Source organism: Ignavibacteriales bacterium, assembly GCA_026390775.1.
Classification (GTDB): domain Bacteria; phylum Bacteroidota; class Ignavibacteria; order Ignavibacteriales; family Melioribacteraceae; genus Fen-1258.
On record JAPLFF010000008.1, the window covers coordinates 4361 to 62031 of the forward strand.

At 34.3% G+C, this 57671-nt stretch carries 62 protein-coding genes and 1 tRNA gene (1 of these 63 cut by a window edge); 9 read left to right on the forward strand and 54 right to left on the reverse strand.

The features are described 5' to 3' along the window. From NTZ27_12585 to rplM, 9 genes are all read right to left on the reverse strand, one after another. Positions 1–353: hypothetical protein (locus NTZ27_12585; protein MCX6175582.1), on the reverse strand; the 353-nt coding region annotated here is incomplete at its 3' end. A gap of 259 nt (positions 354–612) precedes the next feature. Continuing rightward, positions 613–3639 carry a histidine kinase gene (locus NTZ27_12590; protein ID MCX6175583.1) on the reverse strand — a complete coding sequence of 1009 codons (3027 nt, stop codon included), beginning with the start codon at positions 3637–3639 and terminating at the stop codon, positions 613–615. A gap of 2 nt (positions 3640–3641) precedes the next feature. Then, positions 3642–4394: a LytTR family DNA-binding domain-containing protein gene (locus tag NTZ27_12595; GenBank protein ID MCX6175584.1), complete on the reverse strand. Its 753-nt coding sequence runs from the start codon at positions 4392–4394 to the stop codon at positions 3642–3644. Between the two features lie 91 nt (positions 4395–4485). Beyond that, positions 4486–5046, reverse strand: coding sequence for a ribosome recycling factor (frr, locus tag NTZ27_12600; GenBank protein ID MCX6175585.1), 561 nt, complete (start codon positions 5044–5046; stop codon positions 4486–4488). A gap of 30 nt (positions 5047–5076) precedes the next feature. Then, complete coding sequence (gene pyrH, locus NTZ27_12605) at positions 5077–5802, reverse strand: UMP kinase (GenBank protein MCX6175586.1); 726 nt, start codon at positions 5800–5802, stop codon at positions 5077–5079. Positions 5803–5859: 57 nt separating this feature from the next. Next, positions 5860–6729, reverse strand: a complete 870-nt coding sequence (gene tsf, locus NTZ27_12610; GenBank protein MCX6175587.1) for a translation elongation factor Ts — start codon at positions 6727–6729, stop codon at positions 5860–5862. A 43-nt stretch (positions 6730–6772) separates the two neighbouring features. Next, on the reverse strand, positions 6773–7732 hold the full coding sequence (rpsB, locus tag NTZ27_12615; protein MCX6175588.1) for a 30S ribosomal protein S2: 960 nt from the start codon (positions 7730–7732) through the stop codon (positions 6773–6775). A 106-nt stretch (positions 7733–7838) separates the two neighbouring features. Continuing rightward, complete coding sequence (rpsI, locus tag NTZ27_12620; GenBank protein MCX6175589.1) at positions 7839–8225, reverse strand: 30S ribosomal protein S9; 387 nt, start codon at positions 8223–8225, stop codon at positions 7839–7841. 12 nt (positions 8226–8237) lie between these two features. Beyond that, a complete protein-coding gene (gene rplM, locus NTZ27_12625) occupies positions 8238–8678 on the reverse strand; it encodes a 50S ribosomal protein L13 (protein ID MCX6175590.1) in 441 nt (146 codons plus the stop codon). Between the two features lie 207 nt (positions 8679–8885). Between rplM and NTZ27_12630 the strand changes: the two genes are divergently transcribed. Then, entirely contained in the window at positions 8886–9923 is a 1038-nt protein-coding gene (locus tag NTZ27_12630; protein MCX6175591.1) for an NAD(P)-dependent oxidoreductase, read from the forward strand. 87 nt (positions 9924–10010) lie between these two features. Further along, positions 10011–11051 (forward strand): deoxyhypusine synthase, encoded by a 1041-nt coding sequence (locus NTZ27_12635; protein MCX6175592.1) that lies wholly within the window; start codon positions 10011–10013, stop codon positions 11049–11051. A 137-nt stretch (positions 11052–11188) separates the two neighbouring features. On the opposite strand, the gene NTZ27_12640 is transcribed toward NTZ27_12635, so the two are convergent. The 19 genes from NTZ27_12640 to eno form a co-directional block, all read right to left on the reverse strand. Further along, entirely contained in the window at positions 11189–14038 is a 2850-nt protein-coding gene (locus NTZ27_12640) for a T9SS type A sorting domain-containing protein (protein MCX6175593.1), read from the reverse strand. Positions 14039–14190: 152 nt separating this feature from the next. Continuing rightward, complete coding sequence (locus NTZ27_12645; protein ID MCX6175594.1) at positions 14191–14586, reverse strand: hypothetical protein; 396 nt, start codon at positions 14584–14586, stop codon at positions 14191–14193. A gap of 294 nt (positions 14587–14880) precedes the next feature. Beyond that, on the reverse strand, positions 14881–15336 hold the full coding sequence (locus NTZ27_12650) for an Rrf2 family transcriptional regulator (protein ID MCX6175595.1): 456 nt from the start codon (positions 15334–15336) through the stop codon (positions 14881–14883). A gap of 1 nt (position 15337) precedes the next feature. Continuing rightward, the gene (locus NTZ27_12655) at positions 15338–15874 is read right to left on the reverse strand and encodes a BrxA/BrxB family bacilliredoxin (GenBank protein ID MCX6175596.1); all 537 of its coding nucleotides are present in this window, start codon (positions 15872–15874) and stop codon (positions 15338–15340) included. 107 nt (positions 15875–15981) lie between these two features. After that, a complete protein-coding gene (locus NTZ27_12660; GenBank protein MCX6175597.1) occupies positions 15982–16296 on the reverse strand; it encodes a DUF59 domain-containing protein in 315 nt (104 codons plus the stop codon). 66 nt (positions 16297–16362) lie between these two features. Continuing rightward, the gene (locus NTZ27_12665) at positions 16363–17604 is read right to left on the reverse strand and encodes a cysteine desulfurase (protein ID MCX6175598.1); all 1242 of its coding nucleotides are present in this window, start codon (positions 17602–17604) and stop codon (positions 16363–16365) included. A gap of 70 nt (positions 17605–17674) precedes the next feature. Next, complete coding sequence (gene sufD, locus NTZ27_12670) at positions 17675–19021, reverse strand: Fe-S cluster assembly protein SufD (GenBank protein MCX6175599.1); 1347 nt, start codon at positions 19019–19021, stop codon at positions 17675–17677. Between the two features lie 11 nt (positions 19022–19032). Next, complete coding sequence (gene sufC / locus NTZ27_12675; GenBank protein MCX6175600.1) at positions 19033–19797, reverse strand: Fe-S cluster assembly ATPase SufC; 765 nt, start codon at positions 19795–19797, stop codon at positions 19033–19035. 108 nt (positions 19798–19905) lie between these two features. Then, the gene (gene sufB / locus NTZ27_12680) at positions 19906–21393 is read right to left on the reverse strand and encodes a Fe-S cluster assembly protein SufB (GenBank protein MCX6175601.1); all 1488 of its coding nucleotides are present in this window, start codon (positions 21391–21393) and stop codon (positions 19906–19908) included. 106 nt (positions 21394–21499) lie between these two features. Beyond that, positions 21500–22234 carry a 23S rRNA (guanosine(2251)-2'-O)-methyltransferase RlmB gene (gene rlmB / locus NTZ27_12685; GenBank protein MCX6175602.1) on the reverse strand — a complete coding sequence of 245 codons (735 nt, stop codon included), beginning with the start codon at positions 22232–22234 and terminating at the stop codon, positions 21500–21502. 45 nt (positions 22235–22279) lie between these two features. After that, complete coding sequence (locus tag NTZ27_12690; GenBank protein MCX6175603.1) at positions 22280–22789, reverse strand: hypothetical protein; 510 nt, start codon at positions 22787–22789, stop codon at positions 22280–22282. Beyond that, the gene (gene hisS, locus NTZ27_12695) at positions 22790–24052 is read right to left on the reverse strand and encodes a histidine--tRNA ligase (GenBank protein ID MCX6175604.1); all 1263 of its coding nucleotides are present in this window, start codon (positions 24050–24052) and stop codon (positions 22790–22792) included. Between the two features lie 9 nt (positions 24053–24061). Then, a complete protein-coding gene (locus tag NTZ27_12700) occupies positions 24062–24535 on the reverse strand; it encodes a PTS sugar transporter subunit IIA (protein ID MCX6175605.1) in 474 nt (157 codons plus the stop codon). 250 nt (positions 24536–24785) lie between these two features. Then, positions 24786–25979, reverse strand: coding sequence for a PLP-dependent aminotransferase family protein (locus NTZ27_12705; GenBank protein MCX6175606.1), 1194 nt, complete (start codon positions 25977–25979; stop codon positions 24786–24788). Positions 25980–26314: 335 nt separating this feature from the next. Next, the gene (locus tag NTZ27_12710; protein ID MCX6175607.1) at positions 26315–26734 is read right to left on the reverse strand and encodes a hypothetical protein; all 420 of its coding nucleotides are present in this window, start codon (positions 26732–26734) and stop codon (positions 26315–26317) included. A gap of 256 nt (positions 26735–26990) precedes the next feature. Next, a complete protein-coding gene (locus tag NTZ27_12715; GenBank protein ID MCX6175608.1) occupies positions 26991–27881 on the reverse strand; it encodes a DMT family transporter in 891 nt (296 codons plus the stop codon). A 102-nt stretch (positions 27882–27983) separates the two neighbouring features. After that, the gene (locus NTZ27_12720; protein MCX6175609.1) at positions 27984–28826 is read right to left on the reverse strand and encodes a glycosyltransferase; all 843 of its coding nucleotides are present in this window, start codon (positions 28824–28826) and stop codon (positions 27984–27986) included. 27 nt (positions 28827–28853) lie between these two features. Next, on the reverse strand, positions 28854–30233 hold the full coding sequence (gene glnA, locus NTZ27_12725) for a type I glutamate--ammonia ligase (GenBank protein ID MCX6175610.1): 1380 nt from the start codon (positions 30231–30233) through the stop codon (positions 28854–28856). 80 nt (positions 30234–30313) lie between these two features. Continuing rightward, positions 30314–31609, reverse strand: coding sequence for a phosphopyruvate hydratase (gene eno / locus NTZ27_12730; GenBank protein MCX6175611.1), 1296 nt, complete (start codon positions 31607–31609; stop codon positions 30314–30316). Positions 31610–31825: 216 nt separating this feature from the next. Between eno and NTZ27_12735 the strand changes: the two genes are divergently transcribed. Then, positions 31826–31898, forward strand: a tRNA-Arg gene (locus tag NTZ27_12735). Positions 31899–31933: 35 nt separating this feature from the next. Next, positions 31934–32212, forward strand: a complete 279-nt coding sequence (locus NTZ27_12740) for a hypothetical protein (protein ID MCX6175612.1) — start codon at positions 31934–31936, stop codon at positions 32210–32212. Between the two features lie 130 nt (positions 32213–32342). On the opposite strand, the gene NTZ27_12745 is transcribed toward NTZ27_12740, so the two are convergent. From NTZ27_12745 to NTZ27_12760, 4 genes are all read right to left on the reverse strand, one after another. Beyond that, positions 32343–32708 (reverse strand): hypothetical protein, encoded by a 366-nt coding sequence (locus NTZ27_12745; GenBank protein MCX6175613.1) that lies wholly within the window; start codon positions 32706–32708, stop codon positions 32343–32345. An 8-nt stretch (positions 32709–32716) separates the two neighbouring features. Further along, positions 32717–33427, reverse strand: coding sequence for a hypothetical protein (locus NTZ27_12750; GenBank protein ID MCX6175614.1), 711 nt, complete (start codon positions 33425–33427; stop codon positions 32717–32719). Between the two features lie 261 nt (positions 33428–33688). Beyond that, the gene (gene rfbD / locus NTZ27_12755; GenBank protein MCX6175615.1) at positions 33689–34594 is read right to left on the reverse strand and encodes a dTDP-4-dehydrorhamnose reductase; all 906 of its coding nucleotides are present in this window, start codon (positions 34592–34594) and stop codon (positions 33689–33691) included. After that, positions 34587–35462, reverse strand: a complete 876-nt coding sequence (locus tag NTZ27_12760; GenBank protein ID MCX6175616.1) for a carbohydrate kinase family protein — start codon at positions 35460–35462, stop codon at positions 34587–34589. Before NTZ27_12760 ends, rfbD begins: the two co-directional genes overlap by 8 nt. Positions 35463–35555: 93 nt before the next feature. On the opposite strand from NTZ27_12760, the gene bshA reads away from it, so the two are divergent. After that, positions 35556–36683: an N-acetyl-alpha-D-glucosaminyl L-malate synthase BshA gene (gene bshA, locus NTZ27_12765; protein MCX6175617.1), complete on the forward strand. Its 1128-nt coding sequence runs from the start codon at positions 35556–35558 to the stop codon at positions 36681–36683. 46 nt (positions 36684–36729) lie between these two features. Here the strand turns inward: bshA and NTZ27_12770 are convergent, their stop codons facing one another. The 3 genes from NTZ27_12770 to galE are packed head-to-tail and all read right to left on the reverse strand — an operon-like array spanning position 36730 to position 39604. Beyond that, on the reverse strand, positions 36730–38058 hold the full coding sequence (locus NTZ27_12770; protein ID MCX6175618.1) for a UDP-glucose/GDP-mannose dehydrogenase family protein: 1329 nt from the start codon (positions 38056–38058) through the stop codon (positions 36730–36732). A gap of 14 nt (positions 38059–38072) precedes the next feature. Continuing rightward, positions 38073–38621: a dTDP-4-dehydrorhamnose 3,5-epimerase gene (gene rfbC / locus NTZ27_12775; protein ID MCX6175619.1), complete on the reverse strand. Its 549-nt coding sequence runs from the start codon at positions 38619–38621 to the stop codon at positions 38073–38075. Between the two features lie 8 nt (positions 38622–38629). Next, on the reverse strand, positions 38630–39604 hold the full coding sequence (gene galE / locus NTZ27_12780) for a UDP-glucose 4-epimerase GalE (protein MCX6175620.1): 975 nt from the start codon (positions 39602–39604) through the stop codon (positions 38630–38632). A 153-nt stretch (positions 39605–39757) separates the two neighbouring features. Between galE and NTZ27_12785 the strand changes: the two genes are divergently transcribed. Beyond that, complete coding sequence (locus tag NTZ27_12785; GenBank protein ID MCX6175621.1) at positions 39758–40228, forward strand: hypothetical protein; 471 nt, start codon at positions 39758–39760, stop codon at positions 40226–40228. Between the two features lie 47 nt (positions 40229–40275). Here NTZ27_12785 and NTZ27_12790 read toward each other — a convergent pair whose 3' ends face one another. Both NTZ27_12790 and NTZ27_12795 read right to left on the reverse strand, forming a co-directional pair. Continuing rightward, a complete protein-coding gene (locus tag NTZ27_12790; protein ID MCX6175622.1) occupies positions 40276–40704 on the reverse strand; it encodes a hypothetical protein in 429 nt (142 codons plus the stop codon). 64 nt (positions 40705–40768) lie between these two features. Beyond that, complete coding sequence (locus NTZ27_12795; protein MCX6175623.1) at positions 40769–41455, reverse strand: ribonuclease H-like domain-containing protein; 687 nt, start codon at positions 41453–41455, stop codon at positions 40769–40771. Between the two features lie 145 nt (positions 41456–41600). Here NTZ27_12795 and NTZ27_12800 point away from each other — a divergent pair, with 145 nt between their 5' ends. Further along, positions 41601–42731 (forward strand): heparan-alpha-glucosaminide N-acetyltransferase domain-containing protein, encoded by a 1131-nt coding sequence (locus NTZ27_12800; protein MCX6175624.1) that lies wholly within the window; start codon positions 41601–41603, stop codon positions 42729–42731. A gap of 96 nt (positions 42732–42827) precedes the next feature. On the opposite strand, the gene NTZ27_12805 is transcribed toward NTZ27_12800, so the two are convergent. The 9 genes from NTZ27_12805 to NTZ27_12845 form a co-directional block, all read right to left on the reverse strand. Continuing rightward, the gene (locus NTZ27_12805; GenBank protein MCX6175625.1) at positions 42828–43859 is read right to left on the reverse strand and encodes a beta-eliminating lyase-related protein; all 1032 of its coding nucleotides are present in this window, start codon (positions 43857–43859) and stop codon (positions 42828–42830) included. Next, positions 43856–45487: an apolipoprotein N-acyltransferase gene (gene lnt, locus NTZ27_12810; protein ID MCX6175626.1), complete on the reverse strand. Its 1632-nt coding sequence runs from the start codon at positions 45485–45487 to the stop codon at positions 43856–43858. Before lnt ends, NTZ27_12805 begins: the two co-directional genes overlap by 4 nt. Before the next feature lie 20 nt (positions 45488–45507). Further along, the gene (locus NTZ27_12815) at positions 45508–46116 is read right to left on the reverse strand and encodes a DedA family protein (protein ID MCX6175627.1); all 609 of its coding nucleotides are present in this window, start codon (positions 46114–46116) and stop codon (positions 45508–45510) included. After that, positions 46116–46607 carry a 2-C-methyl-D-erythritol 2,4-cyclodiphosphate synthase gene (ispF, locus tag NTZ27_12820; GenBank protein ID MCX6175628.1) on the reverse strand — a complete coding sequence of 164 codons (492 nt, stop codon included), beginning with the start codon at positions 46605–46607 and terminating at the stop codon, positions 46116–46118. The genes NTZ27_12815 and ispF overlap by 1 nt, the downstream gene beginning before the upstream one ends. Further along, entirely contained in the window at positions 46604–46882 is a 279-nt protein-coding gene (locus NTZ27_12825; GenBank protein MCX6175629.1) for an acylphosphatase, read from the reverse strand. Before NTZ27_12825 ends, ispF begins: the two co-directional genes overlap by 4 nt. Then, positions 46863–47813, reverse strand: coding sequence for a DMT family transporter (locus NTZ27_12830; GenBank protein ID MCX6175630.1), 951 nt, complete (start codon positions 47811–47813; stop codon positions 46863–46865). The genes NTZ27_12825 and NTZ27_12830 overlap by 20 nt, the downstream gene beginning before the upstream one ends. After that, positions 47806–48714 carry a GTPase Era gene (gene era / locus NTZ27_12835; GenBank protein ID MCX6175631.1) on the reverse strand — a complete coding sequence of 303 codons (909 nt, stop codon included), beginning with the start codon at positions 48712–48714 and terminating at the stop codon, positions 47806–47808. Before era ends, NTZ27_12830 begins: the two co-directional genes overlap by 8 nt. 95 nt (positions 48715–48809) lie before the next feature. Next, entirely contained in the window at positions 48810–49340 is a 531-nt protein-coding gene (locus tag NTZ27_12840; GenBank protein MCX6175632.1) for a hypothetical protein, read from the reverse strand. Beyond that, positions 49337–49903 (reverse strand): sigma-70 family RNA polymerase sigma factor, encoded by a 567-nt coding sequence (locus NTZ27_12845; protein ID MCX6175633.1) that lies wholly within the window; start codon positions 49901–49903, stop codon positions 49337–49339. The genes NTZ27_12840 and NTZ27_12845 overlap by 4 nt, the downstream gene beginning before the upstream one ends. A gap of 207 nt (positions 49904–50110) precedes the next feature. On the opposite strand from NTZ27_12845, the gene NTZ27_12850 reads away from it, so the two are divergent. Continuing rightward, complete coding sequence (locus NTZ27_12850) at positions 50111–50455, forward strand: hypothetical protein (GenBank protein MCX6175634.1); 345 nt, start codon at positions 50111–50113, stop codon at positions 50453–50455. Positions 50456–50525: 70 nt separating this feature from the next. Here the strand turns inward: NTZ27_12850 and trxB are convergent, their stop codons facing one another. The 4 genes from trxB to NTZ27_12870 all read right to left on the reverse strand — a co-directional run bounded on the left by trxB (position 50526) and on the right by NTZ27_12870 (position 53793). Beyond that, positions 50526–51476: a thioredoxin-disulfide reductase gene (gene trxB, locus NTZ27_12855; protein ID MCX6175635.1), complete on the reverse strand. Its 951-nt coding sequence runs from the start codon at positions 51474–51476 to the stop codon at positions 50526–50528. 105 nt (positions 51477–51581) lie between these two features. Continuing rightward, positions 51582–52508 (reverse strand): tRNA epoxyqueuosine(34) reductase QueG, encoded by a 927-nt coding sequence (queG, locus tag NTZ27_12860; protein ID MCX6175636.1) that lies wholly within the window; start codon positions 52506–52508, stop codon positions 51582–51584. Between the two features lie 101 nt (positions 52509–52609). Further along, on the reverse strand, positions 52610–52945 hold the full coding sequence (locus NTZ27_12865) for a Rieske 2Fe-2S domain-containing protein (GenBank protein ID MCX6175637.1): 336 nt from the start codon (positions 52943–52945) through the stop codon (positions 52610–52612). Further along, positions 52945–53793 carry an MBL fold metallo-hydrolase gene (locus NTZ27_12870; protein MCX6175638.1) on the reverse strand — a complete coding sequence of 283 codons (849 nt, stop codon included), beginning with the start codon at positions 53791–53793 and terminating at the stop codon, positions 52945–52947. The genes NTZ27_12865 and NTZ27_12870 overlap by 1 nt, the downstream gene beginning before the upstream one ends. Positions 53794–53863: 70 nt before the next feature. Here NTZ27_12870 and NTZ27_12875 point away from each other — a divergent pair, with 70 nt between their 5' ends. After that, entirely contained in the window at positions 53864–54754 is an 891-nt protein-coding gene (locus tag NTZ27_12875; GenBank protein ID MCX6175639.1) for an endonuclease/exonuclease/phosphatase family protein, read from the forward strand. A gap of 55 nt (positions 54755–54809) precedes the next feature. Here the strand turns inward: NTZ27_12875 and NTZ27_12880 are convergent, their stop codons facing one another. The 4 genes from NTZ27_12880 to NTZ27_12895 all read right to left on the reverse strand — a co-directional run. Then, positions 54810–55142: a 4Fe-4S dicluster domain-containing protein gene (locus NTZ27_12880; protein ID MCX6175640.1), complete on the reverse strand. Its 333-nt coding sequence runs from the start codon at positions 55140–55142 to the stop codon at positions 54810–54812. 218 nt (positions 55143–55360) lie between these two features. Further along, a complete protein-coding gene (locus NTZ27_12885) occupies positions 55361–56095 on the reverse strand; it encodes a TPM domain-containing protein (protein MCX6175641.1) in 735 nt (244 codons plus the stop codon). A 41-nt stretch (positions 56096–56136) separates the two neighbouring features. Further along, positions 56137–56742, reverse strand: coding sequence for a LemA family protein (locus NTZ27_12890; GenBank protein ID MCX6175642.1), 606 nt, complete (start codon positions 56740–56742; stop codon positions 56137–56139). Positions 56743–56784: 42 nt separating this feature from the next. Continuing rightward, positions 56785–57671, reverse strand: the 3' portion of a protein-coding gene (locus tag NTZ27_12895) for a PFL family protein (GenBank protein MCX6175643.1). The gene runs 475 nt beyond the window's last position; the window shows 887 of its 1362 coding nt (coding positions 476–1362); its start codon lies beyond the right edge, outside the window — the gene reads right to left on this strand; its stop codon occupies positions 56785–56787.

Here is a 57671-nt window from a genome sequence, read left to right on the forward strand (position 1 = left end):
ATTACTTTTGCAGGTGCTTTGATATTTGCCCCTACAAGCATTAAGTCAATTTCACAACTGCCCGGGTTTGAAGCGTAGTTTTTATCTTTGCTACGTATATTTCGTGTAATCTGGTCATACGATAATTTAAGTTTATATTTGCCTACGGGTAGATCACAGGAAAATTTACCATCCACATCCGTTGTTGCACGGGCAATAATGATGCTACCAGGGTCACCTTCCAAACCAATAGGAACGCCATTAATAGGTTCGCCAATTGTATTTTGTGCAAAAACTATATTTGCCGGGAATGCGCATACTGTAAATAAAATCAGCAAAGGAAGCTTTATGAATATTTTTATTTTCGAATTCATATAATTAGTCTCCAATTATTAATTTCTATTTAATGTCTGTTACAATTCCATAGGATAATTCTTATTCTAATGGAAGTAATACTTGAGAACTTAGACAGGGAACGAAGGATTTATTTATTTGCTAATTATATCTCCTTATATAAATAGTATTCAATTTGTTTTACCAGAATTTTGTTCGAATTTATATATGATAGCCAGCCGTTACAATAGCAAACAAGCGTACGGTATGTATTGGTAAGTGAACGGTATGAATAAAGAATTAATCGGTAAGTGAAGAAAGAGAACCTGACTCTGGAATAGAAATTTTATAAAGTGGCGGTGGGAGAGAAATAATTACTTCTGTTCCGTGTGCATTGTTATCGCGGTTACCTAAATCTTCAAACATGATCGGTTTAGGAAGCTGCATTTTTGTGCTTAGCAATCTGAGACGTTCTTCAATAATTTGTATCCCTTTTGAAATGTGATCTTCTCTTTTATTCTTCTTTGCTTCTTTAATTCCTATTCCATTATCGGTAACTTTAATTATTAATGATCTGCAGATTATTGAATCAATATCTACATTTTCAAATGAAAATGAAATTGTTACTAGTCCTCTACTACCGGAATTAATTATTCCATGCCAAAGAGTATTTTCCACAAACGGTTGGATGATCATATTCGGTATCATTATAGAATTGGTTTTAACATCTGTTCCGGTAATAATCTCATAAGAAAAACTTTCCTGAAATCTTAGCTTTTCAAGATCGAGATAAAGTTTAAGCCGGTTAATTTCTTCTGATAAAAGAATAAATCCGCTTCCTGCTGTATCAAGATTTTTTCTGATTAGCTTAGCCATCATCGCTATATAATCATTTGCCTCTTCATTTCTCTGGCAGTTGATGAGGTACTGTACTGAGTTGAGTGAGTTAAAAATAAAATGCGGGTTCATCATTGCAGATAAAGCCTGATGTTTTAGATCATTTATTCTTTCTGTAAGTATTAACTCTTCACCAATCTTTTTATTATTCAGCTTCAAGCGCCAAACTATTATAAAGACAGATAGACATACCAATATTGATATAATCAAAAGGTCAAACCAGATCGTTTCAATGAATCGGGGCAATACACGGAAGGAAAGAAAATATGGTTTACTCCAATCAGCATTCTGAGTTTTAGCCATAATTTGCAGCTCATATTTCCCATTCGCAAGAGAAATGAAATCCAGGAAATCATGATCAGTTTCCTTCCACTCACCATTTAAATTATATTTATATCTTACTGAACTCGGCGAAGAAAAGCTTAACGCTTTAAAGTCTATGTAAACATCACGTTGATCCGGTTTAAAAACTAAATTGTTATAGTTTGTATAAACCGAATCACCTGCTTTTATGCTGATTATTTTTACATTGAGTGAAGGAGAAATATAGCTGTCAAATAAATTTATGTCTAGAAAAGAGATCCCGCTACTTGTGCCGATGTACAGATAGTTTTTTCCCTCATCATAAAAAAGAGAGTATACTTCATTCGATGGAAGACCTGTTTGCCTGTTAAGATGTTTGATTGAATTCCCGTCAAATAAATAAAGTCCCTTCATGTTTCCAATCCAAATCCTGTTCTTGTTATCAGATACAATAGAAGTAGAGGATGATAAGTCATACCCATTTATTTTTGTGTAAGTTTTAATCGAATCATTTTTGAGGTTATAGTGTGTAATCCCTTTTTCGCCGGCAAACCAGACATTATTTTTATTATCCTGAATGATTGAATTTATTCTTGAGTTCAGAACCGGATTAGAGGGGAAAAAAGATTTCTTCCATCCTGCCTTTCCCGATTTATCGGGAGGGTTGGATAATTTGCATAATCCAAGACTTGTGCCTATCCAGATATTCTTTTGTGTATCCTCAAAAATTTCGTTAACACGGTTTAGACTAATGCTATCTCCAAAAATATAGAACTGGTAATGTTGATCCTTCTTATTGTTAAGATATCTTTGAACTCTTATGGAATTTCCCCCTGTTCCGAACAAATAAAGTCCGTCGCCAGTCTTACTAAAAGATGGCGAATTGAACATATAAAATTTTATTCCCTTGTAAGAAATATTCTTTATTAGATTTCCGCCAAACGCACCGCAGATATAAAAATCATTATTAACATTTTTAATATTGTAGATATATTCCGTTAACGTTTTTCCCGAATTGTTCTTGATTTGGTTGAATCTTCCGTTATCTAAAATATTAATACCATTAAAAGTACCAATCAATAATTTACCAGATTTTTCTTTAACAACTGAATAAACATTATTATTACTCAATCCGTCTTTTTCATTGTAGCTTCTTAGATAAAGATTATTTATACAATAAACGCCTTTGCCGTATGTGCTTATCCAAATATTCCCTTCATTATCTTCAAGGTAATTATTTACAAGCGTATTCTGCAGATCCATTTTTCTTCCGATATCAATAATTTTATCTGAACCGTTCGGAATTAAAAAGAAACCTCTGTTCATAATCGAAAACCAAATATTATTACTTTTGTCTCTTAGGATGGAAATAACATCATTATTGCCGGCATAGAGATCTATTCTATATATTTTAATTACAATGTTGTTTTTTACCTTATAGATAATCCCTTTAGTGCCAATAAAGTAACTGCCTTCATCACCGTCAGTAAGACAATAAACAGCCGTATCAGGTAAGCCGGTAATTCTCAATTTGGTTAATTTGTTGTTTTTGAAATTGAATAACCCGGTTGTGGTTAAAGCAATTACTTCAGAACTTAATAATTTTTCTAATTTAATTATTTGAACGGGATAGGGGTTAATAATGTAATTAGAAAAGCCGGAAGGTATTTTTTCGTTGATAACATTTATTCCTTCATAACTACGATAGGCGTATAATTTTTTCTGGTAATTACCTGAAGGGATAAGTAACAAATATGATATAGCAAAACTTTTCCCGTCAATTTCACTGCAATAGTTTTCGATCCGGCCGTTTCTTAAAACATTAATCCCTTTTTCATAATTACCGATATACAATTCGCCATTTTTCCCTTCCACAAGAGATATGATCGAATTGGAATTAAGACCGTCATTTGTTCTGAACGTAGTAAAGCGTTTTCCGTCAAATTTGCTCATTCCGTTTAATGTAGCGAACCAGATAAAACCATTTCTATCCTGAATGATATTAAAAACAGTTGAAGAAGCAAGCCCGTCGGAGGAAGTGTAATGATAAAAAGAAGGTGTCTGTGAATAAAGTTGGGTATACTGAAGAAAACTGAATACGATAAGTATTAAAAATTTTTTTAACATATTCAAACAGCATTTAGCACTGCTTTTATTTTTTGAATAAATTCCGGAACTCTGCGGCGCGATATCTCAATCTTGCTTCCGTCTGTCATCGTAATAAAGCTTCCGCTGATGTTTGAATAATCTTTAATATACTTAAGATTGATAATATGCGATTTGTGAATTCTGAAAAATTTTTCTTTTGGTATGGTATCTTCAAAATCTTTTAATGTACGGGAAACGATTGTATTCTTTCCATCCTTAAAAATTACTTTTGTATAACATCCTTCAGCTTCGAGACGGATTATATCATCAATTTCCAATACATTAAATCCATGAGATGCAGGAAGAACTAATTTATCTGTTTCATGAACATTCTCGGCTTTTATCTTTTTATTCTTAATCAATAAAAGTTTTTTAACTGTCTGTTTAAGCTCCTTGATATTTACCGGTTTAAGTAGATAATCTGCGGCTCCAGCTTTAACGGCATTGATTCCAAATTCCTCATGAGCACTGACGAATACAACCATAAAGTTCAGTTCATCGTATTCATCAAGAAAATCAAATCCGTCGAGTACTGGCATATTAATATCGAGAAACACTACATCGGGCTTATGAACATTTACGAGATCCTTTGCACTAACCACGGAATCCGCACATCCTAGGATTTCAATTTCATGACAATAATTTTCAATAATCTTTTTAAGGTTCTCCCGCCCATGAAGTTCATCATCAACTATTATTGCTGTTAGCTTATTAAATACATTTTGTGGATTCATGACTCACTACTTTAATTTACTATGTAACCTGAAATTGTTCAGGCACAATTAACTTTCGTTAAATAGATAAGTCGTTAATATTTGGGTGATATTACACTTCCATAATTTCTTTTTCTTTATGCTTTATAATCTCATCAACCATTGTAATATGTTCATCCGTAAGCTTCTGCGTTTCTTTTTCAGCTTCTTTTAATTCATCTTCGGTCATCTTTTTTTCTTTTTCCATTTTTTTAAGATGATCATTTGCATCGCGGCGTACATTTCTTAAAGCGACTTTTGCTTCTTCACCAAATTTCTTAACCAATTTTACAAGATCTTTTCTTCGTTCTTCGGTTAACAGTGGTATGGGGATCTTAAGATTAGTTCCATCACTTATTGGATTTAATCCAAGGTCTGATGCAATAATAGCTTTATCAATCGCCTGCACCATTGATTTATCCCATGGAGTAATTGAAATTGTGTGTGCATCAAGTACAGAGACATTACCGACTTGATTGAGAGGACTCATTGTTCCGTAATAATCTACTTTTATACCGTCGAGTAATGCAGTTGTAGCTTTGCCTGTTCTAATTTTTGCAATTTCAGCTCTGAATGCTTCAACACTTTTATCCATCCGATGGCGAGCATCTTTTATTTGTGGATGGTTTAACATAGGACCTCACAAATTTTAGTTCTTAATAGTTTACGCCAAATTTCTAACCGATGTTCCAATATTTTCTCCCGTAACAACTTTTAAAAGATTACCGGGTTTATCCATATTAAATATTATTATCGGTAAATTATTTTCTTTACATAAACTGATTGCCGTTAAATCCATAACACGAAGATTTTTTTGGAGAACATCAATGTAAGAGATTTCTTCAAAGCGAAATGCATCCGGATTTTTTTCCGGATCAGAATCGAATACACCATCAACACGCGTTCCTTTCAATATTGCATCGGCTTCAATCTCAACAGCTCTTAATGAAGCGGCTGTATCAGTACTGAAATATGGATGACCAGTTCCTGCTCCAAGGATTACCACTCTTCCCTTTTCAAGATGTCTTATAGCTCTGCGCCTGATATAAGGTTCTGCAATAGCTTCCATATTAATTGCGGTCATCAAACGAGTGTACATTCCTTTATTCTCACAAGCATTTTGCAAAGCAAGTGAATTGATCATCGTTGCCAGCATTCCCATATGATCACCTGTTACACGGTCAATACCTTGACCGTTGGCATTTAATCCGCGATATATATTTCCGCCTCCGATTACAATCCCTACTTGAACTCCGAGTGAATGAATTGTTTTTATTTCATCAGAAAAGAAATCCAAGATTTTGGGTTCGATTCCAAATTCGTTCTCGCCAGCCAGAGATTCTCCGCTGAGCTTTAGTAATATTCTTTTGTATTTAAGTTTAGTAGTCATAAATCGTTTCCAATATAAAAAAAAAGGTCTTATTTAGAAATAAGACCTTTTTCCGAATTACTTTTTCTCATCGCTGAGGTGAAATCTTCTGAATTTAATCAGTTTCACTTGCGCTGAGTTTGTTTTATTAAACTCTTCAATTAATCCGCCGATCTTTTTCGTATTATCTTTTACAAACGCTTGTTCAAAAAGACAATTCTCTTCGTAGAATTTATTTAGTTTACCAAGAGCAATTTTTTCTAGAATCTGTTCTGGTTTACCTTCTTTACGCGCAAGCTCTTTGTAAATCTCAACTTCTTTTTCAATTAGAGTTTTATCAACTTCATCACGATATATTGATAATGGTCGCATAGCGGCAACTTGCATTGCAATGTCTTTTAAGACCGGTTCGAATACATTTGTTTTATCAGAAGGAACATTCTCTGCCTCAATAAGAACACCAAGTTTTGAACCTGCATGAACATAATCTACAATTTCACCATTAGCAGTGCTATCAATTGCAAAACGTGATATTTCAATTTTCTCTCCGATTCTACCAATGATCGCATTTAATTCATCAGCAGCTTTCTTACCATCTTTCGACATTTCCGTCAGAGATGATACACTTGCAGGTTTATTATTAACAACAATATCCATAACAAAGTTTGTAAAATTCACAAAGTCATCACTTTTAGCAACGAAATCTGTTTCGCAATTCACTTCTAAGATCGCACCGGTTTTTCCATTATTGAAAACACGTGTTAAAACTATTCCTTCATTTGCAGTTCTTTCAGCTCGTTTTGCTGCAACAGATGCACCTTTTTTTCTTAATAGTTCAACTGCTTTTTCGAAGTCACCGTCAGCCTCTTCAAGAGCTTTCTTGCAATCCATCATCCCTGCACCGGTTTTTTCTCTTAATTCTTTTACCTGATTTGCACTTACTGCCATAATTTATTTACCTCAATAATTTTCTAAAAAACTTCATTAACATTTATTCTGTTTTTGTTTCGATGCTATCTTCTTTTTTCTCAACAGGTTTTACTTCCGGTTTATCTTCTTTCTTTTCAACATGTCTATCATCTCTTCTTGGAGCCGGTCTATTCGGTCTGTTGTCTCTCCTATCTCTGTGTTGCGGTCTCTTATCACCTTTTTCATCAATTTTTACTCTTCTTACTTTACCTTTTGCGTCTTTCTTTTCTACTTCTTGTTCTTCTTTATTTTCTTTTTTACTTTCTCTTTCAGCTGCTTCATGTGCTCTTAATTCTTTTGATTTTGCATTTCCTTCAATAACTGCGTCGGCAATTAATCGTGTAATTACTTCAACTGCACGTGATGCATCGTCATTAGCAGGAATGATATAATCAATAGGAGCAGGATCGCAGTTTGTATCTACGATTGCAAAAAGTGGAATGTTCAATCGTAACGCTTCATTAACTGCAATTGATTCTTTTTTAATATCAACTATGAATAAAGCTCCAGGCATTTTTGCAAGTGTTTCAACACCATCAAGAACTTTTCTTAGCTTATCTTTTTCTCTTGTTAGAACGAGGCGTTCCTTCTTTGTGATTTTTTCAAAAGTACCGTCGCTCTCCATCTTTTCAATATTTTGTAATCGTTTAATACTTTTACGAATTGTCTGAAAATTGGTTAGCATTCCGCCAAGCCATCTTTCGCTTACCCAGTTACTGTCTGAACGTTTTGCTTCTGCTGCAACTGTTCCTTTAGCTTGTTTTTTTGTGCCTACAAAAAGAACGCGTTTACCCTGAGATACAATCTCTGTCATAGCTTGAGCAGCTACTTCGATTGCCTCTTGTGTTTTCTTTAAATCAATTATATGAATACCATTCTTTTCCATAAAGATGTATGGTTTCATTTTAGGATTCCAGCGACGTGTTAAGTGACCGAAGTGTGCGCCTGATTCGATGAGTTCTGTGAGTTGGACTCTAGACATGATTTCTCCTGTTTTTCTTCTACCCTCTTCATCTTTGCCTTCCATCTCTTTTTAACGTGAGACACAGGGGGCAAATCCGAGAGTATGAATAATGTTAATTAAATAATTATCTCTTAGAGAATTGGAATCTTTTACGCGCTTTCTTTTGACCGTATTTTTTACGTTCAACCATTCTTGGATCTCTTTTCAAAAGACCTTCTGCTTTTAACGGAACTCTAAAATCTCCATTAATTTCTTCAAGCGCTCTTGAAATTCCAAGACGAATTGAATCTGATTGACCGGAAATACCGCCGCCGTTCACATTTGCAAAGACATCATATTTACCGAGGGTTTCTGTTGCAACAAAAGGAAGCATTAAATTATCTTGATGATCTTTACGCGAAAAAAACTTTTCAAATTCTTTGTCATTAACGGTTATCTTGCCGGAACCACTTCTTAAATAAACTCTGGCTACAGCATTTTTTCTTCTTCCAACAAAAATTTTATCTGTCATCAACTCTCTCCATTAAAGACTTATAACTTCTGGTTTTTGAGCGCTATGCGGATGTACATCACCTGCATACACTTTTAACTTCTTAATTAATTTTCTTCCTAGTTTTGTTTTGGGCAGCATACCTTTAACTGCATTTTCAAAAGCGAATTCCGGTTTCTTTTCCATCACTTCTGAAAAACTTCTAAATCTTGTACCACCCGGATACGTTGAGTGTGAAAAATAAGTTTTTTGAGTTTCTCTCTTACCGGTCATTCTAATTTTATCGGCATTAATAACGACTACAAAATCGCCTGTATCCATATTAGGTGTAAACTCTGGTTTATTTTTACCGCGAATTACTCTGGCTACTTTGGCTGCTAAACGACCTAAAATTTGATCTTTTGCATCAACCAAATACCATTTTTGATTGGCGTCTTCCGGTTTTATAAATCTTGTAATTCTTTCCTGCTTCAAAACTGCCTCCAAAAGCAAAATTCTATTTTTCAAAGGGTGTAAATATATTTCTATGAGGTTAGAATGTCAAGAAAAGGCGATTTTAAAATTCTCATCATTTTATGAACCAAACGACTTTATTAATACAAAAAGATAAATCTATTGTTAATAGTTTTATGTAAAAGCACCTCTTTTAATTAGATTTAATCGTAAAATTATGAGTTATTCATGAAAATTCTTGTTACTGGCGGCGCGGGATTCCTTGGTATTAACCTAATTCGCTTTCTGCTTCAAAAAAATTATGAAATAGTTTCTCTTGATATATCAGATTTCGATTATCCTGATGTGAAAAACAAAATCAAAATTATCAAAGGTGATATCCGTAATAAGGTAACAGTGGAATCAGCATTACAAAATGTGGATATAGTTATTCATACTGCAGCTGCGCTACCGCTTTACTCTCCAGAAGAAATTTATACAACCGATGTCCAAGGAACCCACACACTTCTTCATGAAGCATTCATGAAAAATGTTAAACGATTTATTCACGTTTCCTCTACCGCTGTTTACGGAATACCTAATCATCATCCGCTTTATGAAAACGATAAGCTCGATGGCGTTGGTCCGTACGGTAAAGCAAAAATTGAAGCGGAAAATCTTTGTCTAGAATTCAGAAAGAAAAATATGTGTGTGCCTATCCTTCGTCCAAAATCTTTTATCGGTCCTGAACGGCTTGGTGTCTTTGCGCTTTTTTATGATTGGGCAAAAGACAGAAAGAATTTTCCTATGATCGGAAATGGAAATAACCGTTATCAATTGCTTGATGTAGAAGATCTCTGCGAAGCAATTTATAATTGCATAACTCTACCGGAAAAAATTGTAAACGATACTTTCAACATTGGCGCAAAAGAATTCACAACTATGAAGGAAGATTATCAAACTGTTTTAGACTTTGCAGGATTCGGGAAAAAAATTATTGGACTTCCAGAAAAACCAATCATACTAACATTAAAATTATTCGAAGTACTAAAAATTTCGCCACTTTACAAATGGGTTTACGAAACTGCATCCAAGGATTCATTTGTTTCAATAGAAAAAGCAGAAAAGATTTTAGGATTCGCACCAAAATATTCAAATAAAGATGCGCTCATAAGAAATTATAAATGGTATCTGGAAAATTTGAATTCCTTTAAAGACCAATCCGGTATTAGCCACCGTGTTCCTTGGAAGCAAGGAATACTTTCTATAGCAAAAAAATTCTTCTAGTTTCTGCAAACTATGTACCGTAAACTATGATTAATGTTCAGATAATTTTATATTTGCACCGAAAAATAAATTAACAAAGGAAAGACAATGCCGACAAAGAAGGATTTCTTAAAAGAAACTATTCAACACTTCGATATAAAAGAACACAACGTTATTAAGTTGGTTGATTCGATGGAGAAGATGGCTTTTAGCGCACGCGACCTTAATCGTGCGGCTCAAATCTATGATAAGATGCTTCGTGATAAAGATTGCGCTGTTATTTTAACTCTTGCAGGAAGTTTATTCAGTGCAGGATTAAAAAGAGTTGTTTACGATCTGATTACAAACAACATGATTGATGCAATTGTATCAACCGGTGCAATAATGGTTGATCAAGATTTTTTTGAAGCGCTCGGATTCAAACATTACATCGGTACACCTTTCGTTGATGATAATGTTATGCGCGATCTTCACATTGATAGAATTTATGATACGTTTATTGACGAAGATGAACTCCGCATTTGTGATGACACCACAGCAAAGATTTTTGATTCACTTGAGCCGAGACCATATTCTTCAAGAGAACTTCTCTGGAATTTTGGTAAATACCTTGATGAAAGCGGCGGACCAAAAGTTGATGACAGTGTTATCTACGCTGCATACAAACATAATGTCCCGATCTTTGTTCCCGCATTCTCTGATTGCTCGGCAGGATTTGGAATAATTGTTCACCAAACAAAAAATCCGGAGAAACATCTTTCATTCGATTCCGGAAAAGATTTTCTTGAACTCACTCAAATAAAATTAAACAGTAAAGAATCCGGAATCTTTATGATTGGCGGCGGTGTTCCCAAAAACTTTACACAAGATATTGTTGTTGCTGCAGAAATACTTCAAGAGAATGCACCAATGCATAAATATGCTGTTCAAATTACAGTTGCAGATGTTCGTGACGGCGCTCTTTCATCATCTACACTTAAAGAAGCAAGTTCATGGGGAAAAGTTGAAACTACTTATGAACAGATGGTTTATTCGGAAGCGACAATTGCAATGCCTTTAATTGCCGGTTATGCTTATCATAAAGGTGCATGGAAGAATAGAGCTAAAAAAGAATTTCAAAAATTATTTACTAAAAAAGTTAATGTTTAACCTTCACTAAAATTCCCTCTCCTTAGTAAGGAGAGGGACTAAGGCTTGCCCGCCGTTTTTTAAGGCGGGGTGGAGGTCAAAAAAAACCCGATTGCTTAGATCGGGTTTTTTTATTTACGGAAATCTGATACTGCAAATTATTTCATCAATATCATTTTTTTAGATTCGTTATAATTTCCGGTAGTTAATTTATAAATATAAACTCCGCTTGCTAACATCGAAGCATTGAAATCAACTTTATGATTGCCTGCTTCAACCTTTCCATTAACCAAAGTAGCAACTAACTTTCCAAGTACATCATAAACTTGGAGCTTAACATTGCTAACAGCTGAAAGCTGATAACTGATAACTGTTGTTGGATTAAAAGGATTTGGGTAATTCTGTTCAAGCTGAAAACTTGTAGGAAGATTATTTTCATTTTCAATTCCAGTTTGAATATAATTTGTTCCAACAAATGCACCGCGTCCGTGCGTTGCCGCAACAACAGTTCCATCAGATTTTCTTGATGTAATATATTCCACCACAACATTACCAATTACGTTTGATCCTTCTTGTGCCCACAACGTACTACTACCGTTCAATAGAGTTGTAGAATAAACTCCGGTACTCGTTCCTATTAAATAAACTTTGCCGGAAGTGGAACTAGTAGTTGGAAGAATTGTTGCTGAACGAACAGAGGGACCAGTCGGCCCGCTTAAATTTCCTTCTACATCAGACCAACTTGCACCGCCGTCATTTGTGTACCATAAACTTTTAACATTGTAATTTGATAATACTACTAAAACTTCATTTGCATTATCGGAGTTGATTGCAATTCCATGAATATAAGAACCATTAGGAACACCCCCTGCTATATTTAGTGCAGGAAAATTTGATGGTGTAATTTCAGTTGCAGTGGTTGAAGTTTTAGAATTACTCATCTTATAAATTTTAGGTTGACTAGATGTTGATGAAGCCGCTAAATAAAGAATGTTTTGTGTTCTTGAAACTGCTAAAGTAGAAAAGGAATATCCTGCACCAATTTGTAGATCAATAGATTTCCAACCTTGTGAAGTTTTATTCTGATAAAGTGGGATTGTTGACAAAGAACTATCCCTCCATAAAATGTTTCCTGCAATGTAATACATGAAATTTTCATCGCTTGGATCAACAGCAAACGGATTAACAAATTTCATTCCTGTTGCCGCCACAGGAGTTATTTCCGACCAATTACTTGTGTTAATATCACCAGTATAGTAGGTTCCGAATCGGTAAACTGAGCCGTTTTGTGTAGAGCCATAAGAATAAGAATAATAGTTAAAAACTTGAGAACCTATATATGAATAAGAACCGTCGCCCGTAGTCACATCAATTGAGCTGCTTGCGGTAGTTCCGTCCCATCTAAAAAATGGTGAACCGTTATCCTGTGTTCCACCGAAGATACGTGTATCACCGAAAGTTGCTGAAATTGCCATTGTATAATATTGTGTAACATTATAATGATTATCCATATTAACCCAAGGAAAGAATGTTGGATAGTTTGTTGTTGTTGCATCAGAGTAATAACTAATTCCTCCATCATGACCCACCCAAATTTGGTTTGGATTATTCTGATCAAATACTATAGTATGTATATCGGGATGTAAACCCGGATAGAAAAAGCTTGATATATAACCATAGCCTCCAATCCAATTTATTTTTGGATCGTTTGTCGGGGAGATTAGTTTTGTAGCAAAACCATCAAGTGATCTGAATAAATTAGTACCTCCAATAAAAACAATATTTTCATTTTGCGGATGAACAGCTATTGCCATGTTGTAATCGCCTTGTGTGTCAAAATATCCTTTGCTATTAGTAGATGTAAAATCGGGAAGATTAGCTGACAAATCAGTAGAGACACCTGTAGAAATATTTATTTTAAATAACCGAACATCGTCTTTACTTGGTGAGCCAATTGGAATACCTGTGTTTGTTAAACTAAAAAACAAATTTGGATTTGATGTGCTGAATGACATTACAGATCTGGAAAAAGATGTCGGAAAATCAACCGGAGTTATACTTGACCAATTTAATCCATCATCTGTTGATTTAAATAATCCCGGTACTGTTAGATTAGTTCCTGAAGAATTTAGTTGCGATAAATAACTAACCATCACACCATTTTTATTAATTATCAAATCTGTATAATAGTGATCATTCAATTGTCCCCGATTAATCGTCCAAGTAGATCCTCCATCAGTTGATTTGAGAATAGCACCAGCATTTGAACATACAAATACATTTCCAGTCGGACTAACAACTACTTTTGAAGCATAAGAGAAATAACTATTCCAGCTTGTACTGCTTGGGTTATAAAGAGAATTAGCATATTGTATTAAATTCCATGTCTCTCCGTTATCTGTTGATTTATAAAATCCGCCGCCGTAAAAACTAGCATTGCCACCCCGAGATCTTGCACTGTTTCCGTCAAACTCTCCGCCGACAGCATACCAATAAGTTTGAAAACTCGGTCTTGGATCTTGAGCAATTGATGTTACACTTAAGATACCAGTCTTACTGCTTTTAGAATACCATGTCGCTCCTTTGTCTGTAGATTTCCAAATTCCTCCGGAAACACCAGCAGCGATAACATTATTACTACTTGCTATATCTATAGCAATGGTGCGTGTTCTTCCGCCAACATCGAAAGGACCGGCTTCTTTCCAATTAAATGCCAGAGCATTTAATCCTTTCATTAATCTCTCTTCCGATTTGGGTATTTTAGAAGCAAATGCAATTTCCTTTTCACGAATATTTTCCGGAATTGAATTTGTTCTTGGATCTCTGAGAAGCATAAAGAAGTATTCGTTTCTCTCTATTGCAGTTTGTTTTTTCTTTTCCAGAGACTCTTCATTTTCTCCTTCGCTTCTTATAAAGGAGGAATTAGATTCATAGTTATATGATTTAAATATCAGTAGGGAAATTCCAAATGATATAACTAAAACAAAAAGAGAAATTCTTTTCAACATAATTTATTTCCTTGTTTTATTATTTCGAGATCTCTAAATTATTTTGAAACTGTCACTCTGAACGAAGTGAAGAGTCTCTTTACGTTCCAAAATTGAGATGTTTCTCCCGATGAATCGGGATCAACATGACAATTGTTAATTTCTCAGAGGTCTCATTTCATTAATTGAGAAACGGTCCAAACAGAATTTTGTTCACTTTCCATTTTCATTTTAGGTTGTTTTATTTCAACTTGAAATTCGGTCCCTTTCTTAAGAGATTTTAATTCGATCAACCGTTTAGCCATTTGCAATTTCATACCGGCATTAGGTGCAATTTCTTCAGTTGCAGAACCATAGCCAAGAACTGATTTTACATTTACATCTATTAAATAGACATCACCGCTTTCTGCAAAACTATTCATTGTACACACAACTATTGCAGAACCGGGAGGAATATCTTCACCAATAGGTTTTCTTATTTGTGCGGATTGCTCTGATGATGAACATTTATAAAAAAGGAAAGAAGAAACGATTAGAACAATGAAAATAAACGGAGTGAACTTTTTCATGATCCGCCCTTATTTAAATTTTTTATTTAGGAATGAATAAATCACTAAACGCTTTCTTTGTTTTCTCAGACTAATAGTAAGATAAAAAAATAATTTTACAAATAAACCTTATTTCAAAATTTTTATTATTTTAAAATGGAAGAGGTTGTCTTAAAAAATCAGATTGGCCGTCATTGCGAGAAATGAAAAGACGAAGCAATCTAGATTTAATCGTAAAGACTTAACTTTCGTTAGCTTCACTCACAAAGACAAATTTTAGAATTTTTCAGAAGTTTCTAATCACATTATAGATGATTAATTACTTCTGCTGTTGGAAAACTCAAATAGAAATTTCTCGTTTCCCATTAAATCTTTCAACGTCATTTTATCCACCACGGAATCAACAGAGTCCTGGATTAATTTCCATAATGAACGGACAGAACAATCAATTGAGTTAGTGCAAATATCCATTGCGCCGGTATGTGTATTGCAAAACTCATCATCAAACAATCTTCCGCCCAATACTTTAAGAATATTACCAACAGATATCTGTTCCGGCGGACGGGTTAAAGTGTAACCACCAATTTGTCCTCGTGAACTTTCCAATAATCCGCCAATACGAAGTACGCGTAAAATTTTGCCGGCGTTGTGTTCTGTTATTCCTTCTGCTCTGCTTATCTCCGGAATAGTAAAAGATTTTTCCACAGTATAAAATTTTGCTATACGGAGTAAACATCTTAAACCATATTCTTCTTGAGAAGTGAATTTCATTTTAGTTCTCGTTCAATGGAATTTTGCTTCCGCACGTTTTTGCATGAATTAATTTATCGTACATCTCTTTAGAAATTGAAGGACCTTGCGCAGAACAATATTGTTGAAATACTTTTTGAAGTTCTTCTGCAATCTCTTCAGAATATCTTCCTTCAATTTGATGACGTTGCATTGTGTAAACTAATTCACCATTCTTATAAAGCGCCATAAACGGTGATGACGGCGGTAAACTTTTTAAATAATTATTCCGGAAATGATCAACTGCATCGCGATCCTGTCCTGCAAACACAGTAATAATTTTATCCGGTATAATATTATTCTGTAAAGCTAAAGCTGCACCGGGACGGGCGCTTCCTGCAGCGCAACCGCAAACAGAATTGATCATTACAAATACTGTTTTATCATTTTGTTGTTTAAGATAGCTGTCAACTTTTTCGGGAGTTGTTGCTTCTTCAAAACCTACGTAAAGCAATTCATCTCTCATTGGCTGAACTGCTTCCGAATCATAAATTGGTGCTTTCTGATTTATGGTGAACATATTTGTTTCCTTTCTATTGTTTTCATTGTCATTCTGAATGAGTGAAACGAATGAAGAATCTCAGACTCTTCTCCCGACAAGTCGGGATCAGAGTGACAAATAAATTTTTATAAAAAACCTAATTGCAATTTTGCTTCTTCAGTCATTTTTTCCATACTCCAAGCCGGTTCCCAAACCAAATCAACATAAACATCTTTAACGCCTTTAACACTTTTCACTTTTTCTTTTACTTCACCGAGTAAACTTCCTGCAACAGGACAAGCTGGAGAAGTCAAAGTCATTTTAATATATGTATTCCCTTCGTCATCAATCTTGATTCCGTATATCAATCCTAATTCCCAAATATCAACCGGAATTTCCGGATCGAAACAAGTTCTGAGAGCATCAACTACAGCTTGTTCTAATTTTACTTTATCTACCATGTTAGTCCTCGACCACCCCCTTTAATTCCCCCTCCTTAACTAAGGAGGGGGACACAGGGGGAGGTATCACGCAAACATTTTTTTTACTTTTTGAATTCCAAGTAAAAGTTTATCTATTTCTTCTTTAGTATTATAAAATGCAAATGAAGCTCTTGCTGTTGCCGGCACATTAAATCTTGCCATCAGCGGTTGAGTGCAATGATGTCCTGTACGTATTGCAATACCGTCTGTATCTATAATAGTTCCGATATCATAAGGATGTATTCCGTCTATCACGAATGAAACAACTGATGCTTTCTCTTTTGCAGTTCCGATTATTCGTAACCCTTCCACTTGAGAAAGTTTTTCTGTCGCATAATCCAATAATAAATTTTCATGCGTTACTAAATCATTTCTATCAAATTGATTTATATAATCAATGGCAGCACCGAGACCAATTCCGCCGGCAATATTGGGAGTTCCTGCTTCAAACTTTCGCGGTAGATCATCGAATGTAGTTTTTTCAAATGTTACTGTTCTAATCATATCACCGCCGCCTTGATATGGAGGCATCATTTCCAGCCATTCCGTTTTACCGTAAAGTACGCCAATGCCGGTCGGTCCAAAAATTTTATGTCCGGAGAATGCATAAAAATCTGCGTTAAGATCCTGAACATCAACTTTGAAATGCGGAACTGCCTGAGCGCCATCGAGAAGAACGGGAACCCCGTGTGAGTGAGCAATCTCTATTACGGGATTGATTGTTCCCAATGAGTTTGATATGTGAACTACCGAAACAAGTTTTGTTTTTTCAGTGATCAGTTTCTCATAAGCTTCTAAATCGAGTTCACCAGAATCATTGATTGGAATGACTTTCAATTTAATTTTTTTTCTATCGCCCATTAATTGCCAGGGAACAATGTTCGCATGATGTTCCATGTGCGAAATAATTACTTCATCGCCATCCTTAAAATGTTTTGCTCTGCAAAGTGAAGACGCAACAAGATTAATTGCTTCGGTTGTTCCTCGAACAAAAATTATTTCCGAAGCACTTAATGCATTAATTAATTCTTTTACTTTAAGGCGTGCAGTTTCATATTGTTCGGTCGCTAATTCACTTAAGAAATATAAACCGCGATGAATATTTGCATTATCAAAAGAATAGTATTGAGTAAGTGCATCAATAACTGATTGTGGTTTTTGTGATGTTGCTGCGTTATCGAGATAGACCAATAATTTTCCGTTAACTAATCGTTTGAGAATTGGAAAATCATTTCGAATTTTTTCGATTTCAAATTTTCTCTTTATTTCCGTAATTGTGTTTATCATTTCTACTCTCAAAATAAATGGAACGCGGATAAAATCTGATTAAGCGGATTTCCGCTGATTAATCCTAATTCTATTGTTCGTTTCCGACTTCTACTCTATGCAAATGTTCAAATATCATATGATTTATTTGTTCTTTAAGCGGCTCAATCTTTACTGTATCAATTACATCATTGGCAAATGCCCGGATCAACATTGATTTTGCCAATTCTTGCGGAACTCCGCGGGATCTAATATAAAATTCGGAAGTATCATCAAGATGCCCGACTGTTGCACCGTGAGAACATTTTACATCATCGGCAAAAATTTCAAGCTGAGGTTTTGTATCTATTGTTGCCGTTTTAGAAAGTAAAATTGTTTTATTCTGCTGATATGCATTCGTCTTCTGAGCATCTCGTCTAACAATTATTTTTCCGTTAAATACACCACGCGAATTGTCGTCAAGAATTCCTTTGTAAAGTTCGTTGCTCATACAATTCGGTTTTGCATGATCTACAAAAGTATGATTATCAACGTGCTGTTTACCATGCGCCAGATATAATCCATAATAATGTGTTTCGATGTTTTGATCATCGTGCAAAGTATTTATATCGTTGCGTACAATCGCTCCGCCGAAATTTATATTATAATGATTGAAGACACTGTTCTTCTTTTGAATTGCCTGCACTTTCTCAATATGATATGATTCATCGTTTTCGTTTTGAATCTTATAAAAATCTACAATTGCATTTTCTTCAACATAAACTTCTGTAATGATATTGCTGAAATAAGTTTTGTTGCTGTAACCATTATAATTTGTAATTACACTTACTTGCGAATTCTTTCCGGCTACAATTAAATTTCTTGGTGTTGAAAGTACAAGATCATCCTTGCTTGAATTCAAATAGAGAACTTGAATTGGTTTTTCTAAGATCATTCCATCCGGAAGAATAACAACAAGTCCATCATACGAGTAAGCTGTATTCAAAGCATTAAATGCATTATCAATCTTCGAAAGTTTATTTATGTACTTACTAATCGAGTCGGGATTATTTTTTGTGATTCTATTCAATCCATCAACAACAACACCTTTTGGTAAATTACCAATCTCACTAAGTTCTTCCGCAAATAATCCATTTACAAAAACTATTAAGTGATAGTCAAAATCCTTAAAGAGCAATGGTTTGATTTCTTCCTTTCTGAATTTATGAAGAGTTGAAATTAATGCCGGAATAAAATTCTGTTTAAGAATCGGTGTTACGTTTGTGTATTTCCATTCTTCATTTCGGTTTGTTGGAAAACTAAGTTCAGCCAAACTTATTAGTGCGTTCTTGCGTATATCATGCAAAAAGGATTTTGATTGACCGTTCAATTTATCTTCAAATGATTTAAACTTTGATACGTACCACTCGTTAGCACTTTTATGTTCTATATTATTCATTTGTTTTCCGATCACGCGTTTTCAGTTTCTAATTCTTCCGTCTTGATCCAATCATAACCTTTTTCTTCCAGTTCAAGAGCTAATTCTTTCCCGCCGGATTTAATAATTCTTCCTTTGGAAAGTACGTGGACAAAATCCGGTTGGATATAATTAAGTAATCTTTGATAATGAGTTACAACCAAGAAAGCATTGTTTGGATTTCTATAAATGTTTACACCGTTTGATACAATCCGCAATGCATCAATATCAAGTCCGGAATCGGTTTCATCAAGAAGAACAAACTTCGGTTCAAGCATCAGCATTTGAAAAATTTCATTTCGTTTCTTTTCACCGCCGGAAAATCCAACATTAACAGCACGACTGATAAGTGTATCATCTAAACCCAAAACTTTTGCTTTGTCTTTAATACGGTCAAGAAATTCTTTAGGTGTCAGCTCGGTAAGATTATTATATTTTCTGATTTCATTCAAAGCTGTTTTCAAAAATGTTGCATTACTGATTCCGGGTATTTCAATTGGATACTGAAACGCTAAGAACATGCCTTCGCGTGCACGTGTTTCTGGATCCATATCCAATAAATTTTTTCCTTCAAACAAAATAGTTCCTTTAGTTACTTCATAACTTTTATTTCCGGTTAAAACATTTGCAAGTGTACTTTTTCCCGAACCGTTCGGACCCATAATCGCATGTACTTCGCCGGTCTTTATTTCAAGATTAATTCCTTTAAGAATTTCTTTTCCATCAACATTTGCATGCAGATTTTTTATTGATAACATTCTTTCTCCCTAGTTCTCAGCTGTCAGCAATCAGCTTTCAGTTCTAATTAAATTCTCAATTCGCAACCTGCCTGCCGGCAGGCGAGGTTCTAAATTCTCAATTGCTTTTTATCCTACCGATCCTTCTAAACTAATCGCTAGAAGCTTTTGCGCTTCAACTGCAAATTCCATCGGTAATTCCTTAAAGACTTCTTTACAAAAACCGTTTACGATCATGTTAACCGCATCTTCGGTTGATATTCCGCGTTGATTTAAATAAAAGATTTGGTCCTCTCCAATTTTGGAAGTAGTTGCTTCGTGCTCAACTTTTGATGATTCATTTTCAACTTCTATGTAAGGAAATGTGTGAGCGCCGCATTTATCACTCATCAGCATTGAATCGCATTGAGTATAGTTGCGTGCACCTTCAGCATTCTTGCCAATCTTAATCAATCCACGGTAAGAATTATTGCTGTGTCCGGCAGAAATACCTTTTGAAACAACTGTGCTCTTTGTGTTTTTGCCGAGATGAATCATTTTTGTGCCGGTATCGGCTTGCTGATAATTATTTGTAACCGCTACGGAATAAAATTCTCCAATCGAGTTATCACCTTGCAGAATACAGCTCGGATATTTCCATGTAATTGCAGAACCAGTTTCAACTTGCGTCCAAGATATTTTTGAATTTTTCCCTCTGCAAGCTCCGCGCTTAGTAACAAAATTGTAGATTCCTCCTTTACCTTCTTTATCGCCAGGATACCAATTTTGTACGGTCGAATATTTTATTTCAGCATTATCCATTGTAACCAATTCTACAACAGCGGCATGTAATTGATTGTTATCGCGTATTGGCGCGGTGCATCCTTCAAGATAACTTACATAAGCTCCTTCTTCAGCAACTATTAGTGTACGTTCAAACTGTCCTGTGTCTTGTGAATTGATTCTAAAGTATGTTGATAGTTCCATCGGGCATCGAACACCTTTTGGAATCCAAACAAAAGAACCATCGCTAAATACTGCGGCGTTTAATGATGCATAATAATTATCTGTGTATGGAACGACAGAACCTAAATATTTTTTTATCAGTTCTGGATGTTCTTTAACAGCTTCCGAGATCGAACAAAAAATAATTCCCTTCTCTTTCAAAGATTCTCTAAATGTTGTAGCAACAGATACAGAATCGAAAACTGCGTCAACAGCAACACCTGATAAAAGTTTTTGCTCTTCCAGAGGAATACCAAGTTTTTCAAATGTCTTTAGTAATTCAGGATCAACTTCATCCAGCGAATTTAATTTTGGTTTTTGTTTTGGTGCAGAATAATAACTGATATCCTGAAAATTAATTTTAGGATAATGAACATTTGGCCATGTTGGTTCTTCCATCTTCAGCCAATAACGAAATGCTTTCAAACGCCATTCAGTCATCCATTCCGGTTCGTTCTTTTTTTTAGAGATCATCCTAACAACATCTTCGTTCAATCCTTTGGCAGCTGTTTCTGATTCAATATCTGTAACAAAACCCCATTTATATTCCGAGCTGGTCAGATCGTCCAAAACTTTCATATCATCACTACTTGTTTCACTAGAAATAGTCTTTTTCTCACTTATTTCATTCATATAACATCTTTCTTTTAATTACTGATTCAAACCTATTCTATCTGGAAAATAAAGTCAAGATTAAAAATAAAACTATTATAGTGGCTAAATCGTTCCAAATCAAAAATTAAACTAAAGTTCTTTGGCGGTCTATTTCAAAGAGTAAAACACCTGTGGAAACTGATACATTGAGGGAATCAATCTTTCCTTTCATTGGGATCTTAATGAGGAAGTCGCAATTCTCCGCAACAAGTTTACGAATTCCTTTTTCTTCGTTTCCGACAATCAGTGCTAAAGGAATTTTATAATCCGGTTCTGTGTAATTTTTTGAATCAGCAGTCAGATGAGAACCCGCAATCCAGAATCCTTCTTTCTTCAATTTTTCAATTGCGTGAACAAGATTATTTACTTTGCAGATTTTAAGATGTGAGACAGCCCCGGCAGAAATTTTTTCTACCGTTTCATTTATTGGTGCGCTTTGGTTTGTAGTAACTATAATACCATCAACTCCGGCGCATTCTGCAGTTCGTAAAATTGCGCCTAAGTTGTGCGGATCTTGAATCGAATCAAGTAATAATAAAAAAGGAAATTTTGATTTTTTGGATTCGGATATAATCTCATCAATCTCAAAATATTTTTGAGAACTTTTTAGTGCTATAACACCTTGAGAATTTTCACTGTCAGAAAGTGAATTGAATTTTGGTGTGGATAGTTGTGTAATTTTAATTCCGCGTTTCTTTGCTGCAGAAAAAATTTGGTTTATAACTTCTCCATGCTGACCAAAAGAAATATAAACTACTTCAAGTTCAACTTCCGATTTAAGTGCTTCGAGTACAGGCTTACGTCCATAAATTTTTTGCATAATACCTCCCCCGCCCTTCAAGATGAAGGGAGAAGGTTTAATTTATTATAGAAAGGAAAATTCTTTTTCTGATACTTCAAATTTGCAAAAGAGACGATTGTTTTTCTTATTCGCTTTATACTGTTTTGTTAATAAAATTTCTTTTTTATAAATGTTGAAATGAAATTCGCCGGTGTTAATTGCGCCATCCTGCTTAACAACATTAACCTTATAATCACCAATCAAATCTTCAAAGAGTAATTCTGTTTTTGCCGGCTGCACAAGAGGAACAACATTTGCTTTTGCTTTTAATCCCATTAAAATAAAATTTAAAACATTTTTCTCTTTCACTGACTCAATGGATACTTCGTAAGAAAAACTTGTAAACTCAACTATTGTTTCAATTGCAAAAACACAATACTGTTTTTTAACCGATTCATCATACTTATAGAATGCTTTGCAGAGATATTCTATCTTATCGGGTTTTTTTAATGGGATAGCGGCAATTGCAGTATGAGCTTTCTTTTTTCTTGTCTTAGGAATTTTTGGCGTCACTTTGGGTTTTCGAAGAGACAATCATTTCTCCTTGATGCTCGTATAAATTTTATCAAGATCATTTTTAGAAAAATTTTTCTGTTCGCTGCTGCTCATATTTTTCAAAACGATTTCGTCTTTACTAAATTCTTCCCCGCCGATAAACAAAACATACTTTGCGTTCAATCTGTTAGCTTCTCGCATTTGTGCTTTAACACTTCTGCTTAAATAATCCAGATCAACAACAATTCCTTTTCTTCTAAAATCCACAGCGGTTTGATAAGCAAATTTTTCAAATCCTTTTTCTATTGTAACTATGAACAAGTCTATTTTTTCATCATCAAGAGAAAATGATTTTTCGTTTTCGCAAGCGAGTAGAATTCTTTCCATACCTGCAGCAAAACCAACCCCCGGAGTTTCGTTTCCACCGAGTTCTTTAACCAGCAAATTATATCTTCCGCCGCCGCACAATGCGCTTTGTGAACCAACACTTCCACTTACAACTTCAAATGTTGTGTGTGTATAATAATCAAGTCCGCGGACAAGTTTTGTATCAACCTCAAAAGGAATTTTTATTGATAGCAATGTTTGTTTTACTTTTTCGAAGTGCTGAAGACTTTCATCATCAAGAAATTCCATAAGCAGCGGAGCGTTCTCCATTATTTTCTGATCATTCTCTTCTTTACTATCAAAGATTCGCATGATGTTCGTATCAAATCGCTTTCTGCTATCCGATGAAAGTTTGTTAAGGTGAGGTTCAATATATTTGCGCAAAACTTTTTTATAATTTTCCCGCGATTCCGGAACTCCCAACGAATTAATTTTTACAATTAAATTTTTCAAACCGAGAAGTTTAAAAATATCGTAAGCCATAATTATTATTTCGGCATCAAGAAGCGGATCATTACTTCCCATTGCTTCGGCGCCGAATTGATGAAACTGCCTAAATCTTCCTGCCTGAGGTCGTTCTTGCCTGAACATTGGTCCGGCATAGAACAGTTTATTAAGGTTTTGTTTTTTATCCAAAGAATGTTCAATGAATGCGCGTACAACTCCTGCGGTCATTTCAGGTCTTAGTGTAATACTATCGCCGCTTCGATCAAGAAAAGTGTACATCTCTTTACTAACAATATCAGTAGCTTCACCAATTCCCCGCGCAAAGAGGGATGTTTCTTCAAAAATTGGAGTGCGGATTTCTTTGTAGTTGAATTTAGAAAAGACGGATTCAACAATGGATAAAAGAAAATTCCATTTAGGAATATCATTCGGAAGTATATCGCGGGTACCGGTTACAGCTTTAATCATGTAATAATATTATGCTGTTTCAAAATATTGTTTTTCTTCATTCTCGAAGAGTAAATAAATCTCTACGGCAGTTTTAGCTTTTGAAAGACTTTCTCTGAATTCATCTTTGTTCATCATTCGAGAGATCCGGCTAAGTAATTTTATATGCGGACCAACTAAATTTTCTTTTCCTACTAAAAGAAAAACTAAGTTAACAGGTTGTTCGTCAAGAGCTTGGAAATCAATTGGTTCATCAAGTTTACCAAAGGCAGCTACAATTTCATTAACACTGTTTGTTTTTGCGTGAGGTATTGCAAAACCTTTTCCCACACCGGTTGACATAATTTTTTCTCTTTCATGAACTGCGTTACGCATTTCATCTAAATCCTTTACACGTTCGTCATTCTTAAATAAATCAACAAGTTCATTAACAACATCTGTTTTCTCTTTTCCTTGTAAAGAAGGAATAATCTTGCCTACCTGTAGAATTTCGCAGATTTTCATTTAATTTTACCACATATATTATTTTTAGGTTCTTGACAAAAATACGTAAGGAGTTATCCTTAATCAAAGAAAAGTTGGAAAGAATAAAATCTATTTTTCATCAGCAGTTCAAGAATAATTAAGCTCTTTTAATTCAATAACAGGATAAACTTTTAAATTCCGCTGGAGAATCAACTATACGACCTTAACAAATCTTTTTTTGAAAATAGTTTATTTCTTCAAGTTCTTAGAAAAAGTATTGAATTCTTTTTTACAATAACTCTTTCAAAGCCTCTGCAATTATTTTAACTCCTTTTTCAATTTCATCTTCGGGTGTATGAGAGAATGCTAATCTTAGACAATTATTTTTAACACCCATAGGATCGAAGGTCTTACCTATTACAAAAATTGCACCACGGCTCATAGATTCTCTTAATATTTCAAGTGCATCAATGTGTTGCGGCAGGGAAATCCAAATATAAAACCCGCCTTTAGGAACAACCCATTTGGCTTCCGATGGCATATTTTTCTGCAAACAATCATTCATTATTTTCATTCTTCTTGCGTAAGTAATTCTTAATCGTTCAACATAAGGTTCCAGTTTTCCTTTTCTTAAAAATTGATCGGCAAGAACCTGGGTAAAAGTTGAAGAGCAAGCATCCATAGATTGTTTCGCTAATTGAGCTTTATTAATTATTTCCGGCGAAGCAAGCAACCAGCCAAGACGCAATCCAGGTCCAAGAATTTTTGAGAATGAACCAACATAACATATAGGTACAGGTTCGGGTTGAATTGTTTTCATCGGTATAGTTAATTCTTTGTAATCATCTTCAAAATAAAGTTCGCCGTAAGGATCATCTTCAATAAGAATTATTTCTTTACCATAAAGATATTTTAATAACTCTTCTTTTCTTTTTTTGCTGTAAACAATTCCGGCCGGATTATGAAAATATGGAGATAGGTATATAAGCTTGGCTTTCTTAGCCTCGTCTTCCATAGCTCTTTTTAGTTCACTTATAACGATTCCATCCGAATCCAGAGGTATACTAACAATGTTAGCCTGATAAGATTTAAATGCAGAAGTGCCGCCTATAAAGCAGGGGTTCTCAGTGATTACAGTATCTCCGGGATTAACAAAAAGTTTTGTTATAATATTAATTGCTTGAAGAGATCCTGAGGTTATAATTATTTCATTCGTATCAACCGGTAAATTTTTACTTCTCAAATATTTTTTTAGAGATTCAATTAAAGGTGGATAACCGGAAGTAGGTCCATATTGAAAGCCAATTTTTTTCGTTTTGTCATCAAGTCCGTTGTAGATATCATCAATCTCTTTAACAGGAAACAGATCATTATTCGGCATACCACCGGCGAAAGTAATAATATCCGGTCTCATTGCTATACTCATTAAATCACGTATCTCTGATGTTCTCATTGAGTCAACGCACTGAGAAAATTTTATCATATTAGCTCCATTTTCAAGCGGTTTCCAAAACTGAGAAACACCGCGTTTCATTATATAGTAAATAAGTTAAAATTTTTTGTACATGAAATATGATAAAAATTGTTGGGAAAAAATATGTGATTGTTGTTATATGAAATGACTAAATCGGACAAGAGATTATGTGAGAATTAATTTGTTATTTGCATGAAAAACTTTTCTTCCCTGTTGAAAACATTTTTAGTTTTTCTTTACATGTATAATTCTTGTTTCTTTTCGTTTACTTGTATGATCTAAAGGAAATATTTTTTTGTGTGCGAATGTAAAAGTCGGACGGCTTTTTGACAGAGTTGAAAAATCTATAAATAAAAGTTTGCTGCGCGAGATCTTGATTCCTTTACTTCATCATTCACGATAGTATATCGTTTGCCATTACCGTTTGTTTTATCCAAATGCCTTTCTTCTATTCGGATCCCTTTTTGTGAATCTCTTTTAGATACGGTTAGTTTACGAATAATTTTTACTTCTTTAAGTTTTAAATCATCTATAGGAAAAATTTGAGGCGGGATAGCTGATATTTTTTCCCGAAATAACTCCTGTTCATAATTAATTTTACTTTGTAGTAATAATGATTTTTGATTTAAACTACTGTCCGCAGAATTATAAGAAACTTCTTCTCCAATTCTTGATTTCGACATTAGATATGAGATGATGATAACACATACTAATAATGTCCCTACAAACAGAAGGATATTGTAGATGATCTGTACTAATTCCATTAATTTTTCCGTATTAAGGCACTATAAGTATGGCAAGTAAAATGCCATTTCTTATTTGCTTTTTGAATTCTTATCGAAGATGAGCAAAGGAAAACTCGTTCCATTGTGAGACTATAAAATATTTTAAGACATATTTTGTCTTTGGAATCTTCTTTCTTTTCTGTTTCTTGATCCAACTTTGTAATCAGATTTTATTTTTCATTTCTAAAAATGAGAAACTCAAACAAACATAATTATGAATTAGAACAACTTCTTATTAACGTAAAAAAATAATTGCTACTCCGCTAACAGCAATAAACGCACCCGCTATTGAAATCCAAGAAAGTTTTTCTTTGTAGTAAAAATGCACTAAGGGTAACATAAGAATTGGTACGGTTGCCATGATGGTTGATGCAATTCCAACTTTGGTGTGTGAAATAGATATAAGACTAAATGTAATTCCAAGATATGGACCAAATACAGCGCCTATAAGAGTGAACAAAAATCCTTTTTTATCTTTCATGTAAACTTTTACAGGCTCTCTAAATCTTTTTGTAACGATCACGATCGGATAAATTATTATCACGGCAGAAGCAATTCTAACAAAACTTGCAAGAAAACCATTTATCTCGCTTTCATTAAAAGCATATTTTGCAAAAATTAATCCGACTGCTTGACCAACAGCCCCGATCACAGCATAGAATATTCCGCTGTAATCAATTTTATAATTTGATGTAGGTCTTTCTTCTCTTTTGAAAATAACTAATGCTATTCCGAAAACTGTAACTGAAATACCAAGTACACCAAGAATGGACAATCTCTCACCCAAAAAGAAAAATGCAAGTAAAGCTGATATAGGAGGAACTAGCGCCATGACTAACATACTTATCCTAGCGCCAATATTTCTGAATGCTTTAAATAAAAATGTATCTCCAATTACTAATCCGGCAAATCCGCTTATAGTAAGATTCCAAATTTGATTAGAGGAGAGGTCAATTTTTACATTTAAAAATATTAACGTAACCGATAAAAATATTAATGCGAGAAACATCCGTGTTACATTTACATACATCGGTCCAACACGTATTGATGCTTCAGTAAATGCTATTGAAGACATTGACCAGAAACAGGCCGTCATTAATGCAGTAATTTCACCAAGCAGGGGCATAATAAATTAGTTATGATTTATCAATTATTAGTTATGAATGTTAGAAAATTTTTAATTCAACTCAAGTAGTCTTGGAAATCAACAGTGAATAATTTTGATACTCTATTGATGAGACAAATCTTTTATTATTCCATAACGTGTGAATACACGTCCATCAGCTTTAATTTTTTCAAATAAGTCTAAATTCTTTTGCGGTCTTGGTTGAAGTAAATGATAAAGATGATATTGGATTGCCATGTGATTCAAGGATTTTGTTTTAACATCATTTAATTCAAGACGGAATTGAATATCGCTGTCCTCACCAACAGAAGGAGCTTCATATCGTTCGTCGAAACCATTAATTGCAAGAATATCATTTTTATGAATTGAAAAGTTAGAGCCAAGGAGTCCACGATACTTTTTGTTAAAAATTTTTCTGAGAAAGTGATTCTTAAAATAAAATCCTTTTTCAACATCAGTAGAATAGCCGAATATACTATCGAGCATAAGCTTAAAATATTTTCCTTCTAAATAACCAGACTTAATTTTTTCTTCATCCAATGTATCTGTTATTTTTTGCGACATATTTATTCTTCGACCTGTCAAACATGTTTTTTCTTTTCTGTTTTGGAAATGCTCTTTTACAAATTCAGAATGAGGTATACAGTCTCCATCAATGATGATCAAATAATCGGTATTTGCAGCTTGAATAGCCCGGTTTAGAATTCGATTTTTTCTAAAACCAATGTCTTCATGCCAAACATAATAAACCGGAAAACTAATTTTACTAATTAGACTTTTAATTTCCTTAACAGCATTTTCGTTTGAGCCATCATCTGCCAGAATAATTTCAAAGTTAGTAAAAGATTGATTTTCGAAACCGGCTAAAACTAATTTCAAATAATCAATTCGGTTATAAATAGAAATAATAACAGAAACTAGAATATTATTGGGCATCTCTTTCATTTGCTTTTAAATAAACCACTTTCTAAACTATAATGTAAAATACATTTTGTACTCAAACGGATGCGGCATTGTACCAATAGCATGAATCTCTTCACTTTTAACCTTTACCCATTGTTCTAAAAGTTCATCATTAAAAATATTTCCGCGTTTCAAGAAATCATTATCAGCTTCCAAAGCATCTATTGCTTCGGTAAGATTACGCGGAAGCATTTTCACTTTGTGGAGATCTTCTTCTAAAAAGTTTTTATCATATGGACCGAAACCTTCTTTCACAGGATCAATTTTATTTACAACACCATCCATACCGGCAAGAAGCATTGCGGTTAAGCACAGATACGGATTCATCGTTGCATCAGGCGGGCGGTATTCAAATCGTGTCTCATCCGGATTGTTAACATATTGAGGAATTCGAATTGCAGATGCGCGGTTGCCTTGTCCGTAAGTCATTGCAACCGGAGCTTCAAAACCCGGGACTAGACGTTTGTAGGAATTTGTACTTGGATTTGTAAAAGCTGAAAGAGCCGGGCCATGTTTCAACATTCCGCCCATAAAAAATCTTCCAAGTTCGTTCATGTTTCCGTATTCACCTTTTTTGTAGAACGCATTCTTTCCTTTCTTTGTCAGAAACAAATGTAAATGCAATCCGTTGCCGGGTTGTTGATACATCGGCTTCGGCATAAATGTGATGAATAAATTTTTCTGTCTTGCAAAATTAAACAGTACATATTTTGCAGTGATTATATTATCGCCGGTTGTAAGAAGATCATTAAAATAAGTTTCTATTTCCTGCTGTCCTCGCTCTCCGGTTTCGTGATGATGGTATTTAACTTTTATACCATATTTCTGCAATAACTTGGATGCTTCATCGCGAAAGTCGTCATAAAGATCGAAAGGATTTGCGGCATGGTATGCGCGTTTATAAAATTCTTCGTTATGTTCAACACGGTAATAAGAAGTTGCTGTGCGCGTATCGTAATCAACATTTGAAAAAATATAAAACTCAAATTCAGGTCCCCACCAAGATTTATCAGCACCCGTGACTTTTTTCAACAATAGCTCGGCTTGCATAGCAATATATCTGCCGTCTTGAGAAAAGCGTGATCTTTTCAAATCTGTTAACATAATGTTTGAATAGAAACTGAGCGTCGGTGCATCACGGAAAAGATCAATCACAGCAGTTTCTAAATCCGGAATTAAAATCATGTCGCTGTTTTCAACTTTTCTAAATCCAAAACTTGAGCCATCGAATCCAACACCTTCGGAAATTAATTTGTTCATAATGTTTTCATGTACAGGAAGAGAAATGTGATGTAGTCTTCCGGAAAGATCAATACACTTTAAATCAATTACTTCAATTTTATTTTTCTTAATGATATTGTTGATTGATTGAATTGATTGCTTAGACATTATAACCTCAAAAAAATATTTAGAATTATAGAGACAAAAAAGCCCCCGATCATTCGGAGGCTTATCAATAAATCTATTAATTATTTAGCATTGTAATTAATAGCTGCAATGCCGGGAAAAATTGCCGTTGTATCAAGTTCTTCTTCAATTCTTAACAACTGATTGTATTTTGCAATGCGGTCTGTTCTGCTTGCTGAACCGGTTTTTATTTGTCCGCAATTTGTTGCAACAGCAAGATCGGCAATAGTAGTATCTTCTGTTTCACCTGAACGATGTGAAATGACTGCCGTGTAGCTTGCGCGTTTTGCCATTTCGATTGCATCAAGTGTTTCTGTTAATGTTCCTATCTGATTTACTTTGATCAGTATTGAATTGGCAACTCCTTTTTCAATTCCTTTAGCTAAGTAATCAGTATTAGTAACAAACAGATCATCACCAACTAATTGTATTTTACTTCCGACTTTATCAGTAAGTAATTTCCATCCGTCCCAATCAAATTCTGCCATACCGTCTTCAAGTGAAATAATTGGATATTGTTTTATCCAACTCACCCAGTAATCAACCATCTTTTCAGGAGCCATATAAGATTTATCAGACTTGAAAAAGTAGTAAGCTTTCTTTTCATTATTCCACATTTCACTTGCTGCCGGATCGAGTGCAATAAAAATATCTTTGCCCGGTTTGTATCCGGCTTTTTCAATCGCTTCTAAAATTACAGTAATAGCTTCTTCATTTGATTTTAAGTTTGGTGCAAATCCGCCTTCATCGCCAACTGCTGTGTTATAACCTTTTTTCTTTAACACGGATTTTAATGAATGAAATGTTTCAGCACCCATTCTTAATGCTTCTGCAAACGATGGAGCTCCAACAGGCATTGCCATAAATTCCTGGAAGTCAACATTGTTATCTGCATGTTTGCCGCCATTTAAAATATTCATCATTGGCACCGGTAAAGTTCTTGCACTAACTCCTCCAATGTAACGGTATAACGGAAGCCCTAATGCTTCTGCGGATGCTTTTGCACAAGCTAATGATACACCAAGAATAGCATTTGCGCCAAGTTCCGATTTTGTCGGTGTGCCGTCAAGTTCACATAAAAAATTATCAATCGCAACTTGGTCAGTTGCATCGAAGTCAATTAATTCATCAGCTATTTTGTTGTTAACATTTTCAACTGCTTTCTTTACACCTTTTCCTAAATAGCGTGAATTATCTCCATCGCGTAATTCAACAGCTTCGTTTTCACCGGTTGATGCCCCGCTCGGTACCGCTGCTCTTCCAACTACTCCGCATTCCAAAGTTACTTCTACTTCTACTGTAGGGTTTCCTCTCGAGTCTAATATCTCTCTGCCCCAAATATCAACTATCGTCGTCATTAATAATCTCCAAGTATTAAAAATTTCGTTGTACAAATTATAAAAAGAGGCAAGGAAATTCAATTTTAGAATATGTTTGGTTCTTTACACATTTGCTTAAATCTAAGTTTTGATTGATTATATGAATGGTTATATTTCTTATTAGAATTCATATGTTGATAGAAAAAGAAAATCTTCGGCATAGAATCAAAGAGATTCTCTTTCCACAAAGGATTTACCCCGGTAGCTCAGTGGATAGAGCAAGAGTTTCCTAAACTCTGGGTCGGAGGTTCGATTCCTCTCCGGGGTACAAAAATTAGTCATTTATTTTGAAAAGGAGCTATCATGAGAAGAATACTGGAAATTATTGTCTCCGCGTTAGTAGATGTTGTTTGTTTCTTGCAAGGAAGTATCATTGTTGCCTATGCCCTTCTTCACTTTAGCTATAAGGTTGAAGTTGTTAGAGGTGAAGGAATAAATCCTGTAGAGACGCAAAATGTTCCTATTGCGATTGGCGGATACTACTTTTTTTCTGATCAGTACATAAAAGTTGCTTTGATTGGATTAGCTCTTATTATTATAGGCTTCTTAATGCGGAGCTGGAGAAAAAGTTACAATAACTAATTCTTTTAATCTAATTTAAAGATTAGTGTTTTACATAATTGAAAGGAAAGATTTTTTTCCAATTGATTAAAGAAATGGCTTAATGGGCAAAAATAACAGTCAACTTATTTTACGGCGATTCAAAACGAAATTATTTTTTAACCGCTGTCCAATTACCTCTTGCATAACTCGCATCCCATTTACCAGAACCATTTTGATATGTAAGTGTTCCTTCTACGATACCCATTTTTTGATCCAATGCGATTAAGTCCGCCTGTAAAACTCCTTCTTTCGTAACGTTACCTTTAATAGTAACTCCGTAAACATTTCCTTGAAAGTAAACATCTTTAGAGAAAGAAAAATCATTGTTTGCGGAAATATCAAATTCAAAAACCTCTTGAAGATCACCGTTAAGTTTTAATTCCCATTTCCCTTCAAATGATTCTTTTTGAAATAAACTGCATGATGATAATAAAGCTATGCAGATTAAGTTGATAAAAATAATTTTGACTTTCACATTAACCTCTATTTTATTATTTCAGGATCCAGTCCATGTTCTTCAAATAAATTTTTATACTGCTTTAATACAACCTGCTTAAATTCTTCAATAATAGAAATGAATTGAACAAGCGACACATCACCGCCAAATTTGAAATAATACTCTATCAATTGTTCAAGATAAATGTTTGTAAGTTTTGAGATGGTTGCAAAAGAATCCGTGGTAACATGATCAAGTTTATAAAGATTATCTAATTCTTCGGGCCGAATCAAATCTTCTTCATCAAGAATGGAAAAATCTTCTATTGTATTTTCAATAGCACTTCTTTGAGACCAAACACGTGCTAATTGTAATAAAACAGAAATTATTTCTCTTAATTTTTGCTCACGCGATAATTTTAGATCGTCTAATGTTTTATCGTTTAGCGAATCCTTAATAGACATAATTTGATATTTATCTAATATGTTTGATAATTTTTCAGACGGTTCAGAACCTAAAACAATTTCTCTAAATTTTTGTTGAATGTTTTCAGTAAAAGCTATTTGAGTATCGCTGATTACATTATTTCTTGTCAACAAATCAATAATTTCATCTTTGTGTTCAGGATACTTACGAAGTAAAAATTCCTCCGTGTATTCGAAGTTATTTGAAGAGTTTGCTGGATCATCCATTAAACTTACAAGATATGATTTAAGTTTTAGCAAAATAATAAAGAGATCGAATTGTTCTGAACCCATTAAAGCCTCATTCTAAAATTATTCTTATATCAAAAATATAATATTTTTCTTTTATAATAGAATTAGTAAAGCAACCGAGAAGTCAATTATTAATCGTGCTACCTCAACTAGTGTTGCAGCAAAAGGTGATGAAGAAACGGCCGGAATAGTTTAATTAATATTCCGAAGAGAAGTTTGATTTCGAAAAAAATAAATGACCGATGGAATCAAATATTATAACGAACTTGTTTTGATAATTACTCTTAATTTAAAATTTTGCTTTCACTCTATTTTCATCAAAGAAAACGTCTCTTCGATTGTATGAGCCTTAAAACCGATCTCAGTTTCTGCTTTTATAGTAATTAATCCGGACTTTAATGGTCGGGCTGCAGGTTGATTTAATTCTTTCGTCAGAATTGGAATTATCAATTTCTCATCAAGACCAAAATATTTTGCAATTCTTAAAGTAAAATCATAACGGGAGATCATCTCGCGTCCGCCAATATTAAAAATTCCTTCTTTCTTGAATTCAATGATTTTATTCACTGCATTAACAAGATCATCAATATAAGTTGGGTTACCAATTTGATCTGTTACGATGCGAATTTTCTCTCCTTTTTGTAATGAGTTAATCACCCACTTTACAAAATCCGGACGGCCGTATTTACTCGGTCCGTATAAAATATTTGTTCTAACGATTGTATATCTCGTTCCGCTAACGCGAATTGAATTTTCGGAAGCAAGTTTTGTTCTGCCATAATAACCAATCGGATTCGGTTTATCCTCTTCCGCATAAGGCCCGTTTTTCCCATCAAAAATATAATCGGTTGAAAAATGAATTAGATGTGCATCTACAGTCCAAGAATAGAATGAAATGTTTTCAACACCGCCAACATTTATTTTCCATACAGTTTCTTTTTCGGTTTCGGATTTATCAACATTAGTAAAAGCTGCCGTGTTAATAATTATATCCGGAAAGAAATCTAAAATTATTTGTCGTACTTGATTTTTTTGTGAGATATCTAATTGTTTGTATTCAACTTTAGGAATGAACGAGTTCTCTTCTGCAGAAGCACACATTAATTCAACTTGAGTAGAATTATTAAAAAATTCAGTGAGGCGCTGACCGAGCAAGCCATTAGAACCGATAACTAAAATTCTTTTTTTTATTAGATCACTATCAATCATTTAATTCGATTTCCGGATGACTTGTTAAATCATTTCTCGATGCTGCAACTGCACCGGCTTTGTTAGCTCTGTTTAATGAAATATAAATATCATTTGTTGAAATATATGTATAAAAGAAGACCGCCCCAAAGATATCCCCGCAGCCGATTTTATTTACTGAATTAACTTCTATTGCATTAACAAAAAGATTTTTTACTTCCCCTTTAAACTGACAATAAACTTGAGCTCCACGCTCGCCTTTGGTTATGATTAAAATATTTGGTCCGGATGATAAAATTTTTTCTGCGCTGTTAATTTCATTTTGATATTGAACTATAGTTTCAAGTTCGTTTTCATTGCATTGTAAAATATTAATACAGGAGAGCCATTCATTAACACTGGGGATTAGCCTGAACTCTCTTTTCATTTTGTTATCTACTCCGCGCGAAAGCGTATGAACATCAAAATAAATTATACCTTTGAAATTATTACGTATATATTTTATTTGCTCTAATGAAATATCAGCACCTGTTATCATATTAATTAAAATTCCATCAAAAATATTCCAATTCGAAACACTTTTAATTGAAAGATTTTCCGTCATATTCTTATAAGTTTCTTCCCGTTCAGATTCGCTGGATATTTTAAGATATACTTCCGGTATATTTATCAATTTGTTTGTCCGGTCTAATTCTACTTTTGAATAAAGATCTTGGAATAGATGGAATGATTTTCTATTCCATCCGGAAAGAAGATAAATTTGATCCGTCGATTTTTTTATGGAATTAATTCCGATGGTTGAATAAAACACCCCACCGGGTTTAGATATTTTTTCTTCCGTGCCTTCAAAATGATCTATAATTGAGTGCCCAATTAGTATGATTTTCATTGATAAAAAATTAGCTTATTTTGAACTGTGTGTTATACTTTAATTGTTACTAAAATAAACAAGACTAATCTTAAAAAGTAATAGAGAAAATTCATGAAGATCGGAATTACATGCTACCCTACATACGGCGGCAGCGGTGTTGTTGCAACTGAACTTGGTCTGGCATTAGCTTCTCTTGGGCATCAAGTCCATTTTATCAGTTATGCAATCCCGCATCGGCTTAACAAATTTTTTGAGAATGTTTTTTTTCATGAAGTAGAATTAAGTACTTATCCGTTGTTTGAGCATTCACTTTATGATCTTGCTCTTACCAGTAAAATGCTTGAAGTAATAGAGTTTGAGAGTTTAGATTTGATGCATGTTCATTATGCAATTCCGCATGCTGTGAGTGCATATCTTGCAAGACAAGTTCTCCGCAGATCTAAAAAAGATTTAAAATTTATCACAACTCTTCACGGTACGGATATAACTCTAGTTGGATTAGAACCATCATTTATGCCGTTGGTAAAATTTAGTATTGAAGAAAGCGATGGGGTTACGGCTGTTTCCAGATTCCTTAAAGAAAAAACACTTACCAATTATAATATTGAAAAAGATATTGAAGTGATCTATAATTTTATTGATATAGAAAAGTATAAACCAAAAGAGAGTGAATTGTTTAGAAAGCATATTGCGCCATGCGGTGAAAAGGTTTTAGTTCACACATCTAACTTTCGCCTCGTAAAAAGAGTTGCAGATACAATTCGAGTTCTTGATAAAGTGAGAAAAGAAGTTCCGACAAAGTTAGTTTTAGTCGGAGATGGTCCTGACCGTTCGGACTGCGAACGACTTACACGTGAACTTGATTTACAAAAAGATGTTATTTTCCTCGGTAAACAAGACGGCTTAACAGAAATCTTAAATGCTGCCGATTTATTTTTGATGCCTTCTCAATCGGAAAGCTTTGGTTTATCCGCATTAGAAGCAATGGCGTGCGGTGTTCCTGTTGTAAGTACATCCGTTGGTGGTTTGCCAGAACTCAATATTCATAATGAAACCGGATACATTGCTGAGATTGGCGATATTGATAGAATGGCTAAGTATGCTGTTGAACTTTTGACTAATGAGAAAAGATATAAATCATTTTCAAAAAATTCCCGTGAGCGTGCAGTAAAGAATTTTGATAAAAATTTAATTGTTCCAAAATATGTTGATTACTACGAGAAAGTTCTTAATTCATAATTGTCATTCTGAGATCACGCTTTAGCGTGAACGAAGAATCTCAGGATTATTGCCCAACAGTTTTTCTTCCTATACTGTAATAAGTAAAACCTAATTTTTCCATTTTCTTTATTTCAAAAACATTCCGTCCATCAAAAATGATTGGCGATTTTAAATCAGTTTTTATGCGATTAAAATCCGGATTCCTGAACTCATTCCACTCTGTTAAAATTAACAATGCATCGGCATCTTTCAACATACTATACTGATCTTGTGAGTATTCAAGAATATCATCTAAATAAAATTTTGCGTTTTCCATAGCTGCGGGATCGTATGCTGAAACTTTAGCTCCAAGTCGAATTAACTCTTTAATAATATAGATTGACGGTGCTTCGCGAATATCATCTGTGTTAGGTTTAAATGCTAATCCCCAAACAGCAAATTTTTTCCCTTTAATATTTCGATCGAAATGTTTTAAGATTTTCTTTACAAGAATAAGTTTTTGAAGTTTGTTCGCTTCATCAACAACTTTAAGAAGTCTGATCGGTGAATTATTGTCTTCGCTGGTTTTAATAAGCGCATTTACATCTTTAGGAAAACAAGAACCGCCATAACCGATTCCTGGAAATAAAAATCTTTTACCAATCCTTGTATCCGAACCCATTCCTTTACGTACCATTTCAACATCCGCCCCAACTGCTTCACAAAAATTTGCAAGTTCGTTCATATAAGTTATACGCATAGCTAAGTAAGAGTTTGCTGCATACTTAGTTACTTCTGAGCTTTCGGGATTCATTTCAAAGATGGGATTACCTTGACGAACAAATGGTTCATAAAGAGTACGCATTCTTTCAAAGACTTTTTGAGAGCATGCACCTACAATAATTCGATCCGGTTTCATAAAATCATCAACGGCAAATCCTTCGCGTAAAAATTCCGGGTTAGATACAACTTCAAAATTAGTTACACCATACTTTTCAATTATTTTTGTTACTGCTTTCGATGTTCCTACAGTAACAGTACTTTTATTAACTATAATTTTGAAATCCTTTGTGTCAGCATCTTTTAATATCTTCCCAATCTCATTAGCTACTTCAAATACATGTTTTAAATCAGCAGAACCGTCTTCGCCCTGTGGAGTAGGAAGACAAAGTATAATAATTTCAGATTCAAGAACAGTTTTTTTTAGATCGTCTGTAAATGTTAATCTTTTCTTCTCGATGTTACGATGAAATAAAATTTCCAATCCCGGTTCGTAAATAGGCACGATCCCTTTCTTCAATTTTTTCAGTTTATCTTGGTTATTATCTACACAAATAACATTATTTCCCATTTCAGCGAAACAAGTTCCACTTACGAGTCCAACATAACCGGTCCCAATAACAGAAAGATTCATCTCAACTCCTTAATTCAAAATTTAAAATCTTTTTCGATATTCTTAAATCGTTTTGCAGTTAAATCTTTTGCAGATATAATCGAGTCTGTAACTTTCCAGTCAATATTCAGATCAGAATCATTAAAAAGTATTGCTCGTTCACTTTCCTTATTATACAACGCAGTGCATTTGTAACTAAAAATAGTAAAGTCAGAAAGGACTGAAAAACCATGTGCAAATCCTGGTGGGATCCAAAGTTGATTTTTATTTTCTTCACTCAACTCAACCGCAAAATATTTTCCGAAAGTCAGTGAACCGAAACGGATATCAACCGCAACATCTAAAACTTTTCCCACTACAACACTGCATAATTTACCTTGTGCATATTCTCCAACCTGATAATGCAATCCTCGTACTGTTCCTTTAACTGATTTTGAAATATTATCCTGTACGAAAGAAAGATTAATTCCGCAATCGGAAAATTTTTTCTTATTAAATGATTCAAAAAAATAACCGCGGTCATCGGGATAGACATCGGGTTTAACTAAAATTAATCCTTCAATAAACGTTTTTTCGAATTCCAATCTTAACCTCAAAATTTAGGATTTGAATGCCACTTCCAAGCCGTTTCTAAAATTTCTTCGATTGAATATTTTGGAGACCATCCTAATAAATCTTTAGCTTTTTTATTATCCGCTATAAGTATTGCCGGATCTCCCGCTCTTCTTAAAACAACTTCAAATGGAATTTCTTTTTTTGTGATGGCTTTCGCTTTTTCAATAATCTCAAGTACAGAATTTCCTTTACCGGTTCCTAAATTAATAACATTTGATTTACCGCCGTTAATCAAATACTCCAATGATTTCAAATGTGCATCAGCTAAATCATTTACATGAATATAATCTCGAATACAAGTTCCATCATTAGTATTATAATCGTTTCCATAAACAAAAACTTTATTTCTTTTTGCAAGAGCAGTTTGTAATACAATTGGAATAAGATGTGGTTCCGGATTATGACTTTCACCGATTAGACCTGATGGATCAGCTCCAGCTGCGTTGAAATAGCGTAGTGAAATACTTTTGAGACCTGATGAAACTTCAAAATCTTTTAGCAATGTTTCGATCATTAATTTTGTATTTGCGTAGGGATTAATCGTCTGTGATGGCTGATCTTCCGAGATTGGCACTTTAGACGGATTCCCGTAAATAGAACATGTTGATGAAAAAACAAAATTCTTTACCCCATTTTCTGCACAAAGTTTTATCAAGTTAAAACTTCCAACAACATTGTTTTGATAATATCTGTCGGGATGTTCAACTGATTCGCCGACATAAGCAAATGCGGCAAAATGTACTACAGCACTCGGCATTTGTGTTTGAATAAAATAAGAAAGTGATCCGGCATCAAGAAGATCAATATCTTCAAAATGAATATTCTTTGGCACCGCTTCTCTATGCCCTCTTGATAAGTTATCAAGAACAACCGGTTGGTATCCCTTCTCTGAAAGAAGTTTTACAAAATGTGAACCGATATATCCCGCACCACCCGTGACGAGAATTTTCAATATTCCCTCATTAGATTTACTGGATTTAAAAATACAAAAATTATTCACGTTTGAGAATTATTGATTTTGTTTGCTTTCATTATAGTACGAATTGTATCAAAATTAAATTTCGATTAATTTGAATAATAAAAGAACTCAAAACAGTGTGTATTAATGAAAAAACTTTTTATTCTCACCGGACCGGTGCACACAGGAAAGACTTCCAGACTAATGCATTGGGCTACCCAGAAAAAAAATATTGACGGGATTTTCCAACCAGTTATAGATGACAAAAGATTTATCTATCATATAGCATCACGAACATTAAGACAGCTTGAAACAGATGAGACGAGAGATGTAACAATGATCGGCAAATTCAAGTTTAGCAATCAAACATTCGACTGGGCAAAAAATATTTTAGGCGATTGCATTAATAAAGAATTGGAATGGCTGGTCATTGATGAAATTGGTCCTCTCGAATTAGAAGGAAAAGGATTAGAGCCGACCATTTCAAAGCTCTTTAGTGAAATTGAAAAATTTAATGGAAATATTTTATGTGTGGTTCGTGATTCAATACTTGAAAAATTTGTAGAACATTATAGACTTGAAAGTAAATATGATTTGATAAATTTAGATCAAGATTAGAAAAAGGACATCAATTGATGTCCTTTTTGAAAAAATCTTACAATTTATTAAGCCGATTTTGCCACTGCCGGGTTATAAATAAATGCTGTAACAACTCCGAGCAACACCATTTGGATTGATCCATAAATAAACCATTGCAAAGCTAATGTATATGGAATCGGATAAACTACATTTTGAGCCACAGCGGACATGAAGTTCATGAACAATGCAATATAAACTCCGTAACGTACTCCTTCCATGAGTCCCTTGTTTTGATATCCCTTTGTAAAAATAAAAACGAAGAAGAATGACCAGACGAAATCAGCAAACCACATTCTCCACATTTTTGCTTCCATCTCTGCCATCGGGCGGAATGCTTTGGAAACTGTTTCCTGCATATATGTAGAGGCAAGAATTACACTGTGAATAAGGTAATTAGAAACTTCCAGTATAATAAAAACAGCAAGAACTGCGATAATTAGTTTTTTTGTGTTCATATAGAACCTCAATTAAATTAATGGTGCTATTATTTAATCTGTGTTGGAGGAATTATTTTAACAATTAAATATTTAAATACCGATTCCAAATTTTAAATAATTCATAAGTTGCTTTAACATCTTCGCCGCAGTAAATAGCAATATCTTTAATCCTTCCGGCTTTATAAAGTTCTTTAACTTCCATTCCAGTAATACCTTTTGATTTAGGAGATTCGATGCCGAAAGCATAACAGTAAAAATCAAGATTAAATTTTTTTGTTAATCCATAAAAGGTTAATTGTTCTAATAGATCAATATGATGGGAAGAGTTATACCTATATTTCATAAGGTTTACGGTAGGTTTTATTTTTTTTAGAGCAGATCGAATCATAATAAACGGTAAATCAAAATATCTTCCGTTAAATGAAATTACTTTATCGGGCTTTGAAACATATTTCCAAAAATATTTTAGCATTTCTTCTTCATTAAGAGGTTTGTACTTAATTGATTTTTCGGCAACGCTCCATTCTTCATCTTTTTCGCCCTCATATAATACTAATGATTTTTCCGTTTCAGTATTCAACAAACCGATAGCAACAATCTTTGCCGTATAAGGATATAAACTGATATATCTTTTAGCTTCATCAATAAGTTCTTCTTTTTTAATCGGATCTTTCTCCAATTCTGTATACCGAAGTAGGAACTCTCTTTGTGAATCGGTAAGAGTTTCGAATTCAACACCGACAGTTTCAATATCATAAATAAGGTTCATAACCCCCCTACTTTATTCTTGTTGTTGGTAGAAACTAATGAAAAATTAATTGATTTAATAGAATTAAAAATTGTTTGCCTGCATCTTTAGTCTTCATAAATTAAGATTATTGATTATTTTGCGATTATTCAATAAAGAGGGATGAATGAAATTAAAAAACCGTGCTTTGTTTATTGATATGCTCAAAGGTCTTGCACTTATTGTTATGATCGAAGTGCATGTTGTTAATTCGATGCTTTTGCCTGCTCTTAGAGAATCTTGGTGGTTCTCATCATTAAATTTTATAAATGGTTTAGTTGCGCCCTCTTTTAGTTTCGCATCGGGAATGGTTTTTGTACTATCATTGCAAAAAGGTGTTGATCAGTTACGGACTTTCGGGAAAGAGTTTTGGCGTAAGTTATCCAGAGTTGGATTGATATTTTTTATCGGATACTCCCTTCATCTTCCGTATTACTCATTAACAAAAATACTTAACAATCAAACTCAGGAAAATCTTAACAGTTTATTTACAGTAGATATTCTTCAAATAATTTCTACCGGGCTAATTGTTTTATTGTTTGCACGAATATTTATCAAATCCGAAAAACGCTTTTATAATTTTCTATTAATATTAACAGCAATTATTTTAATTGTTAGTCCGTTGATGTGGAGAATAGATTTTGCGAATTATGTACCGCTATTCTTTGCTAACTATTTCAATAAAATGCATGGCTCGCTCTTTCCGGTTTTTCCATGGTGGGCATTTATTTTTAGCGGTGCTTATGTGGCTAAATTTTACCTTGAAGCCAAACAAAATAATTCAGAAAAATCTTTTGCAAGAAAAATGATAATTACAGGCTCACTCTTTTATTTAGTAAGTGTTGTGATTATGTATGTTTTGTTCCCTCAAGAATTAGCTAAGATAATTCCAAATCCTTTTTTCTTTTTAGAAAGATTTGGATTAATTCTTTTATTCTTAGGAATATTTTGGTTCTATCTTAACAACAAAGAAAATTACAGTTCAATGATCTTAGATGTAAGCCGTGAATCACTCTTAATTTATTGGGTGCATCTGCAATTAATTTATAGAGAATTATTTTGGGGAAAGAGTCTTATTGATATTTCAGAAAGGAATTACAATGCCTTCCAATGTTTGATGGTAACTGCAATTCTTATTGTATTAATGTTAATTTTAGCAAAAGTGTGGAGCAAACTGAAAAGTAAATATCCTGCTTATTGCAGATGGCTAACGGCAGCAGTTCTAATTATTGGTACGGTAATATTTATTATTCGTTAGCTGATTTTTGAATTACAACTTCTCGCTCAAACCTCTGAACCGCATTGTAAAATTCTTGCGCATATGTAAATATTAATATTACAAGTAAGAGTAATATCAAGAAATTATCTTTTCTATAATCCTTACTGCTTTTTCAATCTCTTGGAATGAAACGTCCATGTGGGTTACAGCTCTTATCACACCAATTTTTCCTGTGCCGAGATATAAACCATTCTCTCTACATTTAGTTAAGAAATCTTCTACTGATATTTTTTTAGGAGTAAGCATAATAATATTTGTCTGAACACATTTAGTATCAACAAAAAGATTTGGTAATTGTGAAAGTTTATCTGAAAACAATTGCGCTTTATCGTGATCTTCTTTCAATCGTGAAATATTATTTTTAAGAGCATACAATCCTGCCGCAGCAAGAATTCCTACTTGACGCATTCCTCCGCCCCATCCTTTACGTACACGGTAAGCTTGTTTAATAAAATCTTTCGTTCCAGCTATTAATGAACCAATAGGAGCGCCAAGACCTTTAGAAAGACAGCATGATACCGAATCAAAATGTTTTGCATATTCGGCAGGAGAAATTCCGGTTACAACAGAAGCATTCCAAATTCTTGCGCCATCAAGATGAAAATAGAGATTATTTTTTTTTGCTAATAAACTTAGTGCTTTAATATTTTCAATCGGATTAATAGTTCCGCCGGCACGATTGTGTGTGTTTTCAACTTCAATAACTTTTGTTCGAGCCATATAATATGCACTCTCAGGACGGATCAACGGTTCAACTTGTTCAGGTGTAAACACACCGCGAACGCCATCCACTAAACTTAACTGCAATCCGCTCAATGCAGCCGGAGAACCTGACTCATATTGAAAAATGTGAGCATCTTTTTCGCAGATAACTTCATCGCCGGGCTGAGTTAAAACATTTAAGCAAATTTGATTTCCCATTACACCGCTTGGAACATAAAGCGCGGCTTCCTTGCCTAATAACTCTGCAGCATATTTTTCAAGTTCATTTGCAGTCGGATCTTCTTTGTAAACATCGTCACCGACTTCGGCATTATACATTGCTTTGCGCATTGCTTCAGATGGTTTTGTAACCGTATCGCTTCTTAGATCAATAATTTTTTTCATGATTGTTTCTTTTTTCTTGTTAATATTTTTTTAAATATGAAAATCATAATCGTAGCGATAGAAATATAAGAAGAGATCAAAGGAAAAATCCAAGGAAAGCGGGAATAAAAAGTTTGTCCTTCGTTAATTATCACATCGCCAACAAGAATGTCTCGAGTAAAAAGTTTTGTTGATGCTATTGTATTACCAAACGGATCAATAATACAACTAATTCCACCATTGGCAGCACGGATAACAGATTTTCTATTCTCAACGGCACGCAATACGGAAATTTCTTTGTGCTGAAATGGTCCGCTCGAATATCCATACCAACTGTCATTCGTAACAACAGTAATTAAGTTAGCTCCTTTTTGAATAAATCCGGCAACAAATTCAGGATAAATAGATTCAATGCAGATTAGTCCAGCCGGTTTGACAATAGAATTATTCGCTTCACTAAGATCAAACACAACCTGATCTTTACCAACATTCCAACTGGAAATGCCGACTTCCCATTTTATAAAATCACCGAGAAACGGTAACTGTTCAACAAATGGGACATGCTCTCCAAACGGAACGAGTTTTATTTTTCCATACTTTTCAACTTTAAGTGAGAATGGAGTGAACAATAAAATTGAATTGTAAGATGTATATGAGATTCCGCTCTTAGTTTTTTTAGCATCTTTCGGCGCTTCATTTTTATTGAAATAAAAGTTTGCATCCGGCATTCCGGTCATCAAAAAAATATTGTTTGAAGTAACGAACTGATGAATTCTACTAACTTCATAATCATAATTACCAGAAAGCAGATAAACCGGTAATGCAGACTCAGGCCAAACAATTAGTTTTGCTCCTTTATTAATTGCTTGTTCCGACAGCTTAATATAAACATCAAGTTGTGATTCTAAACTTCCCGCTTGCCATTTAGACCATGGATTTAAATTAGGTTGGATTAAACCAACTTTTATTTTTTTGTTGGATTCGTTGAAACTGTTAATTCTTATTAATCCGTAAGTAATTACAAATAAAAAAATTATTAGTGCAGAAGACAAATATTTAAAATTTAATTTCTTCTTTGATTTGAATTCTTTTATTGAGAGATAAAGAAAAACATTTATGAATAAAATTATAAGTGAAAGTCCATAGACTCCGACAATATCAGAAATCTGAATAAAGAGTTGAAAGTACGGCGTGCTGTTACCAAGAGTAAGCCAAGGAAAGCGAAGATCAGTCAAACTGTATAAGAATTCAAAAGAGACCCAATAAAACGGAAAAAGGAAAAGAGCAATATTTTTTCCAAATGATTTTTTTGAAAAATAATAAAGTGTTGTAATGATCAGATAAAAAAACGGATTAAAAAATAAAAGTGCTGCACCAGATATTTTAAGAAAAGTATCTGCTTCTTTTGTCCAGCTTCCTACCCAATACAATGTTATTAAATTGAAGAAGAATAATGTGTAATAAGTAAAGCGGTTTATTGAAAACAAGGATTCTCTTTTTTCTACTACAAATAAAAATGGAATAAAAGAAATAAAACTTAAAAACGGTAAGGGTATGGGCGGGTAAGATAAACCAAGCAAGATTCCGCTTAACAATCCGAGTAATAAATCTTTGTTGCGTTCTTTTTTCTGATCAGGTGTTAGAGGCACTATGTACTTCTTGAAGAAATTCATTTACTCTTTTTCTTTTTCATCCAAAATCTAACCAAAACAAAAATTATAATTACAGCTGTAATTGCAAATATGATCTGAGAATATTCAGAAAGATATTTGTCAACCAATTCAAGATTGTTGCCGAGTTGAATCCCAAGAAAGATCAAAATTGCATTCCAAACAAATGAGCTGACACCGGCATAAATAAATGTACGCATTGGTTTTAATCTGTGAACACCCGAGAAGAAACTAACAACAGCACGCGTACCGGGTAGAAAACGATTAATAAGAATAATATTATACCCATATTTATGAAAAAAACGATCGGCTTTATCGAGTGATTCTTGTTTAATAAATTTAAATTTTCCGGATCGTAAAAGTTTTTCACCAAGGAATTCACCGACAAAATACATTACAATAAAACCGAGTGCACTTCCAACACTTGTAAGCAAAAGAATAGGAATAATTCCTAAAGTTGATTTAGATATTAGTGTTGCACCGACAATAACGACAAAATCGCTTGGCGATGGTGGAAAAATATTTTCTATAAATGCAAAAAAGAAAAGCACGACATAAATTAGTGCGGGATCTAAAGTGCTTATATAAGAGATGATTTGCTGAAGCATTATTTATCTTGTTTGATGAGTAGAACAACAGCTTGTGCAGCGCAACCTTCTTCATGACCGACAAAACCCAATCCTTCGGTTGTTGTAGCTTTCACAGAAATTTGATCTATGGTAATATTCAATATGTTAGCAATTATTTTTCTCATCTCTGGAATGTATGGTGCAAGTTTTGGTTTTTCCAGAAGAATTGTAGAATCAACATTTCCAATTTCGTAATGAAAATCTTTCATAAGATAATAAACATGATTCAGCAATTCTTTGCTGTCTGCATTTTTATATTTTGAATCTGTATTAGGAAAATGAATACCTATATCTCCGAGAGCAAGAGCACCAAGTATTGCATCGCAAATAGCGTGAAGTAGAACATCCGCATCGGAATGCCCGAGTAATCCTTTTCTGTATGGTATTTCAATACCGCCTAAAATTAATTTCCGTCCATCAGCAAACTTATGAACGTCATATCCGAATCCGATCTTATGTTGTAAGTTCAATATCTTATCTCAAATTTTGTGAATTCATTTTTTGGTTCACTCCATCTGATCGAAGCGTTTTTAATATCTGCATGTCTTGGCCCAATTTTCATTTTCTTATACAACTCTTCTATCATTGCAAGTTCACCTTCTACTACAGTGTAAACTTCCCCGCTAAATAAATTCTGAGTAAAACCTTTTAATAAAAGTTGTTCGGCATTCCGTGCAACAAAATATCTAAACCCAACACCCTGAACAAATCCGTTAACTAATATTTCAGCCCTCTGAATTGCCATATTTCTTTTCAAAGAATGAATCAATTACTTCAGATGAAACCAGCCCAAGAAAAATCAATATGCTGCCGACTAAACCAAAGTTAGTGATTTTCTCGTTGAGTAAAAAGAATGCAAAAATCGCTGCAAAGATCGGTTCAAATGAATAGATGATTCCGGCTTTTGTAGGACTAACAACTTTTTGAAATTTAGTCTGTAAACCAATCGTAATAAGCGTTGCACAAATTGCTGTGTATAAAATTCCGAATATTAAATACGAAGAAAAATTAATGTGAAGCGGTTCAATTGAAAATCCAGCCAATAAGAATGATGTTGCCAATGAGAGAACTGCAACTGTTACAATCTGAGTTGTTAGCAGAATCCAATAATCATGCTTAGAAGAAATGATATCAATATAAACTACATGCAAAGCATAAAAAACCGCGCATGCAAGAGTCATTCCGTCGCCAAAATTAAAATTAGCACCAAGTTCACCAAGAAAATTATTTATTGATGAACCTCCGTTCGATAAAAATAATATTCCGATGAATACCAACACGGTCCCGATCTGTGCCCCTTTGGTAGGAAATTTTTTTTCGATTAATGTTTGGAACAGCGGGACCATAACTACTAAGGAACCAGTAATGAATCCGGATTTTGTTGCGCTCGTAAATTTAAGTCCGACCGTTTGAGCAAAAAATCCAAGGAATAAAAGTGTTCCGAGAAAAATTCCGGGTAAGATAGATTCTTTTACAATTTTATGTTTCTTGAAAGATACAATCAGCAACAGAATTGAACCGGCAATACCAAAACGGATAGCAACAAAAAGCATTGTAGAAATATCATTCAACGATTCTTTAACAATAACAAAAGTTGCGCCCCATAAAATCGTCATTAGAAGGAGTGCACCTTCCCCTAAAAATTTACTTTTAGTTCTTTGAGATGGGTTATTCATTCTCAGTATTATAGCCGAAGTTTTTTAACATGTTGGGATTAGAACGCCATTTTTCACGGACTTTAACACGTAGTGCTAGGTAAACTTCGCGCTGTAGAAATTTTTCTATTTCCTTACGTGCCGCTTCTCCAAGTTTCTTTATTGATTCGCCTTTAGCGCCAAGTATGATAGGCTTCTGGCTTTCTTTTTCCACAACGATTACCGCGCTTACATAATCTTTTGCATTTTCCCGTTCAATAAATTCTTCTATGAGAATTTCAGTACTGTAAGGAATTTCTTCCCGGTATCTTTCAAAAACTTTTTCACGTATAATTTCTGTAACAAAGAAGCGTTCGTTTTCATCTGTGATCTGGTCTTCAGGAAAATATTTGGGATGTTCCGGCAGCAGTTCTACAATTGCACCAATTACATTTTCAAGATTGAATCCTTCTTTGGCTGAAATGGGAATTACTTTTTCAAAATTACTCTTTTCAGAATATTGATTAATTAACTTTTCAATATCCGGTTGATTAGATAGATCAATTTTGTTCAACAGTAATATCTTTTTTGTATTGCTTTCTTTAAGTACTGCCTTAACTCGCTCATCCGAAAAAGTTTTCAACCCGCCGGGATCTGAATCCACATCAATAATAACAAGAATTACATCTGAATCTTTTACGGATTGAAAAACATATTCAAGCATTCTTTCTTGAAGCAGATATTCGGGATTAAGAATTCCTGGTGTATCAAGAAAAATAATCTGGTAGTCAGTTGCATTTAGGATCCCAAGAATCCGTTTGCGTGTGGTTTGAGGTTTGTTCGTAATAATAGAAAGTCGCTCTCCAATCAAAGCATTCATCAGCGTTGATTTACCAACATTTGGTTTCCCAATTATCGAAACAAATCCCGATTTAATAGACATAATTATTTATTTTTATTGTGGATGTGAAAATATCGAAAGAAATATAGATACGCCAATAACTGAGATTAACAATTCCGTTTGAGTTTTGGGGATAATTAACGGGAATAACTATTTAATTTATTCTTAAAATTTTTATGCGACTCAAATGTTAAATATACCGTAATAAGTAGAATTAAAGTTAATATCGAAACGACCAACAATACATTTTGATTTGAAAAGAAAGTGTGGAATGCTGTTAAATTTTTTCCGATTACTTCTTTTGCTTTATCCATATACGGAGACATTGTTGATGGACCATTTCCATCATCTATAGACTTAAATGCAGCAACAATAACTCCTAAAACTGCTACAGAGAAAAGCGTAATAATTGTTACAAAGAAATAACTAATCTTGGGCTTAACTGCTTTAGAAGCATTGAAGATTGCCTTCATTACTTTTTCTGAAAAGTTAACAGGTGCGTATTCAATTTCCATTTGCTTCAATGAATTATCAACAAGACGTAATGCTTTTAATCTTGCAAGAACTTCATCATTCTTTTCGATTTCATTTTTTACTTCAGCAAGTTCAAATGATTCTAATTCGCCGTCAATATATTTATTCAAAATTTCATCTGTTAACTTGTTCATAACATTTCCTCCTGATAGTTATGCTTGAGGAGTAAATCCTTCAAAGCATTACGTGAACGATGTAATAAAACTTTTGTATTTACTAATGAAGTCCCCATCACTTGACTAATTTCATTTAGCGAAAGTCCGTCCATATAAAACAATATTACAACAAGAGCCCCTCGAACGGGAAGTTTATCTACCATTTTAAGAATATACTGCCGTACATTGTCTGTAGCACCGTAGATTTCATTATCATAATTGCCAAGATTAAATTCTTCGTCAATCGAACTCATTTCTTGTTCTATCTTTCTTTTCTTAGATGATAAAACTGTTAAACCGGTATTGAAAACTATTTTATAAAGCCATGTTGAAAATTGTGCATCTTTTCTAAAATCTTTTAGACCATTAAATACTTTTAAGAAACTATCTTGAAGAGCTTCTTCTGCATCCAGTTCGTTTTTCAAAATTCTCCGTAATAAAGAAAATGCCCTGTCTTTATATCTATTTACAAGAAGAGAGAAATCAGATACGTTTCCTCTTTTAATAGACTCGATAATTTCGATATCACTTAAGTGTCTCATTACTGCATTAGACTAATAACTTTCTTCCAAGGTTACAATTAAATTGAAAATAATATGTAACCTTTAATGTTTGGACCATGTCAAAAGAAGTGAGATAAATAATTCTCTGTTTAAGATAAGTGAATCATTACATAAGAAAAATAAAATTAGTTGTAACCTTTTAGAAATATTTTAGTCATAATTAATAAATAACCAAGGAGGTATAAAATGCATGGCGGAGACGTAGTAGGAATGGTTTTTTTCTTAGTAACAGGTATTGTAATCGTTACTTTCATTTATTTCCGTTCAAGAGAAAAACAAATGATGATCGAAAAAGGTCTTTCTTACGAGCAGATGGTTGAGCTCTTAAGAACAAAACGCGATCCTTATCTTTTATTAAAGTTGGGAGTGCTAACATTATTCGTCGGACTCGGTTTAGGCGCTGGTTTTCTTTTCAGTAATTGGACCGGTTATGAAGAATGGATTCCATTTAGTATCGTAACAATGACGGGCCTGGGATTCGTTGGAGCTTTTCTTTTAACAAGAAAATTGAAAAACGGAAACGGAAATTGATTTTGTAACGACGGATGGCTTTGCATCTAATAAAAAAGAGGCGCTCAACAGAGCGTCTCTAAGTTTTAAATTAAGCTAACTCTTGTTCTTCAAGCCAATGTTGTGCATCAATTGCAGCCATACAACCGCTACCTGCAGCAGTAACAGCTTGTCTGTAAGTTTTATCTGCAACATCGCCGGCAGCAAAAACTCCCTCAATGTTTGTCTTAGTCGTTCCTGGTTTTACAATTAAATAACCGGTTTCATCCATATCCAAAATCCCATTGAAGAGTGAAGTGTTAGGGTGATGACCAATTGCCATAAAAATTCCGTCTGCCGGAATTTGCCATGTAGAACCGTCTTTTGTGTTTTTAAGAAGCGCACCAATTACAAATTTTTTATTGTCTTCTTCTTTACCAAGCACTTCTTTAATAACTGCATTAGTTATGAATTTAATTTTTGGATTTTTCTTCGTACGGTCATACATAATTTTTGAGGCACGAAATTCATTGCGGCGGTGAATAATTGAAACTTCCGATGCAAATTTTGTCAGATAATTTGCTTCTTCCATCGCGGTGTCACCCCCGCCGACAACCAAAACTTTCAAACCTTTGAAAAAGAAACCATCACAAGTTGCACATGCAGAAACTCCGTAGCCCATATATTTCTTTTCACTTTCAATGTTCAGTAATTTTGCTGATGCACCGGTTGAAATAATTACAGAATCCGCCGTGAATGTTTCGTTTTCCGATTTTACTACCAAAGGGCGATTGGAAAAATCAACTTCAGTTACATTCTTAAAAAAACATTGCGCACCAAACCGTTGAACCTGTTTACGCATAACATCCATTAATTCCGGACCCTGGATTCCATGTTCAAAACCGGGAAAGTTTTCAACTTCTGTTGTAATTGTTAATTGTCCACCGGGCTGCATGCCTTCAAAGACAACCGGATTTAGATTTGCACGTGATGTATAAAGCGCGGCTGTTAACCCTGCCGGACCTGAACCAATTATTATAACTTTATGATGATTATTTGACATTAGTTAATCTCCAAATTTTACTAAACAAAATTACCTAAAATGTGATCAATTTTTATAATTATTAGATGGAATTATTTTGAATCGGATTCTAATTAATGAAGTGAATCAACGGTTTTTCATTATGAACTCAGCATTACGTTTAATGCCGTTTAACTTAGCACGTTTGATAGGGCTTATTTCAAATCGCTTTTTGAAATCTTCAGAATCCATCTCAATAATTTCTCGAAGAGGAATTTCTTTATTCTCATTCGGTTCAAATTTTCTTTCGCGTGTTTGAGTCGGAAATTTTTTATTCCACGGACAAACATCCTGGCAAATATCACAGCCGAAAAGCCAGTCATCAAATTGGTTTTTGAATTCACCGGATATTTCTCCTTTGTTTTCAATGGTTAAGAAGGAAATACATTTATTTGCATCAACAACATATTCATCAACAATAGCATTAGTAGGACAAGCATTAAGGCAAGCTCTGCATGAGCCGCAAAAATCTTCTATTGGTTCATCATAATTAAATTCTTGATTGCAAATAATTGTCGCCAAAAATATCCAGCTTCCCATTTCTCTTGTAATAACATTTGTATGCTTTCCCAACCAACCAATTCCGGATCGAACTGCCCAAGCTTTATCCATTACCGGACCGGTATCAACGTAAGTTAGACAATTAAAAGAAGGATCAATCTCTTTAAGTTGTTCTTCAAGAATTTCTAACTTCTCCCAAATAACTAAGTGATAATCTTTTCCCCAGGCATAGCGGGATACTTTTCCGAAACCTTTTTCATTAGTGTATTTGTGATCGGTATAATAATTTATCGCAAGTGAAATAACACTTTTAGCATTTGGTAAAATATTATTTAAGTTGAATCGTTTTTCAAAGTTGCGTTCCATATAATCCATGGAAGCATGAAATCCTTTACTCAACCATTCTTTTAATTTTTCTGTTTCGTTTTGAAGTAGATCAGCTTTTGCAAATCCGATTAGATCGAATCCTATTTCTTTTGCTTTTTCGATTATTATTTGGTTAGTGAGTTTCATTTTAGAAGTGACTGAGTTTCTGAGTGCCTAAATAACTGAGTTTCTAAGCGCCTTAGAATTATTATTTTTTTCCTTTCCGTCTGTTCCTCATTCTATTTCTTTTACCATCTCAGTTCTCTTTTAAAAACTTTTACAAAAATATCATCGCCAATAACTTTTACTTCATATGAATCTAGACCTTTAATTCCATGAGGAACTTTTCCTGTTTTCAAATTAAACTGCCAGCCATGAGAAGGGCAAGTAACTTTTCCATCTTCAATAAATCCATCATAAATTATCGCCGCTTTTTGATGGATGCAAACATTGCTCAAAGCATAAATTTGTCCTTCAACTTTAAATAAAGCAACATCAACATCATCAACAAAGAACCGTCTCCCGATTTTTTCTTTAAGTTCTGAGTTTTTACAAACTTTAATAAAGCCGTCATTATGTTTCATTAAATCATCTCGGTAAAAACTTGGTCAATCGAAAATCCTCTTTGTGATTCAGCAACAGTTGCCATAATCACTTCGGGATCGTGTTCGAAAAATAATTTCCAATTCTGCTCGATTGCGATAGGAAGAATTTTTTTCTTTTCTTGTACAGTAACAAGCGGCTGTAGATCATAACCCATTACGTATGGAATCGGGATATGAGAAGTGAATGGAAAAAGATCGCCGCAAAACAAAACCGTATTGGATGAATCATGAACTTTTATCATTTGCTGAAAAGATGTGTGTCCGTTAATTGTAAGAAATTCAATCTCATCATCAAATTGAACTTCTCCATCAATAAAGTTTAATAATGCTTCATTGTGTAAAGGCATAAATCTATTTTGAATAAAACTCCCACGGTCACGATCTGTAGGATTTATTGCCCACTCAAAATGTTTCTTCTGAACATAGTATTTTGCATTTGGAAAAGTTGGAATCCAATTACCGTCTTTTAAGTAAGTTGAACCGCCGGTATGATCGAAATGAAGATGAGTTAAAAGAACATCCGTTATTTCATCGGGTTTAATACCAAGTTTATTGAGTGAGTGGGACATAGTGTTTTCAGTTTGGTCCAGCCTGTAGTTTCGTATAAACTTTTCATCCCAGTCAGAACCAATACCTGTGTCAATTAAAATTTTGCGCGAGTCACTTAACAAAAGCAAGTTGCGTGCGTGCAATGTAACTCTGTTCTGCTCATCGGCAGGGTTAAATTTACTCCAGAGCGGTTTAGGAATTATTCCGAACATTGCACCGCCGTCTAATCCGAATACACCGGTTTCTATTACCTTCAATTCATATTTACCAATTTTCATTTTTAGTCTTTATTTTTATTTTGTTGTTGATATCTTTAAGTTAAAGTTACAAATATCTAAGGAAATTTTTATGCTTAACAATATGATAAGAAAATTCATTCATAGTTCAGCGGAATATTTGATTAAGCTTCTATTTATTGCTCTATTGTTGAATGGTTCTATTGCAACAATAATCTATTCTCAACAAAAACAATACAATGAATTAAAGGTAATGACTTTCAATATTCGTTACGGAACAGCAAATGATGGTGAGAACAATTGGGAGTATCGAAAAAATAATGTTGTTGAAACAATTAAGAATTTTAATCCGGATTTGTTTGGATTACAGGAAGCTCTTCAACTTCAGATAGATGAGCTTCTTAAACAGATGCCCAATTATTCCTATGTAGGAGTTGGACGTGATGATGGCAAAAGCGCGGGAGAGCATTCTTGTATCTTTTACTTAAAAGATCGTTTCTCTGTAGATTCGAGCAGTACATTTTGGTTTTCAGAAACGCCGGATGTTATTGCATCTAAAAGCTGGGGCAACAATATCACCCGTATTTGCACGTGGGCTTTATTTCGAGATAAACTTTCCGGCAAATCATTTTACATATTCAACTTACATCTTGATCATGAATCACAACCATCAAGAGAAAAAAGCTCAGAACTTCTTGTTAGAAAGATTAGCCAAAAATCTTTGTCAGTAATTCTAACCGGAGATTTCAACTGCGGGAATGATAATCATGCAATCAAAACAATTCTTTCTCATGGTTTGATTGATTCTTATAGAAAACTTCACAAAAAGAAACCGAATGAAGGAACATTTAATTCATTTAAAGGGGAAACAAACGGAGATAAAATTGATTTTATTTTTGTTACAAAAGAATTTGAAGTAAAAAGATCAGAGATTGTTCGAACTAGTTATAATGGCAAGTATCCTTCAGATCATTTTCCGGTGACTGCAGAAATTAAGTATTAAAAAAAGGGCGACTCGCGGGTCGCCCTAATAAAATCTTAAAGTTAAATTCTAAATGTTATCTTCCTAATCCATCCAAATATTCTTTTCTTTTCAACAGTGTGTCTTTATCCTCCACATGTTTAGGATCCGGAACGCAGCAATCAACGGGACAAACAGCCGCACACTGTGGTTCATCATGGAATCCGACACACTCGGTACATTTATCGGGAACGATATAGAAAAAATCTTTTGAGAAAAATCCATCGGCACCGGAAGGAGCTGCTTTACCTTCTCCGTAATTGTTGCCGGCAAGTTTCCATTCAGCACCGCCTTCATAAATTGCTGTATTTGGGCATTCCGGTTCACATGCGCCGCAATTGATGCATTCATCAGTTATCATGATTGCCATAATTGGCCTCCTTATTTATTAAAAAATTTAATCGTTGAGTTTAATCTTAGGAATTTTGTTCTAAAACATTTGCAGGTCTCGTTCAGAAAAAAAATCATTTAACTCTTAGATTATGGGTTCAATAATTTCAAATCTATAGAAATTACTATCAATACGGTTGAAATAATACTAAAACAAGGTTAGAACTTCAAGACAAATTGGGCTTTTGAATTAATATTTTACCAGCTTCCGCTTGCTCCGCCGCCGCCAAAACCACCGCCACCCCCCGAAAATCCGCCAAAACCGCCGCCACCACCAGATCCCCATCCACCGCTACTACGACTGCCTCCCATTGAACCTAATATTATCCAAGGTAAAATTCCACCACCTCCACCTTTCCCTCCTTTTCTAAAAATGGAAGAGATGATTATGAAAAGGATTATTACAAAGATGAAAGGAAATCCTGTACCGGTACCCTTTCCTCTTTTACCTCCATCTCCTTGATATTCACCGCGCGTTGCTAATGATATTGCATTTATTCCGGCGGCAATCCCCGAATAATAATCACCCTGCTTAAAATAGGGACGGACTTCATTTCTAAGAATCGAGTTGGTAAGTGCATCCGGTAAAGTTCCTTCCAATCCGTAACCGACTTCAATTCTCATCTTGCGGTCATCCTTGGCAATAAAAAAAAGAACCCCATTATTATTTTTCTTTGAACCGATCTGATTTTTTGTTGCTGTTTGATATGTAAAATCTTCTAATGAAGCTCCATTAAGAGCAGAGATCATAAGAAATACAATTTGGTTGGAAGTTGAATCGTCAAATTTTTTAAGTGCTGTATTAAAAGTGTAGAGCTCGGAGCTTGATAATGTATTAGTAAAATCATTTGCATAATTTTTTAATACCGGAAACTCTATCTGAGCTTTCAGAAATAAAATAGGTAAGAATAAAAAGAAAATTATTTTTTTCATCAATTGTCCACTCTGCGTTCTAAACTCTTCACTTTATTTTCTTAAAACTGTACTTTTGGTGCTTGTTCTGAACCGACTGCTGCTTTGAAATATTCTTTTTCCTTAAAGCCGCCGAAGTTTGCAATTATTACACCGGGAAATTTCTTTATTGCAGTATTAAATTCAGCTGCAATCTGATTATATTTTTGTCTTTCTACAGTAATCCGATTTTCAGTACCTTCAAGTTGTTGCTGTAGAGTTTGAAAATTCTCACTCGCTTTCAGTTGGGGATAATTTTCGGATACAACTAATAATCGCGATAACGCACTTCCCAAACCATCTTGAGCAGCTTGGAATTTTTGAATCATTGCAGGGTCGCTAAGCTGATCGGATGTGAGTTTAATCTGTCCAACTTTTGCACGGGCCTCTGTTACTGCTGTATAGGTTTCTTTTTCGAAGTTAGCAACACCTTTAACTGTTGCAACTAAATTTGGAACGAGATCGGCTCTTCTTTGATAAACATTTTCCACCTGGCCCCAGGCAGATTTTACGTTTTCATTCATTCCAACAAAACCATTGTATTTTCGTGTGACATAAGAAACCGTAAGAATAATAAAAACGACTAGCACACCAAGAATCCCCAAACCGATCTTAAGACCTTTGCTCATTTGTCCTCCTTTTATCTTGAAACTTTTTTCTGAATACTTATTTTAATTAGTAAGACTTCTCATCGGAGCGGGAATTCTTCCACCTCTACCGACAAATCCTGCACAGCTTATTGTTCTTACTTCCATGATTGGTGCTTTACCCAAGAGTCCGCCGTAATCAACAAAGTCTCCGATCTTCTTTCCGTAGGCGGGAATAATTCTTACCGCCGTTGTTTTATCATTAATTATTCCAATGGCGGCTTCATCAGCAATTATTCCTGCAATAGTTGTAGCAGAAGTATCGCCAGGCACTGCAATCATATCAAGTCCAACTGAACAAACAGCCGTCATAGCTTCTAATTTTTCCAGTGAAAGATTTCCTGCCTGAACTGCGCGGATCATTCCCATATCTTCACTAACCGGAATAAACGCACCGCTCATTCCACCGACAGAAGAACTTGCCATCAAGCCGGCTTTCTTAACCGAATCATTCAACATAGCGAGAGCAGCAGTTGTTCCGGGCGCACCAACATCTTCAATGCCCATCGCTTTCAAAATATCTGCTATACTGTCACCTTCAGCAGGTGTAGGCGCTAAAGAAATATCTACGATTCCAAATGGAATTCTATTTTTCTCTGCGACTTTTCTTCCGATCAATTCTCCAGCACGTGTGATTTTAAAAATAGTTTTTTTGATCACTTCCGAAAGCTGCTGCAGATCAACATTTCCAGCTTCACGGATAGCTTCCAATACAACTCCGGGACCGCTGATACCAACATTCAAAACAATTTCCGGTTCACTTACACCGTGGAATGCACCGGCAACAAACGGATTATCTTCAACTGCATTTGCAAAAACCACAAGTTTGGCACAACCGATCGAATCGTTATCTTTTGTTTTTTCCGCAGTTAGTTTTATTGCCTCCGCCATCATCATCACTGCGTCCATAT

Excerpts from the sequence above, each read along its gene's own strand:
- NTZ27_12630 (MCX6175591.1), top strand. The coding sequence starts at position 8,886 with ATGAAAATTCTTGTTACTGGCGGCGCGGGATTCCTTGGTATTAACCTA.
- eno (MCX6175611.1), bottom strand. The coding sequence starts at position 31,609 with ATGACGACGATAGTTGATATTTGGGGCAGAGAGATATTAGACTCGAGA.
- pyrH (MCX6175586.1), bottom strand. The coding sequence starts at position 5,802 with ATGACTACTAAACTTAAATACAAAAGAATATTACTAAAGCTCAGCGGA.
- NTZ27_12645 (MCX6175594.1), bottom strand. The coding sequence starts at position 14,586 with ATGAAAAAGTTCACTCCGTTTATTTTCATTGTTCTAATCGTTTCTTCT.
- NTZ27_12785 (MCX6175621.1), top strand. The coding sequence starts at position 39,758 with ATGAAAAAACTTTTTATTCTCACCGGACCGGTGCACACAGGAAAGACT.
- rfbD (MCX6175615.1), bottom strand. The coding sequence starts at position 34,594 with ATGATTGATAGTGATCTAATAAAAAAAAGAATTTTAGTTATCGGTTCT.
- NTZ27_12635 (MCX6175592.1), top strand. The coding sequence starts at position 10,011 with ATGCCGACAAAGAAGGATTTCTTAAAAGAAACTATTCAACACTTCGAT.
- NTZ27_12650 (MCX6175595.1), bottom strand. The coding sequence starts at position 15,336 with ATGAAATTCACTTCTCAAGAAGAATATGGTTTAAGATGTTTACTCCGT.
- era (MCX6175631.1), bottom strand. The coding sequence starts at position 48,714 with ATGTCTATTAAATCGGGATTTGTTTCGATAATTGGGAAACCAAATGTT.
- NTZ27_12770 (MCX6175618.1), bottom strand. The coding sequence starts at position 38,058 with ATGAATCTTTCTGTTATTGGGACCGGTTATGTTGGACTCGTAAGTGGA.
- NTZ27_12885 (MCX6175641.1), bottom strand. The coding sequence starts at position 56,095 with ATGAAAAAAATAATTTTCTTTTTATTCTTACCTATTTTATTTCTGAAA.
- NTZ27_12875 (MCX6175639.1), top strand. The coding sequence starts at position 53,864 with ATGCTTAACAATATGATAAGAAAATTCATTCATAGTTCAGCGGAATAT.
- glnA (MCX6175610.1), bottom strand. The coding sequence starts at position 30,233 with ATGTCTAAGCAATCAATTCAATCAATCAACAATATCATTAAGAAAAAT.
- NTZ27_12880 (MCX6175640.1), bottom strand. The coding sequence starts at position 55,142 with ATGGCAATCATGATAACTGATGAATGCATCAATTGCGGCGCATGTGAA.
- NTZ27_12595 (MCX6175584.1), bottom strand. The coding sequence starts at position 4,394 with ATGAATCCACAAAATGTATTTAATAAGCTAACAGCAATAATAGTTGAT.
- NTZ27_12640 (MCX6175593.1), bottom strand. The coding sequence starts at position 14,038 with ATGTTGAAAAGAATTTCTCTTTTTGTTTTAGTTATATCATTTGGAATT.
- frr (MCX6175585.1), bottom strand. The coding sequence starts at position 5,046 with ATGTTAAACCATCCACAAATAAAAGATGCTCGCCATCGGATGGATAAA.
- NTZ27_12850 (MCX6175634.1), top strand. The coding sequence starts at position 50,111 with ATGCATGGCGGAGACGTAGTAGGAATGGTTTTTTTCTTAGTAACAGGT.
- NTZ27_12830 (MCX6175630.1), bottom strand. The coding sequence starts at position 47,813 with ATGAATAACCCATCTCAAAGAACTAAAAGTAAATTTTTAGGGGAAGGT.
- rlmB (MCX6175602.1), bottom strand. The coding sequence starts at position 22,234 with ATGCAAAAAATTTATGGACGTAAGCCTGTACTCGAAGCACTTAAATCG.
- NTZ27_12750 (MCX6175614.1), bottom strand. The coding sequence starts at position 33,427 with ATGGGTTCAGAACAATTCGATCTCTTTATTATTTTGCTAAAACTTAAA.
- NTZ27_12840 (MCX6175632.1), bottom strand. The coding sequence starts at position 49,340 with ATGAACAAGTTAACAGATGAAATTTTGAATAAATATATTGACGGCGAA.
- NTZ27_12790 (MCX6175622.1), bottom strand. The coding sequence starts at position 40,704 with ATGAACACAAAAAAACTAATTATCGCAGTTCTTGCTGTTTTTATTATA.
- NTZ27_12795 (MCX6175623.1), bottom strand. The coding sequence starts at position 41,455 with ATGAACCTTATTTATGATATTGAAACTGTCGGTGTTGAATTCGAAACT.
- NTZ27_12805 (MCX6175625.1), bottom strand. The coding sequence starts at position 43,859 with ATGAAAAAAATTATTGATCTAAGAAGCGATACGGTTACAAAACCATCT.
- trxB (MCX6175635.1), bottom strand. The coding sequence starts at position 51,476 with ATGTCAAATAATCATCATAAAGTTATAATAATTGGTTCAGGTCCGGCA.
- NTZ27_12740 (MCX6175612.1), top strand. The coding sequence starts at position 31,934 with ATGAGAAGAATACTGGAAATTATTGTCTCCGCGTTAGTAGATGTTGTT.
- NTZ27_12665 (MCX6175598.1), bottom strand. The coding sequence starts at position 17,604 with ATGATAAACACAATTACGGAAATAAAGAGAAAATTTGAAATCGAAAAA.
- bshA (MCX6175617.1), top strand. The coding sequence starts at position 35,556 with ATGAAGATCGGAATTACATGCTACCCTACATACGGCGGCAGCGGTGTT.
- NTZ27_12700 (MCX6175605.1), bottom strand. The coding sequence starts at position 24,535 with ATGAAAATCTGCGAAATTCTACAGGTAGGCAAGATTATTCCTTCTTTA.
- NTZ27_12800 (MCX6175624.1), top strand. The coding sequence starts at position 41,601 with ATGAAATTAAAAAACCGTGCTTTGTTTATTGATATGCTCAAAGGTCTT.
- sufB (MCX6175601.1), bottom strand. The coding sequence starts at position 21,393 with ATGAATGAAATAAGTGAGAAAAAGACTATTTCTAGTGAAACAAGTAGT.
- NTZ27_12705 (MCX6175606.1), bottom strand. The coding sequence starts at position 25,979 with ATGATAAAATTTTCTCAGTGCGTTGACTCAATGAGAACATCAGAGATA.
- NTZ27_12870 (MCX6175638.1), bottom strand. The coding sequence starts at position 53,793 with ATGAAAATTGGTAAATATGAATTGAAGGTAATAGAAACCGGTGTATTC.
- NTZ27_12815 (MCX6175627.1), bottom strand. The coding sequence starts at position 46,116 with ATGCTTCAGCAAATCATCTCTTATATAAGCACTTTAGATCCCGCACTA.
- tsf (MCX6175587.1), bottom strand. The coding sequence starts at position 6,729 with ATGGCAGTAAGTGCAAATCAGGTAAAAGAATTAAGAGAAAAAACCGGT.
- rpsI (MCX6175589.1), bottom strand. The coding sequence starts at position 8,225 with ATGACAGATAAAATTTTTGTTGGAAGAAGAAAAAATGCTGTAGCCAGA.
- rpsB (MCX6175588.1), bottom strand. The coding sequence starts at position 7,732 with ATGTCTAGAGTCCAACTCACAGAACTCATCGAATCAGGCGCACACTTC.
- sufC (MCX6175600.1), bottom strand. The coding sequence starts at position 19,797 with ATGTTATCAATAAAAAATCTGCATGCAAATGTTGATGGAAAAGAAATT.
- NTZ27_12590 (MCX6175583.1), bottom strand. The coding sequence starts at position 3,639 with ATGTTAAAAAAATTTTTAATACTTATCGTATTCAGTTTTCTTCAGTAT.
- queG (MCX6175636.1), bottom strand. The coding sequence starts at position 52,508 with ATGAAACTCACTAACCAAATAATAATCGAAAAAGCAAAAGAAATAGGA.
- NTZ27_12720 (MCX6175609.1), bottom strand. The coding sequence starts at position 28,826 with ATGAAAGAGATGCCCAATAATATTCTAGTTTCTGTTATTATTTCTATT.
- NTZ27_12760 (MCX6175616.1), bottom strand. The coding sequence starts at position 35,462 with ATGAAAATCATACTAATTGGGCACTCAATTATAGATCATTTTGAAGGC.
- NTZ27_12715 (MCX6175608.1), bottom strand. The coding sequence starts at position 27,881 with ATGCCCCTGCTTGGTGAAATTACTGCATTAATGACGGCCTGTTTCTGG.
- NTZ27_12825 (MCX6175629.1), bottom strand. The coding sequence starts at position 46,882 with ATGGCAATTCAGAGGGCTGAAATATTAGTTAACGGATTTGTTCAGGGT.
- NTZ27_12655 (MCX6175596.1), bottom strand. The coding sequence starts at position 15,874 with ATGTTCACCATAAATCAGAAAGCACCAATTTATGATTCGGAAGCAGTT.
- NTZ27_12845 (MCX6175633.1), bottom strand. The coding sequence starts at position 49,903 with ATGAGACACTTAAGTGATATCGAAATTATCGAGTCTATTAAAAGAGGA.
- hisS (MCX6175604.1), bottom strand. The coding sequence starts at position 24,052 with ATGATTAAAGCTGTAACCGGTACCCGCGATATACTTCCGAATGATATT.
- NTZ27_12660 (MCX6175597.1), bottom strand. The coding sequence starts at position 16,296 with ATGGTAGATAAAGTAAAATTAGAACAAGCTGTAGTTGATGCTCTCAGA.
- NTZ27_12890 (MCX6175642.1), bottom strand. The coding sequence starts at position 56,742 with ATGAGCAAAGGTCTTAAGATCGGTTTGGGGATTCTTGGTGTGCTAGTC.
- NTZ27_12710 (MCX6175607.1), bottom strand. The coding sequence starts at position 26,734 with ATGGAATTAGTACAGATCATCTACAATATCCTTCTGTTTGTAGGGACA.
- NTZ27_12865 (MCX6175637.1), bottom strand. The coding sequence starts at position 52,945 with ATGAAACATAATGACGGCTTTATTAAAGTTTGTAAAAACTCAGAACTT.
- sufD (MCX6175599.1), bottom strand. The coding sequence starts at position 19,021 with ATGAATAATATAGAACATAAAAGTGCTAACGAGTGGTACGTATCAAAG.